This is a genomic window from Lacticaseibacillus brantae DSM 23927, from assembly GCF_001436115.1.
In the GTDB taxonomy this organism is placed as follows: domain Bacteria; phylum Bacillota; class Bacilli; order Lactobacillales; family Lactobacillaceae; genus Lacticaseibacillus; species Lacticaseibacillus brantae.
Map to the genome: position 1 here is coordinate 1 of NZ_AYZQ01000005.1, position 57,671 is coordinate 57,671.

General features: G+C 47.8%; 54 protein-coding genes and 1 riboswitch (1 of these 55 running past the window's edge). Of the genes, 11 read left to right on the forward strand and 43 right to left on the reverse strand.

Going from position 1 to position 57,671, the window contains the following annotated elements:
- Positions 1-389: 389 nt before the first annotated feature.
- From FC34_RS08410 to pth, 15 genes are all read right to left on the reverse strand, one after another.
- Positions 390-1,328, reverse strand: coding sequence for a metal ABC transporter substrate-binding protein (locus tag FC34_RS08410; protein WP_057894986.1), 939 nt, complete (start codon positions 1,326-1,328; stop codon positions 390-392).
- The gene (locus FC34_RS08415) at positions 1,318-2,178 is read right to left on the reverse strand and encodes a metal ABC transporter permease (RefSeq protein ID WP_057894987.1); all 861 of its coding nucleotides are present in this window, start codon (positions 2,176-2,178) and stop codon (positions 1,318-1,320) included. Before FC34_RS08415 ends, FC34_RS08410 begins: the two co-directional genes overlap by 11 nt.
- Positions 2,171-2,911, reverse strand: coding sequence for a metal ABC transporter ATP-binding protein (locus FC34_RS08420; protein WP_057894988.1), 741 nt, complete (start codon positions 2,909-2,911; stop codon positions 2,171-2,173). The genes FC34_RS08415 and FC34_RS08420 overlap by 8 nt, the downstream gene beginning before the upstream one ends.
- 184 nt (positions 2,912-3,095) lie before the next feature.
- Positions 3,096-4,550, reverse strand: a complete 1,455-nt coding sequence (gene lysS, locus FC34_RS08425) for a lysine--tRNA ligase (protein WP_057895123.1) — start codon at positions 4,548-4,550, stop codon at positions 3,096-3,098.
- A 125-nt stretch (positions 4,551-4,675) separates the two neighbouring features.
- Positions 4,676-5,677, reverse strand: a complete 1,002-nt coding sequence (gene dusB / locus FC34_RS08430; protein WP_057894989.1) for a tRNA dihydrouridine synthase DusB — start codon at positions 5,675-5,677, stop codon at positions 4,676-4,678.
- Positions 5,678-5,765: 88 nt separating this feature from the next.
- The gene (gene hslO, locus FC34_RS08435) at positions 5,766-6,653 is read right to left on the reverse strand and encodes an Hsp33 family molecular chaperone HslO (RefSeq protein ID WP_057894990.1); all 888 of its coding nucleotides are present in this window, start codon (positions 6,651-6,653) and stop codon (positions 5,766-5,768) included.
- A gap of 137 nt (positions 6,654-6,790) precedes the next feature.
- Complete coding sequence (gene ftsH, locus FC34_RS08440) at positions 6,791-8,953, reverse strand: ATP-dependent zinc metalloprotease FtsH (protein ID WP_057894991.1); 2,163 nt, start codon at positions 8,951-8,953, stop codon at positions 6,791-6,793.
- A 73-nt stretch (positions 8,954-9,026) separates the two neighbouring features.
- A complete protein-coding gene (gene hpt, locus FC34_RS08445) occupies positions 9,027-9,566 on the reverse strand; it encodes a hypoxanthine phosphoribosyltransferase (protein ID WP_057894992.1) in 540 nt (179 codons plus the stop codon).
- Positions 9,563-10,891, reverse strand: a complete 1,329-nt coding sequence (gene tilS / locus FC34_RS08450) for a tRNA lysidine(34) synthetase TilS (protein ID WP_057894993.1) — start codon at positions 10,889-10,891, stop codon at positions 9,563-9,565. Before tilS ends, hpt begins: the two co-directional genes overlap by 4 nt.
- 114 nt (positions 10,892-11,005) lie before the next feature.
- Positions 11,006-11,485 (reverse strand): S1 domain-containing RNA-binding protein, encoded by a 480-nt coding sequence (locus FC34_RS08455; RefSeq protein WP_057894994.1) that lies wholly within the window; start codon positions 11,483-11,485, stop codon positions 11,006-11,008.
- A gap of 75 nt (positions 11,486-11,560) precedes the next feature.
- Entirely contained in the window at positions 11,561-11,908 is a 348-nt protein-coding gene (locus tag FC34_RS08460) for an FtsB family cell division protein (protein WP_235803416.1), read from the reverse strand.
- Positions 11,909-11,994: 86 nt separating this feature from the next.
- Positions 11,995-12,267, reverse strand: a complete 273-nt coding sequence (locus FC34_RS08465; RefSeq protein WP_057894996.1) for an RNA-binding S4 domain-containing protein — start codon at positions 12,265-12,267, stop codon at positions 11,995-11,997.
- Positions 12,264-13,838, reverse strand: coding sequence for a putative polysaccharide biosynthesis protein (locus FC34_RS08470; protein ID WP_057894997.1), 1,575 nt, complete (start codon positions 13,836-13,838; stop codon positions 12,264-12,266). Before FC34_RS08470 ends, FC34_RS08465 begins: the two co-directional genes overlap by 4 nt.
- Complete coding sequence (gene mfd, locus FC34_RS08475) at positions 13,828-17,352, reverse strand: transcription-repair coupling factor (protein WP_057894998.1); 3,525 nt, start codon at positions 17,350-17,352, stop codon at positions 13,828-13,830. Before mfd ends, FC34_RS08470 begins: the two co-directional genes overlap by 11 nt.
- A gap of 21 nt (positions 17,353-17,373) precedes the next feature.
- Positions 17,374-17,931, reverse strand: a complete 558-nt coding sequence (pth, locus tag FC34_RS08480; protein ID WP_057894999.1) for an aminoacyl-tRNA hydrolase — start codon at positions 17,929-17,931, stop codon at positions 17,374-17,376.
- Positions 17,932-18,347: 416 nt separating this feature from the next.
- Between pth and FC34_RS08485 the strand changes: the two genes are divergently transcribed.
- The 3 genes from FC34_RS08485 (at position 18,348) to cbpA (ending at position 21,771) form a co-directional block, all read left to right on the forward strand.
- On the forward strand, positions 18,348-19,328 hold the full coding sequence (locus tag FC34_RS08485) for an L-lactate dehydrogenase (protein WP_057895000.1): 981 nt from the start codon (positions 18,348-18,350) through the stop codon (positions 19,326-19,328).
- A gap of 178 nt (positions 19,329-19,506) precedes the next feature.
- A complete protein-coding gene (locus FC34_RS08490; RefSeq protein ID WP_057895001.1) occupies positions 19,507-20,880 on the forward strand; it encodes a L,D-transpeptidase family protein in 1,374 nt (457 codons plus the stop codon).
- 225 nt (positions 20,881-21,105) lie between these two features.
- On the forward strand, positions 21,106-21,771 hold the full coding sequence (gene cbpA / locus FC34_RS08495; RefSeq protein ID WP_057895002.1) for a cyclic di-AMP binding protein CbpA: 666 nt from the start codon (positions 21,106-21,108) through the stop codon (positions 21,769-21,771).
- Between the two features lie 43 nt (positions 21,772-21,814).
- Here the strand turns inward: cbpA and FC34_RS08500 are convergent, their stop codons facing one another.
- The 8 genes from FC34_RS08500 to FC34_RS08540 all read right to left on the reverse strand — a co-directional run bounded on the left by FC34_RS08500 (position 21,815) and on the right by FC34_RS08540 (position 28,762).
- The gene (locus tag FC34_RS08500) at positions 21,815-22,324 is read right to left on the reverse strand and encodes a QueT transporter family protein (RefSeq protein ID WP_057895003.1); all 510 of its coding nucleotides are present in this window, start codon (positions 22,322-22,324) and stop codon (positions 21,815-21,817) included.
- Between the two features lie 3 nt (positions 22,325-22,327).
- Positions 22,328-22,373, reverse strand: a riboswitch (PreQ1 riboswitch).
- 75 nt (positions 22,374-22,448) lie between these two features.
- Positions 22,449-22,823 (reverse strand): type II toxin-antitoxin system PemK/MazF family toxin, encoded by a 375-nt coding sequence (locus FC34_RS08505; RefSeq protein WP_057895004.1) that lies wholly within the window; start codon positions 22,821-22,823, stop codon positions 22,449-22,451.
- A 20-nt stretch (positions 22,824-22,843) separates the two neighbouring features.
- Positions 22,844-23,092 carry a hypothetical protein gene (locus FC34_RS08510; RefSeq protein WP_057895005.1) on the reverse strand — a complete coding sequence of 83 codons (249 nt, stop codon included), beginning with the start codon at positions 23,090-23,092 and terminating at the stop codon, positions 22,844-22,846.
- Positions 23,093-23,164: 72 nt separating this feature from the next.
- Entirely contained in the window at positions 23,165-24,301 is a 1,137-nt protein-coding gene (alr, locus tag FC34_RS08515) for an alanine racemase (protein ID WP_057895006.1), read from the reverse strand.
- A 1-nt stretch (position 24,302) separates the two neighbouring features.
- Positions 24,303-24,659: a holo-ACP synthase gene (gene acpS / locus FC34_RS08520; RefSeq protein ID WP_057895007.1), complete on the reverse strand. Its 357-nt coding sequence runs from the start codon at positions 24,657-24,659 to the stop codon at positions 24,303-24,305.
- A 161-nt stretch (positions 24,660-24,820) separates the two neighbouring features.
- Complete coding sequence (gene cshA, locus FC34_RS08525; RefSeq protein WP_057895008.1) at positions 24,821-26,350, reverse strand: degradosome RNA helicase CshA; 1,530 nt, start codon at positions 26,348-26,350, stop codon at positions 24,821-24,823.
- Positions 26,351-26,565: 215 nt separating this feature from the next.
- Positions 26,566-27,951, reverse strand: a complete 1,386-nt coding sequence (locus tag FC34_RS08535; RefSeq protein ID WP_057895010.1) for a UDP-N-acetylmuramoyl-tripeptide--D-alanyl-D-alanine ligase — start codon at positions 27,949-27,951, stop codon at positions 26,566-26,568.
- A 73-nt stretch (positions 27,952-28,024) separates the two neighbouring features.
- Entirely contained in the window at positions 28,025-28,762 is a 738-nt protein-coding gene (locus tag FC34_RS08540; protein WP_057895011.1) for a hypothetical protein, read from the reverse strand.
- Positions 28,763-29,206: 444 nt separating this feature from the next.
- Between FC34_RS08540 and FC34_RS08545 the strand changes: the two genes are divergently transcribed.
- Both FC34_RS08545 and FC34_RS08550 read left to right on the forward strand, forming a co-directional pair.
- Positions 29,207-29,890 (forward strand): SMI1/KNR4 family protein, encoded by a 684-nt coding sequence (locus FC34_RS08545; protein WP_057895012.1) that lies wholly within the window; start codon positions 29,207-29,209, stop codon positions 29,888-29,890.
- A gap of 34 nt (positions 29,891-29,924) precedes the next feature.
- Positions 29,925-31,154: a multidrug efflux MFS transporter gene (locus FC34_RS08550; protein WP_057895013.1), complete on the forward strand. Its 1,230-nt coding sequence runs from the start codon at positions 29,925-29,927 to the stop codon at positions 31,152-31,154.
- A gap of 26 nt (positions 31,155-31,180) precedes the next feature.
- On the opposite strand, the gene FC34_RS08555 is transcribed toward FC34_RS08550, so the two are convergent.
- On the reverse strand, positions 31,181-31,846 hold the full coding sequence (locus FC34_RS08555; RefSeq protein WP_057895014.1) for a DUF2238 domain-containing protein: 666 nt from the start codon (positions 31,844-31,846) through the stop codon (positions 31,181-31,183).
- A 121-nt stretch (positions 31,847-31,967) separates the two neighbouring features.
- Here FC34_RS08555 and FC34_RS08560 point away from each other — a divergent pair, with 121 nt between their 5' ends.
- The gene (locus FC34_RS08560) at positions 31,968-32,405 is read left to right on the forward strand and encodes a hypothetical protein (RefSeq protein ID WP_057895015.1); all 438 of its coding nucleotides are present in this window, start codon (positions 31,968-31,970) and stop codon (positions 32,403-32,405) included.
- A gap of 319 nt (positions 32,406-32,724) precedes the next feature.
- On the opposite strand, the gene FC34_RS08565 is transcribed toward FC34_RS08560, so the two are convergent.
- The 14 genes from FC34_RS08565 to FC34_RS08630 all read right to left on the reverse strand — a co-directional run bounded on the left by FC34_RS08565 (position 32,725) and on the right by FC34_RS08630 (position 47,950).
- Complete coding sequence (locus FC34_RS08565; RefSeq protein ID WP_057895016.1) at positions 32,725-33,558, reverse strand: aldo/keto reductase; 834 nt, start codon at positions 33,556-33,558, stop codon at positions 32,725-32,727.
- 130 nt (positions 33,559-33,688) lie between these two features.
- On the reverse strand, positions 33,689-35,125 hold the full coding sequence (locus FC34_RS08570; protein ID WP_057895017.1) for a helix-turn-helix domain-containing protein: 1,437 nt from the start codon (positions 35,123-35,125) through the stop codon (positions 33,689-33,691).
- 7 nt (positions 35,126-35,132) lie between these two features.
- The gene (locus FC34_RS09735) at positions 35,133-35,579 is read right to left on the reverse strand and encodes a hypothetical protein (RefSeq protein ID WP_057895018.1); all 447 of its coding nucleotides are present in this window, start codon (positions 35,577-35,579) and stop codon (positions 35,133-35,135) included.
- 8 nt (positions 35,580-35,587) lie between these two features.
- Positions 35,588-36,367, reverse strand: a complete 780-nt coding sequence (locus FC34_RS08580; RefSeq protein ID WP_057895019.1) for a class A sortase — start codon at positions 36,365-36,367, stop codon at positions 35,588-35,590.
- Positions 36,336-37,436 carry a WxLIP family cell surface protein gene (locus tag FC34_RS08585; protein WP_057895020.1) on the reverse strand — a complete coding sequence of 367 codons (1,101 nt, stop codon included), beginning with the start codon at positions 37,434-37,436 and terminating at the stop codon, positions 36,336-36,338. Before FC34_RS08585 ends, FC34_RS08580 begins: the two co-directional genes overlap by 32 nt.
- A gap of 68 nt (positions 37,437-37,504) precedes the next feature.
- The gene (locus tag FC34_RS08590) at positions 37,505-38,296 is read right to left on the reverse strand and encodes a WxL domain-containing protein (RefSeq protein ID WP_057895021.1); all 792 of its coding nucleotides are present in this window, start codon (positions 38,294-38,296) and stop codon (positions 37,505-37,507) included.
- A gap of 20 nt (positions 38,297-38,316) precedes the next feature.
- Positions 38,317-41,247, reverse strand: a complete 2,931-nt coding sequence (locus tag FC34_RS08595; RefSeq protein WP_057895022.1) for an Ig-like domain-containing protein — start codon at positions 41,245-41,247, stop codon at positions 38,317-38,319.
- Positions 41,248-41,289: 42 nt separating this feature from the next.
- The gene (locus FC34_RS08600) at positions 41,290-42,042 is read right to left on the reverse strand and encodes a WxL domain-containing protein (RefSeq protein ID WP_057895023.1); all 753 of its coding nucleotides are present in this window, start codon (positions 42,040-42,042) and stop codon (positions 41,290-41,292) included.
- Positions 42,039-42,434 (reverse strand): LPXTG cell wall anchor domain-containing protein, encoded by a 396-nt coding sequence (locus tag FC34_RS08605; RefSeq protein WP_057895024.1) that lies wholly within the window; start codon positions 42,432-42,434, stop codon positions 42,039-42,041. The genes FC34_RS08600 and FC34_RS08605 overlap by 4 nt, the downstream gene beginning before the upstream one ends.
- Before the next feature lie 421 nt (positions 42,435-42,855).
- Positions 42,856-43,119 carry a type B 50S ribosomal protein L31 gene (locus FC34_RS08610; protein ID WP_057895025.1) on the reverse strand — a complete coding sequence of 88 codons (264 nt, stop codon included), beginning with the start codon at positions 43,117-43,119 and terminating at the stop codon, positions 42,856-42,858.
- Between the two features lie 96 nt (positions 43,120-43,215).
- Complete coding sequence (locus tag FC34_RS08615; RefSeq protein ID WP_057895026.1) at positions 43,216-44,475, reverse strand: UDP-N-acetylglucosamine 1-carboxyvinyltransferase; 1,260 nt, start codon at positions 44,473-44,475, stop codon at positions 43,216-43,218.
- Between the two features lie 479 nt (positions 44,476-44,954).
- Positions 44,955-46,556 carry a CTP synthase gene (locus tag FC34_RS08620; protein ID WP_057895027.1) on the reverse strand — a complete coding sequence of 534 codons (1,602 nt, stop codon included), beginning with the start codon at positions 46,554-46,556 and terminating at the stop codon, positions 44,955-44,957.
- A 232-nt stretch (positions 46,557-46,788) separates the two neighbouring features.
- Entirely contained in the window at positions 46,789-47,460 is a 672-nt protein-coding gene (gene rpoE / locus FC34_RS08625; RefSeq protein ID WP_157052279.1) for a DNA-directed RNA polymerase subunit delta, read from the reverse strand.
- A 43-nt stretch (positions 47,461-47,503) separates the two neighbouring features.
- Positions 47,504-47,950, reverse strand: coding sequence for a YwiB family protein (locus FC34_RS08630; RefSeq protein WP_057895029.1), 447 nt, complete (start codon positions 47,948-47,950; stop codon positions 47,504-47,506).
- Between the two features lie 146 nt (positions 47,951-48,096).
- Here FC34_RS08630 and FC34_RS08635 point away from each other — a divergent pair, with 146 nt between their 5' ends.
- The 3 genes from FC34_RS08635 to yidA are packed head-to-tail and all read left to right on the forward strand — an operon-like array spanning position 48,097 to position 51,101.
- Positions 48,097-48,915, forward strand: a complete 819-nt coding sequence (locus FC34_RS08635) for a lipoate--protein ligase family protein (RefSeq protein ID WP_057895030.1) — start codon at positions 48,097-48,099, stop codon at positions 48,913-48,915.
- Positions 48,916-48,927: 12 nt separating this feature from the next.
- A complete protein-coding gene (locus FC34_RS08640) occupies positions 48,928-50,289 on the forward strand; it encodes an HD domain-containing protein (protein ID WP_057895031.1) in 1,362 nt (453 codons plus the stop codon).
- Positions 50,286-51,101: a sugar-phosphatase gene (gene yidA, locus FC34_RS08645; protein WP_057895032.1), complete on the forward strand. Its 816-nt coding sequence runs from the start codon at positions 50,286-50,288 to the stop codon at positions 51,099-51,101. Before FC34_RS08640 ends, yidA begins: the two co-directional genes overlap by 4 nt.
- On the opposite strand, the gene FC34_RS08650 is transcribed toward yidA, so the two are convergent.
- Entirely contained in the window at positions 51,076-51,531 is a 456-nt protein-coding gene (locus FC34_RS08650; protein ID WP_057895033.1) for an NUDIX hydrolase, read from the reverse strand. The genes yidA and FC34_RS08650 overlap by 26 nt on opposite strands.
- Before the next feature lie 104 nt (positions 51,532-51,635).
- Here FC34_RS08650 and FC34_RS08655 point away from each other — a divergent pair, with 104 nt between their 5' ends.
- Positions 51,636-52,679 (forward strand): YdcF family protein, encoded by a 1,044-nt coding sequence (locus tag FC34_RS08655; protein WP_057895034.1) that lies wholly within the window; start codon positions 51,636-51,638, stop codon positions 52,677-52,679.
- A 62-nt stretch (positions 52,680-52,741) separates the two neighbouring features.
- Positions 52,742-53,113 carry a large-conductance mechanosensitive channel protein MscL gene (gene mscL, locus FC34_RS08660; RefSeq protein ID WP_057895035.1) on the forward strand — a complete coding sequence of 124 codons (372 nt, stop codon included), beginning with the start codon at positions 52,742-52,744 and terminating at the stop codon, positions 53,111-53,113.
- A gap of 68 nt (positions 53,114-53,181) precedes the next feature.
- On the opposite strand, the gene FC34_RS08665 is transcribed toward mscL, so the two are convergent.
- The 4 genes from FC34_RS08665 to purR form a co-directional block, all read right to left on the reverse strand.
- Positions 53,182-54,156, reverse strand: a complete 975-nt coding sequence (locus tag FC34_RS08665; protein ID WP_057895036.1) for a ribose-phosphate diphosphokinase — start codon at positions 54,154-54,156, stop codon at positions 53,182-53,184.
- Positions 54,157-54,304: 148 nt separating this feature from the next.
- Positions 54,305-55,696, reverse strand: coding sequence for a bifunctional UDP-N-acetylglucosamine diphosphorylase/glucosamine-1-phosphate N-acetyltransferase GlmU (glmU, locus tag FC34_RS08670; RefSeq protein WP_057895037.1), 1,392 nt, complete (start codon positions 55,694-55,696; stop codon positions 54,305-54,307).
- Between the two features lie 88 nt (positions 55,697-55,784).
- The gene (locus FC34_RS08675) at positions 55,785-56,933 is read right to left on the reverse strand and encodes a VanZ family protein (protein WP_057895038.1); all 1,149 of its coding nucleotides are present in this window, start codon (positions 56,931-56,933) and stop codon (positions 55,785-55,787) included.
- Positions 56,930-57,671: the 3' portion of a pur operon repressor gene (purR, locus tag FC34_RS08680; RefSeq protein WP_057895039.1), read on the reverse strand. The gene runs 110 nt beyond the window's last position; only the last 742 of its 852 coding nucleotides appear in the window; its start codon lies beyond the right edge, outside the window; the stop codon is at positions 56,930-56,932. Before purR ends, FC34_RS08675 begins: the two co-directional genes overlap by 4 nt.

Sequence of the window (57,671 nt, forward strand, 5' to 3'; positions counted from 1 at the left end):
TTGTCAAAAGACAACTATAACAGCTTATCGAATTGGCAAGTCGTTGTCAAACACTTTATGAATAAAATGAATATTTATTCGCCGTGTCGGCGAAAGGCTCAATCAACTCAATCAGTATAGCGAATCGATTTTTAAAAGTCAACCGATTTCTGTCGGTTAAAACTTGCTCTTGGCCTCAATGACGTTCACTAGTTTAGCAAGCTCAGCCTTGCTATGTCAACCTCAGTTCAATTTCCCGCAAAGCCGAACGAAAGCACCGATTATCGCCACAATAGCCGGAAATATCTACTAAACGAACGAAAACATGCCCTTTGAACTGACGACACGCGTAAAAACGCTAATAAATATCCAAAAAAGAGCGTCCAGCCAGTGGCGGACGCTCAAAAATTTTATTTACTGAGGCCTTGATGAATGTGATCTAAATTCCACTTCAACATGCCATAATACGTGTCCCCAGCCTGGCCCGCCTTGGCGAGCGAGTCCGTGAAAACTGTGGCCACAATGGGCAAGCCAGTTTCTTTGGCGACCTTTTCCATGGATTTAGGTGAGACTGAGCTCTCAACAAATAATGCAGTAACTTGCGATCGCGAAATCTGACCTAATACCTGGCGCATCTGTTCTGGGGTTCCCTGACTTTCGGTATTAATTTCCCAAATATAGGCGGGGGTTAAGCCATAGGCCTTGGCAAAATATTTAAACGCCCCTTCCGATGTCACTAACAACCGCTTATCCTGGGGAATATCTTGGAACTTAGCCTTGGCTTGCGCATCCAAGGCGCTGAGTTGTTTCACATAAGTTGCTGTCCGTTTCTGGTAGGCAGTCCGGTTAGCTGGATCAGCCGCCTGGATAGCCTGTGAGATTGTTTCCACGTATCGAATCCCATTTTGAAGATCTAGCCAAGCATGCGGGTCGACTTGATCGCTATTCTCGCCGCTCAACTTCATTGGCGCGACCTGAGCCGAAGCAGCAAAGACCTCTTTGTTCGGGCGTTTCTTAGCTTGCGTGGTCAGTTTGGTAAACCAGCCATTGCCCCCCGTCTCCAAATTCAAGCCATTATGAAAAATTAAATCAGCTTGAGCGACTGCGCTAATATCTTGCGGTCGTGGTTCATACTCATGTGGATCCGTTCCGCGAGGCACAATGCTATACACTTGCGCATCATCCCCAACAATCTGTTGCACCATATCCTCTAAGATTGAATTTGTCGTCACAATGGAAAGACGGTCATTTTTGGTCAAAGACGCTGTCGCATCATGGTTCGTGAACCAATAGGTCCCAAATAGCATTAAGGCCAGTAATGGAATCGTGATGAGTAACTTACGCTTCATCGCTGACACCTCCCTTGAACAAACGATTGCCAAACCGCTTAGGCGACAGCAAGAAGGATATTGCAAAGATGAAAGCAGCCACTAAGACGATGGCTGGCCCACTGGCCAAATTCCAAGTATAGCTAAAGTACAAGCCGACAATTGCGCTGACAACCCCCACACTTGAGGCGATTATCATCATTTTAGCTAGCGAGTTGGTCCATAAAAAGCCAACAGCCGCCGGAGTAATGAGCATGGCTACAATCAAAATGATGCCGACAGTTTGCAATGCTGACACGGTCACTAAAGTTAACACGACCATCAAGCCATAGTGTAAAAAGGTTGTCTTCAGCCCGTAAGCCTGCGCAAACGTTGGATCAAATGACGAAATCAGTAATTCTTTAAAGAACAGGACAACAAAGAGTACCACTGCCGCTAAAATCCAAGCGGTCAATTTCAGATCACTATCACTAACCGCCAAGACGTTGCCAAACAGAATATGGTGTAAGTTCGTCGTACTTTCAGCCAGCGATATCAGGATAAAGCCTAAGGCAAAGAACGCCGAGAAAATAATGCCGATGGCGGTGTCATTTTTCAACGCGCTCCGGTCGGCGATGTAGCCAATCAATACCGCAGCCAACACGCCCATGACAGAAGCGCCAATCACCAAGTTAATGCCAAGCATATAGGCTAAGGCCACACCAGGTAGAACTGAGTGCGAGATGGCATCCCCCATCAGGCTCATACCGCGAAGAATGATAAAACTACCGACAATGCCAGACATGACGCCCACCATAATTGAGGTCAATAGGGCCGTCTGCAGGAAATTGTACTGGCTTAAGCCGGTGATAAATGCTTGAATACTAGCCATTGTTAACCTCCTCAATAAAGAGCACCTTCCCCAAGTCTTCACTAAAGGCTTGGCCAATATTAGATCGGGTGAAAACACGCTCTGTCGAACCAGCCGCAATGACGCCGTGATTGAGAATTACTAAGTCATCGAAATACGTCGTCACTTTATTCAAATCATGATGGACGATGATGACTGTCTTACCAGCAGCCGTCAGCTCCCGAAGAATGGCCATGATTTGCGTTTCAGAAGCGAGATCAATGCCCACAAACGGTTCATCCAAGATGAGAACTTGGGCTTGTTGAACCAGGGCACGCGCCACAAAGACGCGTTGCAATTGGCCACCAGAAAGCGCACTAAACTGGCGATGCTTAAAGTCTGTTAACCCAACCTGGTCAATAGCCGCAGTCACGGCATCGTGCATGGCTGGCGTGGGTTCATGAAATAGTTTCAGCTGCGGGTACACACCTGTCAGGACCACGTGTTCCACGTCAATTGGAAATGACAAGTCTAAATCCGCGCGCTGTTGCACATAGGCAATTTGGTTGAGCTGCGACTTGACGGGAGTATCGTTGAGCAGAATCTGGCCTTGACGGGGTTTGATCAAATTCAAAAGCGCCTTGATCAAGGTCGACTTACCGGCGCCATTAGGCCCGATGATACCGGTAATATGTCCGGGGGTAAACGTGACAGAGAGGTCTCTAAGGATATCTGTCCGCCCGTAGCCCACCGTTAAATTGGTGATTGCGAGCATAAAAACCTCCTACGATTTCTAAATTTAGGTTCGCCTTAACTTTACCAGAAGATTTCCATTTTAGCTACCATTAAAAATTAGTCTAGACATAACTTGACGGTTATCCCGTCATTCGAATTTAAACTAGCGAGCTTTCCGCCGCACAAAAAAAGCACCTCGGATTAACCGAGGTGCTTAGGTTTTATTATGGACGCATGGTTGGGAAAAGCAGGACGTCCCGAATTGAAGGCGCATCCGTTAGGAGCATGACTAACCTATCAATCCCGATACCGAGACCGCCTGTTGGTGGCATCCCGTATTCCAATGCTTCAACGAAATCTTCGTCAATGCCTTGGGCTTCGTCGTTCCCTTCAGACTTTTCTTTAGCTTGGGCTTCAAATCGAGCCCGTTGGTCAATCGGATCATTCAATTCCGTAAAGGCATTGGCGTATTCATTGCCATCGATGAATAATTCGAATCGACCAACGAAACGCGGATCGTCAGGATCCTTTTTCGCTAATGGTGAAATCTCGATTGGGTGCCCGTAGATGAAGGTCGGTTGAACGAGTGTTTCTTCAACGAATTCTTCAAAGAATGCATTGATGATATGCCCAACAGTCCAGTAACTTTCGTAATGCACATGATGGTCGTCGGCCAACGCTTTAGCCTGATCAACGGACATTTCAGGCCAGAAATCAACCCCAGTTTCTGCCTTAATGGCATCAACCATGTGGATGCGCTTGAATGGTGCATCTAAATCAATAGCCGTACCCTGATATTCAACCTTGCCAGTCCCTAAGACCTTCTGGGCAGCATAACGGAAAATGCCTTCTGTCTCGTTCATCACATCAGAAAGATCCCAGTAGGCAGCATAAGTTTCGAGCTCGGTAAATTCAGGATTATGCTTGGTATCAATCCCTTCATTCCGGAAGACGCGACCAATTTCATAAACGCGTTCCATCCCACCGACAATCAAGCGCTTGAGGTGCAATTCCAACGCAATTCGGAGATACAAATCAATATCCAGCGCATTGTGATGGGTGATAAATGGTCGAGCAGACGCCCCACCCGCTTCATTATGCAAGACAGGAGTTTCAACTTCTAAGAAGCCGTTTTGATTCAAGAATTCGCGAACAGCACTGATGATGTGGCTCCGCTTAACGAAACGATCATAACTGTCATCGTTGGCAATCAAATCCAAGTACCGTTGACGATAAATCTGTTCAACATTGGTTAAACCGTGATATTTATCTGGTAATGGCCGCAGCGCTTTACTTAAGAAAGTCACATGGTCGGCGCGGACGGTCAATTCACCGGCATCTGTCTTGATGACTTCCCCTTCAATCCCCAAGAAGTCACCTAAGTCAGCTTTCTTGAAAATTTGATAGTTGTCGTCACCGACCACGTCTTTGCGGACGTAAATTTGAATCCGGCCAGAACGGTCACGCAAATCCGCGAAACCAACCTTACCTTTACCCCGCTTAGACATCATCCGGCCAGCAATGGTCACTTTAGGCGCTTCTTCCGTCAGAACTTCTTTTTCAATGTTGTCATAAGTATCGTGTAATTCTTGGGCAAGATGCGTCCGATCAAACCGATGACCAAACGGATCAATGCCCGCTTCCCGCAAAGCGTCCATTTTCTCACGCCGGGCGATCATCTGATCATTTAATTCTGCTTGTGGTTTCTCGTTTGCCAACAGTGTTTCCTCCGTTTCTGTGTATACCTTATTGATGATGCCAGTGCCCGCAAAAAAAAGCAACCCACATCGAGTTGCTTTTTGGCTTAAGCATTAGCGGCTTGCTTGGCTTCTCGGGCTTCAACTTGTTCAACGAAGGCATCGAAAATATCATCGACTTCTTGTTGCGTTTCAACCATGTTAACGGCAGCCTTCGTCTTGGCAGCGCGAGGAATCCCCTTTAAGTAATAAGCAGCTTGCTGGCGGAATTCGCGAACCGCTAAGTTCTCACCCTTGAGGTCAACAAGGCGGGCGAGTTGCAACTTTGCGGTGCCAATCTTTTCGCGGGCAGTTGGTTCAGCGATTAATTCGCCGGTCCGCAAATAGGTTTCCATCTGGTGGATGATCCATGGGTTCCCTAAGGCAGCCCGACCAACCATCACGGCGTCAGCGCCGACTTCATCCAACATGCGCTTGGCATCTTGCGGTGTCCGCACGTCACCATTACCCATAAATGGGATGTGCAACTGGGACTTTACTTCTTTCAGAATGTTCCAGTCTGCTTCGCCGGTATACAGTTGTTTACGGGTGCGGCCGTGCATGGCTAAGGCACTCGCACCAGCACGTTCTGCAGCCAAGGCATTTTCAACCGCATAGATGTGATTTTCATCCCAGCCGGTCCGCATTTTAACGGTGACCGGCTTCTTCACAACATCAACCACGGCTGCAACCATTTCGTACACCTTGTTAGGGTCGAGTAACCAGTGGGCGCCGGCATCAGTCTTGGTGACCTTAGGCACAGGGCAGCCCATGTTGATATCGATGATGTCAGCAGCGGTGTTCTGATCGATGAATTTTGCGGCTTCGACTAAGGTTTCTTTGGTCCCACCGAAAATTTGAATTGAAATTGGATGTTCTTTCGGATCAACGAACAGCATGCTCATTGTCTTCTTGTTATTGTGCATAATGCCCCGGTCGGAAATCATTTCACAGACCACCAGGCCAGCGCCGAATTCTTTCACTGTGACCCGAAATGCTGCATTCGAAATCCCAGCCATTGGGGCAACCACCAGCTGGTTGTCGATGGTCACATCACCAATTTGCCACATTGCTTTCACCTTCACTTTGTTGTTATTTTATGTCTCAGAATAGCATAAAAAATCCAGTCCTTGCAACCACAGTTCGTGGTCACGCGCTTTAGTCGGCGTTTTTTTGCATCAGGGCTTCGAGGTCAGCGACACTGTATTCATAGTGATTGCCACAGAATTTGCAGATGGCTTCAGCGCCACCATCTTCATCAATCATGGCTTGCAAATCTTTCTTTGGCAAGGTCGCCATGACTTCCCCGAAATGTTCTTTAGAACACGTACACTGATAGCTCAGTGGTTGGCGATCGATGATGTTGAGCTCACCAGTGCCAAAGATTCGATCCGCAATTTGTTCAGGGGTAACGCCGGCTTTGAGTAATTCAGACACCAACGGTAACGTCTTCACATTGCTCTCAAGGGTCTTCAAGGCTTCATCCGTGGCGCCAGGTAAGGCCTGCACCATGAAACCGCCAGCCACGCCAATCGTATTATCCGCATTGACAAACACCGATACGCCAATGGCAGAAGGCACCTGTTCGGAAGTAGCTAAATAATAAGCGAAGTCTTCCCCAAGTTCACCGGAAACGAGTGGCACTTGACCGGTGAACGGTTCGCCTAAACCAAGATCCTTGGTCACCGCCAAAATCCCATTCGCCCCAACTGCTTTAGCCACGTCGATTTTGCCGACCAGATTCAGCGGCAAAGTCACATGAGGATTGTCCACATAGCCACGAACAGTCCCTTGGCTGGTGCCATCCACAACAATGGCGCCCACTGGGCCATCGCCTTTAATCCGGACCGTCAACAAATCATCGGCATTCTTCAAACCAGCTGCCGAGAGCAAACTGGTCGCAATCAACGTCCGGCCCAGGGCAGCACTGGCTGCACTCCAGGTGTCCTGACGCCGCTGGGCTTCACTCACAGTCTGGGTGGCGTCCGCGGCAAAGAACCGGAAGAATCCGTCTTTGGTCATGCCCGTTACAATATAGTCGTCCATAATATTCTCCTTTATCGCGCATTCAAATGTAGTCCATTGTAATCGATATTCTACCAATTGGCAAAAAGCCAAGCTAGCCACAAAAAAAGCCCATCGCAACAGCGATGGGCTTTTTCATAACTTCACGCTAGGATATCCTAAGCGTGTGGATCGTCATCAGACGGCTTGTCCTCAGGATCTTGATTTGGTGGCGTCACATCAGCACCGTCACCTGCATCTGGTGGTAATTCATCAGAATCATCCCCGGAAGTATCTTGATCATTATTATTGGTATCGCCGTCATGCTTTTCAGCTTGATCATTGTTGTTTTCAGCGCTTTGCTTGGTGGCATCACGTTGTTCCAAAGCAGCCTTAGCTTCTTCAAATGTGGCCGCCTTTTCTGATGGGAAATCATCAGGCTTGTCTGGCATCTTGCCATCGTTAAACAAGCTGAGGATTTCCTTTTCATCCAAGGTTTCATATTTGAGTAAGGCTTCCGCAATCAGCTTATGCTGTTCACGATGGGCTTCGATAATTTCATGTGCCCGCTTGTGACCTTCGTCAATCAGCCGACGAACTTCTGAATCAATCGCAGCTGCTGTTTCTTGTGAATAGGCAGGCATTTGACCATATTGGGCACCCACGAATGGTTGACCTTCTGATTCAAGTTGCACCGTCCCCAGCTTCTCAGTCATCCCGTATTGGGTAACCATGCCGCGAGCGATTTGCGTTGCCTGTTCAAAGTCATTGCTTGCCCCAGTGGATTCAACACCGAAGATAATTTCTTCAGCTGTCCGTCCGCCAAGTAAGCCAACAATTTGTTCATTCAGTTCTTTCTTTGTCAGTAAGAATTGATCGTCCTTAGGTAACATGATGGCATAACCACCAGCACGCCCACGAGGCACAATCGTGACTTTCCGCACTGTCCGGGAGTCACTGAGAACTAACCCAACAATGGCGTGCCCTGCTTCATGGTAGGCCACCATTTCGCGTTCCTTCTTGCTGATGACCCGATCACGCTTGGCAGGGCCAGCAATGACACGGTCTTCAGCTTCATCCACATCGGTACTGTCGATTTCAGTCTTCCCACGACGAGCAGCGACCAAGGCAGCTTCGTTTAAGAGATTTTCCAAATCAGCCCCGACAAAACCAGGAGTTTGTTGCGCAACAACCTTTAAGTCAACATCAGGCGCCAATGGCTTGCCCTTTGCGTGAACCTTCAAGATTGCTTCCCGACCCTTGACATCAGGCCGGCCAACAAGAATCTTCCGATCAAAACGACCTGGCCGCAGCAAAGCTGGGTCAAGCACATCAGAACGGTTCGTCGCAGCGATGACAATGACGCCTTCGCTACCAGTAAACCCGTCCATTTCAACCAGCAATTGGTTCAGGGTTTGTTCACGTTCATCGTGACCGCCGCCCATGCCAGCACCACGCTGACGACCGACAGCATCAATTTCATCAATAAAGATAATCGCAGGGGCACTCTTCTTGGCTTGATCAAACAAGTCCCGCACACGACTAGCCCCGACCCCGACGAACATTTCGACAAAGTCTGAACCAGAGATGGAGAAGAATGGCACGCCCGCTTCACCAGCAACTGCCTTAGCCAGTAAGGTTTTACCAGTACCTGGAGGTCCTTCGAGCAAGACCCCGGCTGGAATCCGCGCGCCTAAGCTCGAGAATTTCCGTGGGTCTTTCAAGAATTCAACGACTTCAACCAATTCTTGCTTTTCTTCTTCGGCGCCAGCGACGTCAGAGAAACGAACAGGATTGGACTTTTTGTCGGCTTGCTTAGCCCGGGACTTACCGAAGTTCATCACCCGGCCATTGCCACCGCCTTGTCCAGCTTGGCTCATCATCATGTACATGAAAATCATGATGACGACCAGTGGCAAGAATGTTAATAAGACAGAGACCCAAACCCCAGATTGAGATTCAGTTAAGGTGTCATTTTTAACGTTATTTGTCGCTGCAGACTTTTGAATCTCAGCCAAAGTTGAATCGTTGGCAGGGACATAGGCAGTAAAGCCTTCGACCTTACTACTGCTACTGCCAAAGAGCGAAATTTGGTTGTTGCTTGATGCTTTCTTTGGTGTCCGGTATTCACCTGCGACTTTGTACACGCCACCAGACGGTTGTAAGGTAAAACTCTTTACCTCGTTCTTTTGCAAATCAGACACAAATTCACTTGATTGAATTTCTTGGGTCTGACCGGCAGAGTCCCCGTGCATAAAGTACGCAATCCCGGTTACGATCAGTACGAAGATGATGATATATGTCAACGTACTGCTGAATAAACCAGTTTGTCTTTTCTTCATTATAACCTCCAGCAACATTGTTTCAGTGCATGAATCACACTAAATCATAACACAGCACTGCATTTAAAACACATTATTTTGCATAAACCTCTGGCTTCAAAACCCCGATGTACGGAAGGTTTCGATACCGTTCTGCGTAGTCTAAACCATAACCCACCACAAACTCGTTTGGCACCTTCGTGCCCACATAATCAGCGGAAACATCCACCACGCGGCCTTCAGGTTTATCCATGAGTGTGCAGACCTTAATCGAGTTGGCCTGACGGGTTTGGAACATGTCCATCAGATACCGTAATGTGCGGCCAGTGTCGACAATATCTTCGACAATCAACACATCGCGACCGCGCACACTCGTATCAAGATCCTTGATGATTTTCACTTCACCGCTTGAAATGGTCGCATCCCCATAACTGGAGACATCCATGAAATCAATTTCCAAGTAGTCGTCGATTTCACGGACCAAGTCAGTCATAAACAGGATGGCCCCTTTCAGAATACACACCACTAATGGATTCTTGCCGGCATAATCGGCCTTGATTTGTGCCGCTAGGCGGGCATTAATCGCTTGAATATCTTCTCGGGAGTACAAGACCTTGAGGATGTCTGGGTTCATCGGTTTTCTTTGCCTCGATTCATGAATTTTTCTGGCAGGCGCGCCAGTACAGACCGCATTATATCAGTTTGTTCTGGCTTAAACAATTGGCCAGGTTCAATTCCCGCGCCCCCGAGAATTTGGTCACCACGAGCCACCAATATGCCCTGACGAGCAGGCTGGGACCAGTGATGATTAATCATAAATCGAGCTAATTTCTGATGTTGGCCATTGGCTAGTTGCAACCAATCCCCTGGCTGGCGTTGGCGCACCGTCACTGGCAAAGCCGCCCAGACTTCAGCTAAGGGTTCTGCGTGATCCGGGAGCTGAGTAAATAGACCGATTTGTTGCGATCCAGACGACACCCATTGATTATGCATCGTCACTGTTACTGGCGGCACCGAGACGGGCGCATCTTGCAGCATTAAGCGATGATAACTGACTGCAATCTTCTGGCCGGCCCCAACATCAAAGGTTAAATTGCCGCGTTGACTTTGATTCAAGCCGGCTAGAATCTGGTCAATTTGTTTAGCCGAGATTGTGGGCACCCACTGCTGCAATTGAGCTTGCAACAATAAGGCTTGGGTGGCCAGTGGTAAGTCAACAAATGGACGCCAATCGACAGTACGAGCATCGACTTGGGCAGCCGCCAGTTGGCGCTTAATTTGCTGCTGGGCTAAGGCCAAAGTGGCCGTCAATTCAGCGGCAAAACGATTAACGTGTGCCCCTGCCTGCGGGTTAATCTGTTTAAGGAGAGGCAGTACTTGCTGTCGTAACAGATTCCGTGAATAGCGGACGTCATTGTTACTTGGATCATCCACATGGGGCACGTGATGGGCCACGGCATATTGTCGCAGGTTTGATTTAGATTGGTTTAAGAATGGGCGCCACAGTTCAATGTCTTTAGTCAGCTGCCGTTTTGGCTGAATGCCAGCCATTGCAGCCAGATTACCAGAACGCACCAGTCGAAAAAGGACTGTTTCAATTTCATCATCTTGGTGATGAGCGGTCAATACGGCTTGGGCCTGATATTGCCCTGCGACTTTTGCCAAAAACTCGTATCGAGCCTGGCGCGCGGCTGCTTCAATGCCCGTCGTTGGATGGTCAGCTTGTGGCCAACTGGCTGTGACAAACGGTACCCCTAATTGGTGCGCATACTCGCTCACCAGATCCGCTTCTGCATCACTTTCAGGACGCAGTTGGTGATTGAAGTGCGCAGCAATTAAAGCCGCAGGTGCAACTTCTTGAACCAATTGCGTCAACAACACCATTGAATCCACACCGCCGGAAACGGCGACGACCAGTGGCCGACCGTCTAGGTTAAACGGTCGCAACAAGTCACTCATTGAACATCCCTCCTCACAAAACAGGGGCCTGCGCCAAAACTGTCGTTTTGTCACAAGCCCCTTATCATCTTTAACTTCTATTAAACGTCTTGAATCCATGAACATCGGTAATGATTAGCTTCGACGACCGCCACGGCCGCCGCGCTTGCCTTCGGTGTTGCGTCGAAGACTGCTCAGTCGATCTTCACTTTCCTTCAAGAACCCAGACATCAGACTATCGAAATCATCCTTAGCTGGTGCTGGTTTGCTGGACCGAGCATTAAAGTCATTATTTGGTTTGTGGAAGTCTTTACCGCCACGTGGTGCATGGGAGAACTTTTCTTGGCCGCGGTTTGCTGGTCGCGGTGCACTCGGCTTAGGATTATCGACTGCCTTACGAATTGACAGGCCAATCTTGCCATCCTTGACTGACATCACTTTGACGGTGACCTCGTCGCCTACTGATAACACATCGTGGATATCCTTCACATAGGCATCTGAAACCTCACTGATATGCACCAGGCCAGTTTGCCCGTCCCCTAAATCAACAAAAGCCCCGAAATTCGTGATCCCAGTTACTTTCCCAGGAACCTTTGCGCCAACTTCAACTGCCATATATAAAAGTAGTCCTCCTCATAAAATTGTATCTCTTAGTATACCAGACCCCAGGCGCCGTGCAAGCGCTGACGATTAATCTGGCTGATTGGTTTTGTCGGGGAGATTAAACAAAATTTCCCCAGGTTTGGCCACATAATACTTCTGACGGACCAGCTTCTCCAAATAAGTTTCATTCTTCAGCTGATCAACCTGTACTTTCAGCACAGATTTGTTGGCCTTGACCGTCTTTAATTTCTTGTTCGCCGAAACGAGAGCCGCGTTTGTCTCACCAAGCGCATGTTGAGCCCGAATGACTTGCACTGACCCAATCAGAACAGTCAAAACCATCACCGCCACGATGAACAATCGCCGCCGCCGATGAATTTGAGTCGCCCGACTACCGGACTTCAGATGTTGCTGCGCTTTGCTAAGATGTTTCACGATACTCCCTCCTTTTTACTCAGTATACCAAGTTCATTCTCTGGCGTACAGGTGACTTCTGCTAATTCGGCTAAAAATGTGAGCGCTTATTCGGCGTCTGAGCTATTGTTACTCGTTTCGCTCAGAATCGTGTACATCTCTTCAGCGTCATCTTTCTTAGTTGTTTCTTTAATCGCATCAATCCGTAAGGTTAAGGTTTTGTTCCCAAACGCAATTACTAAGGTATCGCCAGCCCGAACTTCGCTACTGGACTTTGAAACCTTGTCATTGATTTGAATGCGACCTTTATCAGCAATTTCTTTAGCCACAGACCGACGTTTGATAATCCGGGAAACTTTTAAAAATTTATCTAATCTCATCTTTTTCTCCTTTGTTGTTGCCATTTTAGAAAGCGGCGACCAGCAGGGATGCTGAGCACTTCACGGACACTGAATAACTTGACCCAGCTTGCTAAAAGCACGAAGACGACCACCCCGGTGACCACACCGATTGCGCTCACTCCAACGGCGGCAATCCGCCCTGTCATCGGGACTGCGGCTGTCACAAGCCAGACTGCTAAGACCATGCCACCAGTTGCAATGAATAATTTCGGGCCAAAGATTCTTAATGCGCCTTGCATCTTCACTTCACTAGGCACAGCAAGGTAGACAAGGTTCAAAATAACCCCCAGGCTCAGAATCGTAATGGCAGCTGCTCCAACAGTGCCATATCGAACCACAAATAGGGTGTTAAGCCCAATTTTGACTAGCAGACCAAAGGCCAGCGCCCAGGTTGTCGCCCGATAATTATTCAAGCTTTGCAACACGCTGTTATAGGCGTTAATCATGGCCACAATCAAGATACTTAGACTGTAGACCTGGAGACTCAGAGTCCCGGCGGTGTCACCGAAAAGCAGCAAGTTGATGGCTGGCATCAAGATGATCAGGCCGGCTGTGGCCGCCGCAGACACCCCAAGACTGAGGTGAATTAGCTCACCGGCTGTTCGGGCAAAAACTTGACGCTGTCGATTGGCCAAAGCATGGGTCATCGTTGGCAATAGCGTTGTGGCGAGTGCGGTTGCCACAACCAATCCCAATTGGACCAAGGGTTGGCCGCGGTCATAGATGCCTTTTAGACTCTTGGCAACTGGTTCTAAAGCGCCGGCTAACACGAGTCCCCGCTTAATCGTAAAACTGTCGACCAATTGTAGCACAATTAACATCGCAGAAAATAACGCAATCGAACCACCTTCTGTGATGAACCGCCGGCCAAACGTCCAATACGACATGGGTGATGCGCTGGCGGGAGCTGCCTGTCGGAAAACGCGGCGATAAGGGCGCCAGAGCACTAAAATAGCGCCAAGTCCCCCAAGAAATGCGCCACTCATCGCGACTGCCCCCATCTGATAAGGACTCCAGTGAGCCTGAAGCGACCACCACGCTGCAAACAGAATCACCGCGACCCGAATGAATTGCTCCACCACCTGACTCGTGGCAGTTTTGACCATATCAAATGTGCCCTGAAAATAACCACGTGCACTCGCTAACGTCGGCATGGTCAAAAACATAAAGCCAACGACTTGGATTAGAGGGGTTAAATTACTATCGGCCATCGACCAAGCCAAGGGTTCTGCGAATAATTCAAGGCCGGCAAAGATGACCCAGGATAGCCAAGTCAGTAATACCAGGGCTTGGCGCGTGATGGCTTGTTGTGCCAGGGGATCTTTGGCTTCTGCAACGACTTTGGAAATGAAGACTGGAAAGCCGCTGAGCGCGAAGGTCATCCCAAGCCCATAAATAGGATAAATTTGTTGATAAACATAAAAACCCGTGTCCCCAACTAAGTTCTGAAAGGGCACTCGATAGACCGCACTCAAAATCTTAGCGATAAGCGATGACAAGGTGAGAATCCACGCCCCGCGCATCACTTGTTGCATGGGCTTATTGGGCATTGGCTGACTCCTTTACTGGGTTGACCGTGTCGGCCAGCGCTTGTAAGAAATTGGTCAGCTCTGGCAACCAATCATCTGGGGTCATCTTGGGCTGTAATAACAATGTGACAATCAGTCTTGAGTCAACGGTTGCCACCTTGGCACGCAACGTGGTGTGACTGAGAACCTCAAAGATGGCTTCACCAGCCACTTTACCGGTGGCTTTTGTCGAAAGGGTAATGACGATTTGGCGGTCAAGTTGGCGAATCTTGTCGACTAGCGCTTGATCGGCAAACCGTTTTAGATGGGCGACGGCCAGTAAGTTTGTCACAGGTTGTGGATAATCCCCAAATCGGTCGATTAAATCCGCCGACAATTCGGCTTCATCAACCTGCGTTTTGACAGCACGAATTTGTTTATACAACTCGACTTTCTGGCGGGAATCGCTGATATAATCTGTCGGCAAATATGCTTCGATGTCCAAATCAACTTCAGCATCGGTTTGAGGCTTCGGTTGCTTACCTTGCTTCTTTGCGACCGCTTCTTGAAGCATTTGGGTATAGAGATCATACCCCACAGAGTCGATAAAGCCATGTTGTTGCTGGCCTAGTAGATTCCCGGCGCCGCGAATGGCCAAATCACGCATGGCAATCTTGAAGCCACTCCCCAGTTCCGTAAAATCTTTAATTGCTTGAAGTCGCTTCTCGGCGACTTCGTTCAAAACTTTGGCCGGTTTATACATGAAGTAAGCATAAGCGACCCGACTAGATCGACCAATACGGCCGCGCAGTTGATACAACTGGGATAAACCATAGTGGTCAGCGTCCTCAACAATCAACGTATTAACATTAGGCATATCGACCCCAGTTTCAATAATCGTCGTTGTCACCAAGACGTCATATCGCCCTTGCAGGAAATCATAAATGACCCCTTCAAGTTGTGTTTCGGTCATTTGACCATGGGCGTAAGCCACCGTTGCATTAGGGACGAGTTGCTCAATTTGATCCACAGTTCGTTCAATATCTTCGACCCGATTATGCAAATAGAAGACCTGCCCGCCCCGATCCATTTCACGCTCAATGGCATCCCGAATGGCACCAGCGTTTTGTTCCATCACAAACGTCTGAATTGGATAACGGTTAGTTGGTGGTGTCTCAATGACGGATAAATCCCGCACGCCCAGCATCGACATGTTCAAGGTCCGGGGAATTGGGGTCGCTGTGAGCGTCAGAACGTCCACATTACTCTTCAATTGTTTGATGCGTTCTTTGTGCTTCACGCCAAAACGTTGTTCTTCATCGACAATCAACAAGCCGAGGTCTTTATAGACCACGTCTTTTGATAACAGTCGGTGTGTCCCAACAACAATATCCACACTGCCGTCTTTCAATCCGGCCAGTGTCGCTTTAATCTGCTTGGTCGTCTGGAATCGCGACAGCATGCCAATGTTGACTGGGAAATCAGCAAACCGTTCAGTCATGGTGTCAAAGTGCTGCTTGGCCAAAATTGTCGTTGGAACCAAGAAGGCCACTTGTTTACCGCTTTCAATCGCTTTAAAGGCGGCCCGCAAGGCCACTTCTGTTTTGCCGAACCCGACATCCCCCACCAAAAGCCGATCCATTGGGCGAGGGCGCTCCATGTCTTTCTTGATTTCTTTAACACTTCTAACCTGATCGGGGGTTTCTGGGTATGGAAATTCAGATTCAAATTCTTTTTGATAATTATCATCAGGCTGAAAGGCAAACCCTTGCTCTGCTTCGCGCTCGGCATATAGGGCAATTAAATCATCAGCGATGTCTTCAATCTTGGCGGCAACGCGACTCTTGGTCTTCTGCCATTCGGCCCCACCAAGTTTATTCAGGTGTGGCGCCTTACCGTCTGCTGAGACGTACTTCTGGACAAGGTTGAGTTGCGAGACTGGAATGAAGAGCTTCCCATTATCCCGATAGACGATCGTAATATAGTCTTGATGGACCCCATCCACGAGCAGGGTTTCCATACCGACGTATTGCCCAATCCCATGGTTCACGTGAACGACATAATCGCCGGGCTGCAACTCATTATAACTGCGCAGCCGTTCGGCATTTGCCAATGTCTGATGCCGAGCCTTGCGTTTGACTTGAACGTTAAAAAGTTCCTTCTCAGTGACGACCACCAACTTCATGGCTGGTAGTTCAAATCCACTTTGTAAGGTGCCGGGCACAACTTGCACCTGGCCTGCCAAGATAGCGTCTGGTTTGCTTTGAACACTTTTGATTTCAAAATCCGCCAGTGTCTGACTCAACTTGGTCACCCGCACCGCCTCATTAACAAGGAAGACAACCGTTTGGCCTTGTTTCTGCCACCGATCCACTTCGGTCTTGAGTAATGGCATCTGACTGAAGAATTGCTGCATGTTGCGACTGGTGACGTTGGTCATTGTATCCAGGCGCAGATTGCCCATCCCCTTTTGGAACAGACTCAAATACACATGACCATGCTCATCTTGGCGGTCTAAATCTTGAACAGGTAATAAGGTCTGGGGTAGCAGGCGGCCATCCTTTTGCAAATCAGCAAACCAGTCGGTCATTTCCTGCAGACTAGTGGCGTCCCGATCCAAAATCCGGGTGTAGTCGTCTTCAACGACAGTAGCACCCGGCGCCAAATAATCCGTCAAGCGCGTGGCTTGCGGATAAATGTCGGGTAAATATAAGGCTAACTGCTCTGGCACCTCACCAGCTTGCATCTGCTCAGCGATCGCCAACACGCCATTCGTCAAGGCTTGCTTGGCTTCGGCTGATTTAGCCTTAGCTTTTTGCTTAGTCGCAGCCGCCTGTAACGTCGCCCCGCCCGCTTTCAAGGCGTCGGCGGTCACAATTAGGTCAGTCGCTGGTGGGATGCTGACAGTGTCTAAATTGTCGAGACTGCGTTGCGTATTCAAATCAAACTCGCGCAAGGAGTCAACATCAGTGTCAAAGAGTTCAATCCGCACAGGATGATCGCGATTCAAAGGATAAATATCAATAATGCCCCCGCGAATCGCAAACTGGCCGGGACTGTCGATTAAATTCTGGCGGACATAGCCCATGGCCACCAACTGCTGAGTGAGTTGGGCCAAATCAATCTCCGAGTTCATGTCAAAAGTTAAGTTACTCTGGGCAAAAATCGCTTTAGGCGTGAGTTGCCGTTTGTACCCGGCTAGGCTGGTGACGACAACACCACTCTGGCCGCTCAATAGCCAAGACAAGGTATTAATCCGCTCGTTTTTGGCTTCAGGAGAACTGACCGCCACTTCAGCAGCCAACACATCTTCAACGGGGAAATTATAAACTTGAGCTTCACCAAGAAGGTTGGTTAAATCGGCCACCAACTCATCCGCTTGATAGCGATTATGTGCCACCACCAAGACTTGGTGATCAGTCGCCTGGTGCAGCGCTGCCAACAATAAAGTGCGTGCCGAGCCACTCAAGCCAGTGATCAAGTGCCGCCCAGAATTAAGTTTGGGCCACAAGTCAACCAAATCGGGTGCTTGGGCCATTAAGGTAATTAAATCCATTTTAGCTTTCCTTATCTATGTCTAGTTATATCGATTCATTAAGTCAGGCAACGCGGCCCCTGCAATCCATTCTTCAATCGCATCGGCACCGCGTTGAATACCTTCATCGATGGCCGACTGATCCTGCTTGCTGAAAGGGGTAAGCACCCAGTCGACCACTCGTTGCTTTTGGGGATGTTGAATCCCAATTTTCAAGCGATCGAATTGATCTGTGCCTAGGGCACTAATAATGCTTTTAATCCCGTTATGACCACCTGCCGACCCCTTTTGGCGGAAACGTAACTGGCCTAGGGTCATGTCCATATCATCTTGCACCACAAGAATTTCATCCTGCTGAATTTGATAAAATCCCATTAACGGGCGAACTGCTCGACCAGAATCATTCATAAATGTCTGGGGTTTAACCAGAAATACTTTCTCCCCGTCAATGAAAGTTGTCCCCGTAGCCGCTTCAAATTCAAGCTTGGACACATCAACATTCAACCGCTTGGCTAATTCATCTATCATCATGAAACCTATATTATGTTTGGTCTGTGCATACTGGCGCCCGGGATTACCCAAGCCAATAATCATTTTCAATATTAAAGCCTCCGAATACCTATCAGTCGCGCCAGCTCTCGCGATGCCACATTGTAGCTGACGCAGATTTACGTCTATAAACGTCCTTCCATTATACCACTTTGCCTAGGGAATCGTCGGAGCTAGCGCCTTGTGCAACTTGTGTATTACTACAAGCGAATAACTGTATTAGTAACCAATCGTTTAGTTGTGAAATTAGCAACCTAATTTCGTGAAAAGAATATAAGTAAGCGATTACTTGTTCATGGTCGCGGGCTTTCAGAGCTTCACAAATCCCACGCCACCACTCAGATTTCTCAATTGTAAAAGTTTCGTAAGCAGCCAAACTTTTGCTTGAAAAAGGCTTCACATTTAAGCAAGTGTGTTATACTGAAAGGCGAATTGCATTTTGCAAATAAGAAAGGATGAATTCACCCATGGCAAGTATTACAGAAAAAGATCACCAAAAGGTTATCTTAGTTGGTGACGGTGCTGTTGGTTCTAGTTACGCTTACGCAATGGTACTGCAAGGTATCGCGCAAGAAATCGGTATCGTTGATGTCTTCAAGGAAAAGACCCAAGGGGACGCAATGGACTTAGCTGCTGCATTGCCTTTCACTTCTCCAAAGACAATTTATTCAGCTGAATACAGCGACGCCAAAGATGCTGACTTAGTTGTCATCACTGCTGGTGCCCCACAAAAGCCAGGCGAAACTCGCTTAGACTTAGTTAACAAGAACTTGAAGATTTTGAAGTCCATCGTGGACCCAATTGTTGAATCTGGTTTCAACGGGATCTTCTTAGTTGCTGCTAACCCAGTTGATATCTTAACCTACGCTACTTGGAAGCTTTCTGGTTTCCCTAAGGATCGCGTTATTGGTTCAGGTACATCATTGGATACCGCTCGTTTCCGTCAATCAATCGCTGATTTGGTTAACGTTGACGCACGTTCGGTCCATGCCTACATCATGGGTGAACACGGTGATACCGAATTCCCTGTTTGGTCACATGCTAACATCGGTGGGATTAAGATTTCTGAATGGGTTAAGGCTCACCCAGAAGTTGCTGAAGACGAATTAGTTAAGCTCTTCGAAAACACCCGTGACGCTGCTTACCAAATCATCAAGTTAAAGGGTGCTACCTTCTATGGTATCGGCACTGCTTTGGCTCGTATTTCTAAGGCAATCCTTGACGACGAAAATGCTGTCTTGCCATTATCCGTTTATATGGATGGTCAATACGGCGTACATGACGTCTTCATCGGTTCCCCTGCTGTGATCAACCGTAACGGTATCCAAAGCATTTTGGAAATTCCTTTAAGCGATCACGAACAACAATCAATGAACAAGTCTGCTGAACAATTGAAGAAAGTTATCGACGACGGCTTTGCTGCTGCCGGTATCGAAACTCGCCAATAGGCTTCAGTATTAAAGCGAAACTACCCACAAAACAATGTTTTGTGGGTAGTTTTTTTATCTCCTTGTGTCAATTTACACTAATTCAAGATTTGAAACGACCTTTATTTTCACTCTCACTTCCCGTATAATGAAGACGCGATACACGTCTGTCAGGAAACACAACAAAGAAGGTGAAAAGATGCATCGTACTACCAAGTTTATTCTCGGCGTGGGGGCTGCTGTTCTCGCGCTTGCTGGCATCTATTCAGCTGTCAGCTGGCATTATCAAGATCGGTTCCTTCCACACACCGAAATGCTTGGCGTTAACATTGCCGGCAAATCTCCCGAACAAGCCAACAAAGACTTGATTGCCCATTTTCAGAACCAGCAGGTTAAATTCGTTGAAGGAAAGCAAACACTCCTCACCGCATCTGGCAAAGAATTAGGCATTACGCCCAATTTCCAAAAAGCCCTGACCGCGCTCAAGGCTAAACAAAATCCTTGGCGCTGGACTGAATCTGTCTTTGCAGATACGACTGCCAAAACCGACAGCACACCAATTGTGAACCAAAACCAATTGGCCGCTTACGTCAAGACTGCTACCACCCGGTTGAACCAGAATCGCCAGGCTTCTAAGAACGCCCAGATTGTACTGAGTGATGGTGCCTACACGGTTCAAAAAGAAGTGAACGGGAATCAATTTGATGCGACCAAGCTGACCAAGGCCACTTTGACCGCCCTCAATTCCGCAGCTACCTCAGTTGATTTGCAAACGACTTATCAACGGCCAACCGTCAAATCAACAAACGCCGCTTTCAAGGACCAAATTCAGACCTTGAATGCCTTAACCAGCATTAAGGCGCGAATCGAGATTACAGATTCTGTTATCACTATTCCAACCAGTTTGATTCAAACCTGGGTCAATTATCAGAATAATCAAATTGTCTGGAACAAAGCGGCGATTAGCACATACGTGCAGAAACTCTCCAAAACGTATGGTACTTACGGCAAGTCGCTGAAATTTCAATCCACGAAGCAAGGCAAAGTCACCGTTCCTGCTGGCACTTACGGCTGGAGCATTGATACCAACGCCGAAGTTGCCCAACTAATTAAGGATCTGTCCGCTGGTAAGAATTTCAGTCATGAAGTGGCTTACCAAGGCTCCGGTTATAACAAGGATGGTTCTGTCCTTGGCAATTTATATATCGAAGTGGACAAGAAGAATCAACATGAATGGGTCTACAAAGATGGCAAACTGTTGATGGATACCGCCGTGGTTACTGGTAAGCCTGGCCAAGATACGCCTTCCGGTCTCTTCTATGTCTGGGACAAACAACGCAATGCAGTTCTGCGGGGCGATAATGGCGATGGCACGAAATACGCCAGTCCTGTCAGCTACTGGATGCCAATTGACTATACAGGGGTTGGTCTGCATGACAGTCCTTGGCAACCAAAGTATGGTGGCGATTGGTATCAAGGCCATGGCTCTCACGGGTGTGTGAACACCCCACCAAGTTATATGGCGAAGTTATTTGAAGCCATTCCAACTGGTACCCCTGTCATTGTAATCTGATTCCAATACCTGATCTGAAAAGGTCAGGTTTTTTTATGGGCCTAAGTCCAATCGAAAAGGCTGTACAAATCCTCACCAGATTGCGTAAACTATACGTAGTGAGACAGAAGGCAGTCTCATCATGTCCTCATTTTTCTTAAAAACTTGCACGCAATTGCAGATATGGTATGATTATTTCGATTAGAAGTTTTTAATTTTCAAGTCGCTGAATTTGGAGGAACTTATATGTTAATCAAATCACTCGTCCTCAAGAAGGACTTTCTCACCACAGTTAAAGAAACTGTCACCCTTGAAGAAGCGCTCACTGTTCTTGAAGATTCCGGCTTTCGCTGTGTGCCCATTCTAGATGAAACTGGTCAGATCTTCCGAGGGAACATTTACAAGATGCATATTTACCGCCACAAGTCTCAAGGTGGCGACATGAGTCTACCCGTTACATATTTATTGAAGAACGCGACCAAGACAATTCCTGTCAACGCCCCATTCTTCAAGGTCTTCTTCAACATTAAAGACCTGCCTTACATCGCAGTTTTGGACGAAAGCGCCAATTTCTATGGGATTTTAACCCATGCCAAGTTGCTGGGTATGTTATCTGAATCATGGAACATCAACGTCGGTTCTTATGTGCTCACAGTGATGTCCACAGGGGAACGTGGCGACTTAGCCGTCATGAGTAAGATTATTGCCAAGTACGTTTCTATTTCTGGATGTTTGACGCTGGATGCTAAGCGGGATGAATTTGTTCGCCGAACCTTATTCACCTTGCCAGCGGGCACCGATGAAGAGACCTTAAACACTATCGTCGCAAAACTTGAAAAGAAGAATTTCCGGGTGGTTGAAATTGACGACTTGCAGTCGGGTCAACCAATCCGCGTTGATGAAGAGTTATAAGCACCAAAAAGCCGTTCCAGCAAATGCTGGAACGGCCTTTAATTTAGATTTGTTTGTTAAAGTTCACGGCCCGATCAACCAATACCATGATTGGCGCGGAAATAGCCATAATCAATGCTTCTGAAAGCACCAAGCTACCATAAGTGGGCCAGAATAAGGTACTAAAGTCCAGATGCCCGGTCCAAATAATTTCAATTGCAATTAAGAACATCGTCAAACTCATCACCACAACATTCAAGCTGAGACGTTGCCAAAGTTTTGGCAATTTTGGTGCTAACCAAGCGACCAAGCTCAGGCCAATCAGACTCTGACCGCCGCCAAAAACAACGTCAATCCAGCCTAATGGTGAGAATAAGGCGTTAAAAACGACAACCCCAAGAACAACCCCGATAATATATTTTCGATTAAAGACCACCAAATGGTTCAAGCTTTCTGATAATCGAAATTGAATCGCCCCACTGGCTAAGTTGAAACTTGCAGGGCCAATCGATAATACAATGTAAAGCGCCAATACTAACGCATTGACAACCCAAATCCTAACACGACTTTGCATAACTGCCTCCTAGTTTTTTATTGTGGGCGGAATTTCGAACCACAAGGGTTAATTGTAAAAGATTCGGCGGCATCTTGCAAATGCAACACAAAAAGCCTGTGGTCAGGACCACAGGCTTTTTGTGTTAACTCACAGGCACTGGTTCAGAAACTTTAATCCCTAGCGAAATAGCTAAGGCAGAATCAACGGCCTGCATTTTCTCAGCGCTCAGGGCGGTCACCTTGTCTTTAAGCCGGGACTTATCAATCGTCCTGACTTGTTCCAAGAGAATCACCGAGTCACGCTCAATGCCGTCATCTTTGGCAGTTAAGCCGACATGTGTGGGCATCTTCGGCTTTTGAATCTTCGAGGTGATTGCCGCTACGATGACCGTCGGACTATAATGATTGCCAACATTATTTTGTACAATCAGAACTGGGCGATTACCGCCTTGTTCTGAACCTACGACAGGGGATAAGTCTGCAAAAAAGATATCACCCCGCTTTACCACTACTGCCATATCCAAACCCTCCTGGTAAGTTAATGGATATGGGAATATGCTTCGTTCTCACACGCAGTGAACTCTTGACAGATTTGAGCATTGATTGCCGCCATCTCGGTATAGCCACTGACTAATTGACTCAGTTCAGGATCGTGGGCATGCAGGTACTCTGCCATTGCCATCTGGACCAGGCGAGCACGGTCAATCGTGTGCATTTCACAATAAGCATCAATCTCCGACTGTAAAGCACCATCTAGCACCACTGAAAATGCTTCTTGCTTTGCCATCAAAAAGCTCCTCCCATACCAAAGATTATTTTCACTAAGCTTAACATATCCCCATGTAAATTTAAACTGCCGTTATTTAATTGGGTTAACACTGACCCGAGGTAACCGCTCTGCTAAGCTGCAGGCCACCTCATAATGAATCGTATCTGAAAAATCTGCCACGTCTTGCAACGTTATTTTTTGGTTGCCACTTTGGCCGACCAACACAACTTCGGTCCCAGGTGCATATTCTTTAGGCAGCCGAATCATAAACTGATCCATGCAAACCCGGCCAACAATTTCACAAGCTTGACCATCAACAAGGACATGGAACCCCTGCAAGCGTCGCAGCCAGCCATCGGCATAACCCATTGGCACGGTGCCAATCCACTCATCCCCGGCAGCGCGATAAGTCACCCCATAGGAAACCCCATCGCCGGCGTGAATCTGCTTCACAAACGCCAACTTCGACACCAGCGACAGCGCCGGTTCCAATGGGTATGGTGTCTCTGGAATGGCATGACCAGAAGGATTCAAGCCGTACATCGCGACCCCGTAACGAATCATATTGCCGTTGCAGGCTGCATGCCACAAGCTAGTCGCTGAGTTGGACACGTGGACGTACTCAGGCTTATTGGGTAATGCCGCTAAGTATTGATGGAACTTGGCTACTTGTTCATTGAAATAGGTGGTATCTTTCTCATCGGCCGTGGCGAAATGCGTAAATAATCCCGCAATTTCAAATTGATCAGCATGGGCCTGGATAAAGGCAATCGCCGCATTCATCTCTTCCAACCGGCGAAAACCAATCCGGCCCATGCCAGTATCTAAGGCTAAATGCACGCGCAGTTTGGGAAGATCTGGATCTGCTTGTAAGACCGGCAATGCTGCTTCTAGCCAGGCCACCGAACCAACAGGAACAGCAATGGTATTCGCTGCAGCCACCGCAGCAGTCTCAGGTTCAATAATCCCTAAGACGAGAATTGGCAGCGTGAAGTCAGCCTGACGCAAGGCCACAGCTTCATCCAGAATCGCCACACAATAGCCGCCGGCACCGGCAGCTGCCGCAACTCGGGCGACCCGAAGTAAACCGTGCCCATAAGCATCCGCTTTAATCACGGCAAAAAGTTTAGTTCCCGCATCCAGTTGGCCGATAGCATGTTGCAAATTATGTAAGATGGCCGTTTCATCAACGAGCACGCGGCTGGGGCGTAAGTTTCCTGTAATCATTCTATTCGCTTCTTTCCAAAATCACTTCAGTGAAGACCATCGTATCAGTATGACTAATGCTAACAAAGGCGTTGCCCGCAAATGGGTGTTTGGCGATGATGGGCTTGCCGTAATCGTCATTCATCGTTTCAATGTCTCGCAGACCAACTTTGCCCAGTCCAGTGCCATACGCCTTAGAGTAAGATTCTTTCACGGAGAATCGGCCAGATAAATATTCGGCTGCACGGCGACCAGACAAAGTTTGGTAATGGGCGTATTCATTGTCCGTCAGTACTTTTAGTGCAAAATTTGGATTCTTCTCTTGGGCGTCAACCACGCGGTCGATGTCTGTCGCGTCAATGCCTAGACCATATATCACGATGACAACCTCTTTCCAACGTTAATAGTTTTATTGTGACATGAAAAGCCCCTCACTTCCACTAGTTTGACGTGCAATTTATTCAACTTAACGTGAAACTTAGCATGCAACAAAAAAACTCGGAATCAGCAGTAGCTGATTCCGAGTTTCGTTTTTAATGATTAACCTTCGTTATTACGGATGGTGAAGTTACGCTTACGGTTACTGCTTGAAGCATTGTCCCGTCCGCGAGAACTGTCACGTCGGCCGCCTTGACGACCGCCGTTAGAATGACCGCCATCACGCTTGCCTTGATAGCCATTACGGCCACCATTGCTCCGGTTACCACGATAACCACCATTGCTACGACCACCGCCACGCTTGTTACGGCTTGGTAATGGGCGTTCTGGGGTAATCTTAACTGGTACAGAGCTGGCATCATCAGGGCTAACAGCCTTCAGATATGCTGAAACCAATTGAAGGGGAGTGTAAGTTTCCAACAGTGTTTCCGCCATTGGTTCATACTTATCCGCATCGCCTTCTTCAACTTGTTCCTTAACCTTTTCAAGTCCCGTGGAGATTTGGCCTAAGAAGGCTTCCTGATCCGTTGGTGGCTTCATGGGTAACATACGCTTCTTGGTTAATTCTTCAATCGTATGCAAGTATTCGATTTCGTTAGGGGAAACGAATGTCACTGAGACACCCTTCTTACCGGCACGGCCAGTCCGCCCAATACGGTGAACATAGCTATCTGGATCTTGAGGGATATCGTAGTTGTACACGTGGGTGACGTTATTAATATCTAACCCACGAGCGGCAACATCAGTCGCTACCAAGAAGTCAAGTTGACCTGACTTAAATTGGCGTAAGACGCTCATCCGCTTTTGTTGGGTGAGATCGCCATGGATGCCTTCAGCGCGATAACCACGGGCCTTTAAGCCACGAGTTAATTCATCAACACGGCGCTTGGTCCGACCAAAAATCAAGGCCAAGTCTGGTGCCTGCACATCGAAAATCCGTGTCATGACATCGAACTTCTCAAAGTCCTTAGCACGCACATAGTATTGTTCAATACTATCAGCGGTTAATTCCTTAGACTTAATCTTAACGGTAATTGGGTCATGCATGAAGTTCTTGGTCAAACGCATGATTGGTGCTGGCATGGTCGCTGAGAACAGCAAGGTTTGCCGTTCAACTGGCGCTGTCTTAACGATACTTTCGATGTCGTCAATAAAGCCCATGTCAAGCATTTCGTCAGCTTCGTCCAAGACCAATGTTTTTAAGCCACCCAGCTTAACGGTGTGGCGGTTAATGTGATCGAGTAAGCGACCGGGAGTCCCGACCAAGATTTGTGGATGGTCTGAAAGACTCCGAATTTGGCGGCGAATATCAGCGCCACCGTAAACGGCCTGCACTTTAATCTTCTTATCGCGACCAAGTTTGTATAATTCTTCTTGGGTTTGAATCGCAAGTTCCCGTGTTGGGGAAATAATTAAGGCTTGAATATTTTTGTCAGCCTTATCGATTTTTTCAAGAATTGGTAAGCCAAAAGCAGCTGTCTTCCCGGTACCAGTTTGCGCCTGACCAATCACGTCATCGCCCTTGAGTACCAAAGGAATGGTTTCTGCTTGAATTGGTGTGGCTTCCTCGAACCCAGACCGTGAAATTGCTTTGAGAATCTCGTGATCTAAGCCTAATTCTTTAAACTTCAAATGATGTCCTCCTTGTTTGTGCCTATGCAATACAAAGCAGAACGATCATCTGAAGTAGGCTGCCCTGTATTTGCAATTTTCATCATAGTTTTCATAAAAGTATCTAAAACATCATACCACTGATTGCCCATTAAAACAAATGGCCACAGGAAACCAGACGCATCAGCCTTCTCAGCCAAAAAGCCACCAGTGCAATTGCATCGGTGGCTTTTTCATTAATCATTTACAGAACTTGTAAGCGCGGTGAGCACATTTTCCAGATGCATCCCATGACTGGCCTTCAAGAGAACCAAGTCGTTGGGCGTAATCATAGCCTGCAGGGCAGTAATCATTGCCGCCTGCTGTCCAACTGGATAATAGTGTAAATGCTCTGGGGCATAAGTGGCCTGCAATGCTTCAAGCAGAGGCTGAATCTCTTGCCCGTACAAGAAGACTTCGTCGACGGCTTCTGGTTTAAGTTCGCTAGCAACACTGGCATGGAGTTGGGCACTGGCATCACCCAGTTCCAACATATCGCCAAGTACCGCAATCCGCCGGCCAGCACACTGGAATTGACTGAAATCGCGGATGACCGCCTTCATTGCCGTCGGATTGGCATTATAGACGTCACTCAAAATAGCTTCGCCTTGATTCCCTGTCAACCATTGGGTGCGGTTCTCAGTAATCTTGAACGTCGCTAGCGCCCGCTGAATTGCTTCCGGCTTAATGTGAAACTTGCGTCCAACCAGAATCGCTGCCAGCGCATTCGTGACATTGTATTCACCCATGACCGGAATATCGAAGTGTAAATCCGGCCAACGACTCAAATCAAACTCCGTGTGATCCGAGAAGGCCCGGACATTTTTGACGAACAGGTCATTGTCTGGATTCACGCCAAAAGTTTTCTTGGCTAGATCGACTGCTTCTGCCCGTTCACGGAGCAACGGTTCATCGCCATTATAAATGAAAAGCCCATCCTCTTTAACGCCGTCGAGAATTTCCATTTTGGCATCGGCAATGCGATCACGAGTCTGGAAGAATTCAATGTGAGCTTCACCAATCATCGTGATAACAGCCACATCGGGTTCAGCCAACTGGCTTAAGGCCGATAATTGACCAGGCCGGTCCATTCCCATTTCTACCACGAGAATTTCTGTGTTAGGGTCCATCGACAGAATCGTCATTGGCACCCCAATTTCATTGTTATAGTTTTTAGGAGTTTTGACGACGTGGTACTGGGTCGCCAAGACTGCCGCGGTCATATCCTTCGTGGTTGTTTTGCCATTACTACCCGTAATAGCTACAACCTTGGGATTTACTTTCATTAACAAGTAATAACGGGCTAAGGCCTGCATGGCTTGCAGCGGATCATCGACAACCAATTGTGGAATTGATGTCACAAAAGGCGCATGATCACGCGCAATAAAAGTAGCCGCTGCTTGTTTCTTAACGGCCTCAGGAATAAAGCTGTGACCATCACGATCACCCTTTAGCGGCACGAATAATCCGCCTGCTTGTAAGTCACGCGTGTCAAAAGCCACACTGGTGACGGTGACATCCCCCAAAGCCTCATTGAAGTTGGCGTCAACAACGCGCGCAATTTCAGCAAGTGTCATCTTCATATTGATTTACTCTCCAATTCGCTCTCGTTCAAATCAGTAACTCAACCATTTTACCGCAATGCTGGCCGTCCAGCTAGTCACCGTCTAATTGTAAGGTCCACTGCTGTTTTTGCCGATCTAACACGAGCGCCCCAATTGTCTGATTGCCCAGCTCCCGTTCAGGCAGAAACCGCCCAGTTGGTTGTAAAAGTTGTACCCGCACCGCCTCGCGTGAAAACGCAACGCCACTGAAGTTGAAGATGATGCCATCAACCGAGCGTTCACGAATTGCCTTCAGTGTTGCAGGATCAATCGCTGGAAATTCTTGTTGCCGCAATCGCAGCCAAAATGGCTGTTCATTGGCAGCCCAACGGACATGCCGCAACAAAGCAGCCGATAAAGTCGTATCGAATGTGTTGAGATGGCGGAAGTACATATTAATCAGGCCCGTACTCAGCGGCAACACGACCAGATTATTTTGCAGTTTATAATAGAACGGGGACTGCATGTGGGTTTTGGCATGGCCGAGATACAATAACTCGGCGATTTCACCAGGGGTCAGTTCCTGTAAGTAAGTGCCATGCGAATAATCTAACCAATCGCGCTGGCTTGCCAAGCGACTCTGCATAAAGTCGCGGACAGCTTCTTGACCACTGATGACATTAAACCCAGTGTGCGGGTCCACAAACTCGTCTTCATCAATTGGCGGCAGCAACAAGATATGTTGCGGAACTTGAACTTGGTCTTGAATAATATCACTTGTCGCAATCCCATATGTTAAGAAAAGATGCGCAAATGGCTCAAAATGAACATACACTAATGAATTTCGCAACGGTCTCCTGCTCCCTTACCTTTCTAGTCTTCAATTATACAGCTTTCCCACATTAAAAGGCATGGATATGAGAAAATAAATAAGAGAGCGTGAGCAACACCGGTTAGACGCCGCGGACTAAGCCAGCCTACACCAAGGGAGGTATTTCACTCACGCAGTTGTAGGCACTTAGGCAAGGCGTTTGGTGGTGCGAACGCGTTTAGAGCGTGAGCAGGCACGGGTTGCCATCGAGTACTAGCAAGATTTCGCTAAAATCAGCGAGTTGTGCTGATGGCGAAATCAGGCTAGACGGAGATTGCAGTGCCTGGGAGTGCGTTTGGAGTGTGAGCAGGCACCGGTTAGACGCCGCGGACCATACCGCCAGGCTTGCTGCCACCGGCCGGATTCCGCAGTACGCCCGTACGGTTCCCTGATCGCCAACCAACTGATAGAAAGGATGATTCGATGCATGACTGGCCCATTCCACCTGTACCAACTTTGCTGACCATACCAAAACTCCCAGCCATTCCTGATTCATATTGGGCCATTGTCCAAACCGGTCAATTTCCGGAACGTTTCTGGCTGACAACGCCTGAGCCCACCAGTGATAGCCTTGATGGGGTCACTATTCATGGCTTTGCCCGCGCGGGAGCGGCAGTGGCGATTCCCGGCCTACCGGCGCATCTCGTGCCGTTTGCCCAAGATGGTCAGCAGTATTTCGTTTTTGACGTTTCAACAACGCCAGCCGCCATTCGTTACATCGACACTGATGTGGATCAATGGCTGGACATTGCTTCGGACTTTGACCACTTCTGGCAATCGCTCACCCGGATTGCACCAACACTGACTGAAAGTACTTATTCTCGTCAAAAATTAGGGCATGCGCTCTTGGTCGCACACGGAACTGAGCTATCTCCATTACTCGAGTTAGCGCGTTTTAAGTGGCCCTGGCAAGAATATGGTGATTGGCTCTTATGGTTACTCGCCAATCGGCCAGCGGCCATTCAACGCGTCATCCTCGACGAATTTATTTTTTTACATGATTTCATGCCCCGGCACCTCTCTGGTAAACAAATGACCGCTATCGCTTCAGGTCTTGATACGAGTGAGGTTTCATCTGACTTTCATTTTAAAACCGAAAAGTGGTAGACTTGAGAAATAGTTTTTAAGAAGGTGAATATATATGCGTTCGCAAATTTATGCGAAAATTTTCAGACGTCGGGAACGTTGGGAGCAGAACTTGCTCGTCCTGTGGTTTGGTAATTTTATGGCTGGGATCGCCTTCTCGCTCATCATGCCGTTTATGTCGCTGTATATCGATACATTGGGACATTTTAGTCAGCTGCAGTTGAACTTCTGGAGTGGGTTGACCTTCTCCTCTACGTTCCTGATTACCGCCATTGTTTCCCCACTTTGGGGCCGTCTGGCCGACAGTAAAGGGCGCAAGCTCATGTTACTGCGGGCCAGTTTAGGAATGGCGTTTGTCATCGGGGCGATGGGCCTGGTCACCAGTGTCTTCCAATTGGTCGCATTGCGATTATTGCAGGGGGTCTTCTCTGGTTACATCAGCAACGCGAATGCGCTGATCGCCACCAGTGTCCCACGCGAAAAGAGCGGGAAAGCCTTAGGGACCTTAACAACCGGTAACGTGTCTGGGACTCTGCTCGGCCCGTTATTGGGTGGCTTCATTGCCGACCTCGCCGGTTATCGGGTCACGTTTTTCATCACTGGTGCCATTTTGCTGCTCGTCTTCTTCCTGAGCTTAATTTTTGTCCACGAAGAATTCACACCAGTGGCCACTGTTGACCAACCTCAAACTAAAGAGATTTTCAAAAATCTCAAGTACCCGCATGTGGTTATTGGGATGTTCATCACCACCATGATTATTCAGGCCAGTAACAACTCCATCAGCCCCATTTTGAGTCTGTATGTGCGACAATTGATGCACGGCAGCAGTAAGGTGGCCCTGGTCAGTGGAATTGTCGCCTCAATCCCCGGGATTGCGACACTTGTCGCAGCCCCGAGATTTGGGGCGTTAGGTGATCGCATCGGGACCCAGAAGATTCTGATGTACGGCCTGGCCTTTGCGGTGCTCGTCTATATTCCGCAAGCATTCGTGCAAAATGTTTGGCAGCTCGCTGGCTTACGGTTCTTGGTCGGGATTTCCGATGCAGCCCTCCTACCGCAAGTCCAAACACTGTTGGCAAAATACAGTCCTCATCAAGCGGCCGGGCGAATATTCAGTTATAACCAGTCGTTTCAGGCCATGGGGAATGTCTTCGGTCCCTTGATTGGATCAGGCATTTCTGGCATCTTCGGCTATTCAGGCGTGTTCTTCTCAACGTCACTGCTCATTATTCTGAACTTTGTCTGGGTTCGCCACAGTACTGCCGAAATTAATGGCAAAAATTGACCACTAAAAAAGCTAGGACAGATGTCCTAGCTTTTTTGAATCTTTTTGAACATGAACTTATCAAGCCAATGCCAGTCCCGGCGAATCCCGAAGTACGCGGCAATTGCCAATAGCAAGGATCCGAGAAAGTCCATGGCGAGATCACCCATGGTATCCATTAAGGCAGCGCGACCTTGCAGCAACGTATGACCGCTCATGTAGCGTTGCATGTTGAGCCCGAGCAAGCCATCCCCAGTAAACTCATAGAATTCCCACAAGACGCCGATCATGGTCCCAAATGCCACCGCAAATAGTGCTAATAGTAATGGATTCACTTTCGGCAACCGCTCTTTCGGGGTTAAGGCACTAAAAATGGCCAAGCCCAGACCGGCAAGCATCGCCGCTGAAAAAAGATGTTCAAACTTGTCCCAGTATGGAATGCCATAAAATTGCATCCCTGTGCCTAACAAAATACTGAGCAAAATAAAAATTTCGTATAATGCCACCAATAATCGGGGAAATTCAAAATGACCGAAATGACCGATGATATATGGTAACGAGACCAATAAAAGCCCGGCTGCTACCTGGCCTAAAAGCTGAGTTTGCCCGGGATAATATGGCCTACCCATCAAAGTTAATGCGCCAAAAACGACCAAATATAAGACCATGCCCACAATATTGAGCCAATAAAGCCAATCAAATTTTTTTGTCATGATAATCTCCTACCCATAATGTATTTTTAGCATACCGAGTTGAACAAAGTGCTGCAAGTGGTGAGACTTAGGTTACCGAGCCAAATAGTGTAAACTGAATACAAAAGGAAGGTGCGGTGTTATGTCAATTCATACCTTATCTGAACTAGAACTGCTGACAATGAGTACTAAGGTCATCACGGATATCAGTCAGGCGTTTAATTTTCCATACTACGTCAACGACTTAAATCATGATGCCAACTTCGATATTGATGGCACTGAGACCACCCTGGAGCTGGAAGTCACCTTGCTCAACGATCCCAATCCTAAGCGCAACATCAGCTTCTATAGTGATGGCACCAAGGAGCCAGTTCTGGGCGGGGCAGCCAACGCCCAAGTAGTCGTCAAAGCCGGAGCAACTTTCATCTATTTAAATGATGGTTACCGAGACTCCTACGTGATTATCATCCAAAATGGTAAAGTCCTTCAGAACCTCAAACTCGAACAACAAATTCTCTCTGGGCCTGAAGTCGAACGGTTCATTGATGAAATTCTCGACAACGACGCGGCCAACAAATAATGCGCCATTAGCCTCTTCCTCCTTGGGAAGAGGCTTTTTTGGGCATAAAAAAACCACCATCACTGGTGGAAAGTTTGGGGGAACTTTTTTGGGAGTGTAAGTTAATGTGTAAGCTTAAAGGGTCGCCCCTCTAATTGATTCCAAGTATAACAAAATAGAAATAATTATGAGGCCAGGATTTGTAAAAATTCTTTTCAGGATATGGGAGATAACAATGTGACCTTTGCCTGAATAAAAAGGCTCAGCAACAGCCTTTCATTCAAAAATGCAAAGAACAAAAGTTATTTATCCGTTGAAAATGAATTACGTTTACTAAACGCTAACCAAAATAACCGCGATTTGCAGTGTTCTTGAGTTCTCGCATGGTTGCCATGTCAGCCTCACTGATTTCAAAATCCAACTGTGCGTTGTTCTCAATATGGTCACGATGAACGGCCTTAGGCAGCGGCAACACACCATTTTGAATGACGAACTGAATCGCTAGTTGGGCCAGGGACACCTGATAACGATCCGCAATTGCCTGCAAATCTTTGTTTTTCAAGATGCCGCCGGTCGCCAATGGTGAATACGCCTCGACTAAAAGCCCAGACTCCTGGGCGAATTGTGTGATTTCTGGCTCCGTATAGCCGACATAGTATTGAATCTGGTCGACCATCGGTTTCACTTCAGCCTGGCGCAGGACATTCTTTAAGTCGTGCACATTGAAATTAGAGACCCCAATGGCTTTGGCCCGACCGCTGGCGTAGATTGCCTCCATTGCCTCCCAAACAGCTTGGTTCTCAGTATCAAAGTTAGCTCCTGGCTGACCCCATGGCCATGGTGCGTGAATCAGATAAAGATCAATATAGTCGAGACCGATGTTAGTCATCGTGGTCTCAAAGTCGCGAATGGCGCCGCGATATGACTTTGTTTCGGCTGGCAGTTTCGAGGTAACAAAAATTTCGTCGCGAGAAATTCCTGATTCACGAATCGCTTCACCGACGGCCGCCTCATTCCGGTATGCTAATGCAGTATCAATATGCCGATAGCCTAACTTCAGCGCATCGCTCACTGCTTGTTTGGCTTGAGCCGCAGGGATTTGCCAGGTGCCAAAACCGACTTTAGGAATCTTGTGGCCATTGGCTAACGTATAGGTGTCTGTTAATTGTGTCATGAGCTTTCCTCCATTTCACAAATTCCACTACAACGAGCGCCATTCAGGCGCCCTAAACACACTAATTGTAGCAAAAACTAGAAATACCCCCTAACATTCCGAATCACGAATTGTTAAGGGGTATTGATATTTATCCAGCTTTAGCCGCCCGAATCTCGAGGATGCGATCACTCAAATGCGCCCAATCGATGGCACGTGGTGGATCCAGCCAAATGACTTTCTCCACGTCTAAGTCATCATAAACGGCATTGAGGTTCGTGACGACAATGTCGGTCGTCTCGTCATAAGCGAATTGCACATTGACGTTGAGGTTCACAAACAAAGCAAAGTTCTTCTTGATGAAGTCGTTGTATTCTTGCCCATATGAGAAATCGACGCACACCGTGATGGGCGGTGTGACACTGGCCAAATGTACCCGGCTAATCAAAATCATCAAATATCGGTAGAAAATATACGCCCGAAATTTCAGAATGCCTTCCGATTCCAGAAATGCTTCATCCATCAAATATTGGCGTGTACATTCAAAATACTCAATGTAAGACTCCTTGAAGAAGGTGACATCAAAATGTTCAAATGAGTAATACGCATTCAACGGGAAATAGATGAGTTCAAAGTGCAGTCGCGTCAATTCTGCGTCCAACAGGGTTTTGGCAGTCTCCGGCAAATCAAAGGTTGCCTGAGCAGCAGCCATGAATCGGTCATTGAGCTGGCTCAAGTGCTTGCCCAGCGCCATTGGTGATTGACTGCTGGGCAACAAATCACTCACATACAGGAATGCCAAGAGTTCTTGATGAAACAAATCAGATGATGGCACCCGTTCAATCACAGCGACCGCGTCAGGATAAGCCTGCTGCAAAGCCGTCATCACCTTTTGCCGGTTTGGATCGTCTGCACTCAGCGCGTGGCCCTGCTGTGCTCGGGTCATGGCAATGCACAGAAAATGGAACAATTTGATGGCGACAGTTTGTGGCAGGTTGATGTTGAGCGGCTCGAGTTTAGCCAGACTATCACTGGCTTGATTCTGAACAGTCTCCGGATACATGGCGTGATCATTGACCAAGACAAAAGCAAAAATCCGCGTTAACAGATAACGAATGGTCGGTTCTGGGCCCACAAGATGATGGTGTTTGTCCAGAATCACATCAAAGGTCTGCAGCAATTGCTTAATCTGGCGCAAGCGACCATACACGCTGGTATAACTGGTGAAGTTGTCATCCGCGAAACTTTGCGTGGACTGAAATGTCTCCTCAAACAAAGCCATCAAAATCGAGAAGGCCAAGGAATGCCGCAAATATTCGGCCAATAACAAATCTGAGGTGGCTTGGCCGGCTTCATACAACGTCGTGCGGACATTGTCATTATCAATCGCAAAATAACGGGTTAGGTCGTAGCGGTCAAAATCTTGCCCGAGTTCCTCAACGGTTTTACTAAAAAGAAAGTTCGACAGTGATAGCTCGGATTGAATGGTCGCATTCAATTCTGATAGTTCTGAGGATTCTTCTAAAAGACGCAGAAAATCAAATTTCCGTTTGTCGTCTTTATCCAAAAAATTCTCTAAACTAAGCATCGCTGTCTCACTTCCTTCTTCCGTACAATGCGCTTCCTGACAGCATTTCAACCATTGCTGTGAGATTAGCGTCAGAGTGGCCGCCATTACCGCCGCCAGGATCCGTATCATTCATAATGGCCAGCTGTGTGCTAGCCTCGTTAAATAAATCTTGATTAATCAAAAGCTTTTTATGTGACTTTGTCTTTTTAGGCCTCGCTGGCGCTTTAGGCTTTGATTCGCTCGGTGCTTTCGATTCAGCCGGTACGGCAGGTGCCTTTGGCGGTGGCGTGGACGAGCTGCTTGATGCAGGCACATCCGCTTGAGCACTGGGCGTAACAGGTTTCACCTCTTGATTAGGATCCACCGGGCTATACACCGTGCCACTGTCCGCGTTGACCTGGCTCGAAAACATCAAGGACGCCGAAAAAACAGCCAACGTCGCAAATAATTTAAATGACATCTTGTTCTGCATGCCCCACCTCACACTTTCTTCACGATGAGATAACTCAAACCAGGCAATACCACCAAAATAGCCACTAACGGGAGCCAAAACTGCCACCAACGCTGCGATTGCTGAACCTGGCGAGTGGCGCTGGTTCGCTGGGTCATTGTTGCTGCTAATTGGTGGGTAGTCGGCTTCGAGTCAAGCGTGGCCGTCACAATCAACCGGCCTGTGGTCGCTGTGGGTTGATCACACGTGATTAGAGTCAGCTGAGGCGTCCTGCTTTCTTTCAGCACGGCGAGATTGGTATCGTTCACCACACGTTTACTCGTGACATGATACTGGTACAGTTGGCCCAAATAGCGTAGCTGAATCACATTGCCAACCTTGGCTTGCATTAAGCGGCCAAAAAGTAGGGATGCTGTTCCAAGATGGTGGGCTGCCAGAACAAGATTATTTGTTTTGGGGTCACGTTTAGGATACATCGAACCAGCGCCGTAAAGCAACTCGGATTGGCCTAGGCCGGCAAAAACTGGCACATCTAACCCCACTGTGCCCACTTGCAAGCGTCCAATACTCGTCAGCTGATTATTACTGGTCAACGCTTGACGAATGGTCGGGGCTTGCACTGCCTCAAATGGTATGCTTTTGACTTGGTTGAGCGTTTTAACTTCCTGAACCTGCGCCGTGGCTGTCTTCTCCAGCAAAATTGCATTCTTAGCAAACGGTAAGCAGATCAAGCCCACACCAAGATATAACAAAATCAACGCGAGAAATTTGAGGCCTCTATTCGGCTTTGCGTGCGGCTTCTTTTGCATCTTTTTGCTTCTTTCTCCAAATCAGCCAAATAATGAGCAGGACTAACAAGAGCAACCCAATCCCGACAAGAATGTAAATCCAGGTGTAGTCCGCCTTAATGGTGACATCCTTCTTATTCAGGTCTTGAGCGGTCGCGGCCGAAATCGTGAAGTCCTTTTCGAGAATCCATTCATTCTGATAACGCAGACTCTGGCCTTTGCTGTCCTTGCCGCGCGCGTATTTGCCGTTAGCACTCTTATTTCCATCGACAATCAACTTGATATGATAGGTGCCTGGTTCCAACGCTTGTCCATTCAACGCGACTGGGAAGTTAAAGTTTGAATTTGGGGCGATTTGCAGGGCCGCTTTGTTAGCACTGTATAGGACTTTGCTATCACCCTTCTTGGTAACTTGTGCCTGGATGGCGACTTGGTTGATATAGGTCATTTGATTATTTTGAAGATTGGCAGAGATGACGTTACGGGCATTAATTTGGTCGGGCTTAACAGTATGCAGGCTCATATTTGGTGTAACTGGGTTACTGTTTTGCCGCATCAATAAGGCGACCACATACGAATACTCATTGTTGATGGCCAACCCTTGGCTACTGCTAGACTGGCTTGTTTTGGTGGTTTTGGCTTCCTTAAACGTAATCCCGCCTGCTAATACCCCATTGAAAGTCGCGGCTGGCATTTGCAGTTGAAATGGTACTTTGACCACGGAATGTGGCTTCAACGTCACTTGTTTTGGCGCCTGCACGATTTTAGCCAGGTCATACTTCATGCTGGCATCGGCTGTTTTCGCTGATGTGCTGTAATCCACGATCACGTTGGAATTCGTTGTCGCATGGTTGACGGCAACGTTCACCTTCACTTCGCGGGCAAGATCGTTCTTCAATTGCACATAAACGGTTTCTTTTTGACCCGGCTTCAACTGCAAGTCAAAATATGACTTCGACTTGTCAATTTGGTTGGCGGCCGCAATTGGGGTCACGCCAAAGCTAAACTCACTAGCAAACACCTGCGTGCCGCCAGCAAACACTGTCAAAATTGTGACCAAAACTGCGAGCAATGCTGCTTTGATTTTCAATGTCTTCGTCTCCTTTTCAACTAAAAAGAAAAGATTCGCCGAATCGCGAACCTTCCCCAAAACTTTAATTACTCAGTCGTTCCATTGCCTGGCACGTCTGATAAGTTCCACGTTAATGTCGTCTTGTAAGTTTCTGCATACTTGGTGGTTCGACCTGGAACAGATAAGGTAACACTATTTGTGTGTGGTTGATCCTCACTAGTCAACTCTGACTTAGTTCCCCAGTCATTCAGGAATGTCCCGCCACCTTGACCATTGGTGGCACTCATGACTAATGATGCGGTCCCTGGGGTAAGCGCGGTATCTTTTGCCGGTGTTGGTTTATTATCGCTCGATGAAGCAGTCACAACGTTACCGTCTTTAAGCGTGACCACCGCCCCGTCCAAAACATGCTTGCTGTCACTTATGAATTGGCCGTCTTGAGTGACGGTTAAGGTCCAACCAGCAAGGGTCCCACGGTTATCGGTCACCTGAACATAATCGGGCCCGTAGACTAAATCACCTGTTGGTTTACCATCAGCACCTAGCTTGTAATAGGCTTGAGCGGCTGCGGTGTACACCTTATCACTTGAACTAATCGCTTGTTTGCCAAAGTCAAAGCTTGATGCAAAGTCAATGGACAGTGGCCCAGGTGTACCTGGATCAACTGGGTTCGTTGGGTCCGTTGGATCAATTGGCTGGACAGGATTGCCTGGCTCAATTGGGTCGGTTGGGTCGGTTGGGTCGGTGCTTGGTGTAAACTCAACCTGGCCGTGAGAGTGATATTCAATTGGATCGTCGGCGGCAAAGATAGTCTTGGGTGTAAAAGCAACAGCGCTGAGGACGACTGCTGAAAGTAAGAATTTTGAGATGTTTTTCATGAGTGTTCTCCTTTTTAAGGTTATTGATTGGCTGGGACATCTTGGAGTGACCATTCAAGGGTGCCATCGTACTCACCGAGTAATTGCTGACTTGCGGGTACTTCGATGGACAAACCAGTTTTATCATTCCAAGAATCCGAAATCGTTAAACTACCATCGGTGCTGAACTGACCTGACTCAACAACCGCTGCATTGCCGCTAAGGGCAATTTTACCGGTTTTATTCGTATAGGTGAGCAAGCCACTGAGATCATGAGTGCCACTGTGCAGCGGATCTGCCTCCCGCAGCGTCAATTGCCATGGGGACTTGCCATCGCCGCGAGTATCTTCAATCTCAAGACTGCCCTTGACCGTGGGATAATAGGTCTGGGTTTGAGTGGTAATTTCGTGTTGACCAAAATCAAAAGTGTCAGGCACGGTAACCAGTGACAGGGAGCCGGCCACAGTCAACGTGGTCGCTGCCGCAAAGTTGGCATCGTGATACGCCATGTCAGCAGCCGGTTCAATGTTACCGATGCTATCATTCGTCGCCGGCGGGTTGGTATTACCCGCAGGCCCGGCATGATCCTTCAACCGTAATTGAACGACGTCGCCTTTGACCAAACCATTTGGTAAATTGACGCTATAGGTGCCATCAGCCGCGACCGTCGTGGTTAAACCTGTATCGGTCCCGTTCAAGTAAACTTGCACTTCCGCGCCAGCTTCCCCCGTCCCACTGACAGTTTTGGTGGTTGGCGCGATTGTCGTTTTACCACCTTGGACAGTTGTGGGATCTGGTGGTGTGACATCATAAACTTGCGGCGTGCTAGTTGGTAAATCACTGGCCGGCGTATCGTGCTGGCCTAAGGTGGCGGATAAAACTTTCAGCGTATCAAGTGCCGGTAAGAATGTAGCATTGGGTGCAGGGATTTTGATCATCCCTTTACGACTGGCATCCCCATAAACGGACATCGGATCGCCGTCAGAGACCCCGCTCAACTTCGCCACCTGCTTGCCAGATGGATCATTGAGCGCAATCGTTGCCAGTACTTCATTGTCATAGGCGTCACGAGCTTCGCCTTTTCCTTCTGGCACTGACGCATGGGCATAGACATACTTGTCAGCGTTGGTCGGCACGCGTAGGTCGTCAATAATCGCGGCTTGGTTGTTAGCACTCAAGCGAGAATATTGGGTGACTGCCCCGAAATGCGATTGCATATTCGCATCGGAGGTCGAACTTAAGGTGGCAAAGTCTTGGCCACTCAAGGCAAAATTAACGTTTGCCCATTGGTAGGTCGGGTTGCCATCCAGGTTGCTGCCATTTTTCCAGACTGCTAAGTCGGAATTCTTGCTGGTAAAGCTTGAGCCGCTACCTGCGGAAAAGACTTGGCCACCGCCAGTCCGATTGTTCCGGAAATCAAAATACTTCACACTATCCATTGAAAACTGAAGATTAGCGCCGATGAAAATACCGCTATTGGCGCTGGCTGTATTACCCCGTGCCACGAAATAGGTACCTGCTCCAGCAGTAATCCCGATATCAACCCCTGAGGCATCAATCGCTGGGCCAGAAACAGAACTAATGGATACCGATGAATCAGGATCAGTCACCGTAAAGGCGTTACCAGATGAGCCGTTGCTATCCGCGGTAAATTGTATTGCTTGACTGGCGCCAGCAATACCGCCTGGCGTACCAACTTGGGTTCCTGCTTCACGGGTCACATCAAAATCTGAACCGCCGGTTACGTTGATTTTGTTATTTGCGCCGAACATTCGGATGGCTGGGGCGTCGGCAGTCTTGCCACTGTCTTTGGTTTTAACAATTTTAATGGCAGAATGATTCGTCACATTGAAAGTCATATTGCCTTTCTGTTTGAACCAGAGTGTTGCTTGCGATGACACGACATCGCCGTTGGAAGTCAAATCTATTTCGGAATGATTGTCAACGTTAAAGGAGGCCTTGTCTCCTAACATGATTAAAGCCGAAGTAAACTGGGACTCCACACTCAGATGCGCTGATCCGGTGACATTCAGGGTTGAATTGGCGCCGACTATTGAGATCGGTACGTTATCACCAGTCGCTGAGCTGCTTGCAGTCAAGCTCGCATAATCGGTGATCGTAAAGTTAGTGGTCACACCGATATCCCAGACCTTCCCGGTCGTCGTACCAGTGGTGATAACCGACGACTGCTTGTCAATCAGAATGGTTTCACCTGACTTTGCGCCTGACTTATAGAAACTAGCCGCAGTCGCATTCACGACAGAATCGCCGGTAATTTTCAGACTAGGCGCTATAATCGCAGGAGCTGTCCCAGTCGAGGCATATTGCAGATTAGCAGCATCAATCACAACACTGCTGATTCCCAATAGCGCAATGGGTGCTGCATTTGTTTGAGATGTCGTGATGTTGCCAGTCAATTGAAGCGTCCCAGCGCCTGAAGCTAAGGCGCCTTTTGTGGTCCCTGTGAAATTCACATTACTAATGGCCAGCGTGAATCCAGCTGCAATATTGATGCTCTGGGACTGCATATCCAAGGTGTTGCCTCCAAAGTCGACTGGAATATCTTTATTCACAGTGGGAGAAGAGGTTGCTTTGAGCGGCGCAGTCACTGTAATCGCGGTCGTAGTCTTGTCTGTGAGTGCTTTAGTAAAGTCTGCCCAGGTCGACACGCTTGTTGCCGATTGTGGTGCCACCAAGTTCGGAACCGGTTTCAATAAATCGGAATTTTTATCACTGCTGATGCTTGTGTTCTGATCTGTTGCCTTTGATGTCGCTAAACTGAGAAATGAAACTGTTTTTGAATCAATATTTTGAGTGCTTTGCGTGTTCAAAGAAGTCAAGGTTGAACGTTCACTTGCATTGAATGCACTGTCGGCGGATTGCGAGGTGGTTGTCGCGGCAGCTGACAAAAGTGGAGTCGCGCCCAACAACACAAGGGCCGCAATGCCAGTGCCAATCAATTTGTTGAACAATGTCTCTCCTTCTTTCGCTTTAGACTTGACGCGTTAAAAACTTTATTCTGTCACCGTTGGGTTGCCTGGGGTGTCGGCTAGGGTCCATTCCAGGTTTGTGGTATAGAGTTTGGCCAACTTGGTTGTTTTACCTGGCACGGTCAACGCTACTGCCGTACTGCCAGCATCTTTCGTATCACCAAACCGGTAAATCCATGTACCGGCCCCTTTCCCTTTTTCAGCGATGAGCCCTGGCTGGGCAGCTTTATCAGGGGTATACGTCACGGTGCTAGCTACCGTACCGGGCTGATAAGCATCATTTGAAGCATCGCCTGTACCAGAAACAACTGAGGCCGTCTTAATCGCTAACTGGGCTCCGGTTAAGACATCCCCGTCAGCGGTATGGAATTGATCCATTTGCCGCGTTGTCAGATTCCATCCCGCTAATGACCCGCGTTTGTCGGTCACTTGGACAAAATTGACTGTTTCTGAGGTATCGCCTGTGGTTGCGTCCTTAAATTGATCAAGGGCTGCAAAATAGGTTTTATCAACGGTTTCAATCTTTTGGGTGCCAAATTTGAAATTGGATGCATAGTCAATTGATAAAGGGCCACCAGTTGGTTGCACCGGATCAATTGGTTGAATTGGGTTACCGGGATCGATCGGGTTCGTTGGTGGGGTAACGTCATCACCGGGAGTGAAAGTGATGGTTCCTTGTGTCTTATAAGTGGCATCGTCTGCGGCGAATACCGTCGTCGTGCTACCAAGTACAGTCAATGCGAGAACTGCTGATGAAAGCAAAAGGTTCTTTTTCATGAGTGGATACGCTCCTTTGTGTGTTGGTTAAGAATCAAGACAAGAATCATAAGTAGAGCCATGCCAATGACGCCCAGAGAACTTAAACTTTGATCTCCTGTTTGTGGCAGGATGGCTTGACCAGCGGCATTGTGGTTCGGGGTTGCCGGTTTTGTGGTCTCCGGCTTGTTGGTATTGTTCGACTCGTTGCCACTGTTGTTGTCACTGCCATTGTTGTCGTTGCCGCCTTCTTCGCCATCACCACCAGTGCCGGGCAATGACGGGTCAGGCTGACCGGGTTCTGAAGGGTCTTGGCTGTCATAGAAGCTGGCCGTACCGGTTGAGTGATACGTTTGTGTTGCCGCCTGGACGGTGCCGACACTCAAACCACTCAACGCCAGACCAACTATCAAAGTGTTGACTAGTCTTCTCGTTTTAAATCCTCCTTCCACATGATTAACGTTCAAAATTCTTCTCTGTCCCTGAGACAAGATTGATTATACCCACACATGAAAAAGGCGTCTGTTTTGATTTTTCCCAAATTTAAAAATTTAAAAATAATACCGGTTATTTGGGGCGTCCAAAAGATAACAAATATTCCTAAAGAAATCCATTCACAGCCCGGCAATCCTGTGATTTTTGAGCAATTTCTCTAATATTCAAAGCGCTTTCACATATTCACCCCAGCAATTTCGATCGTCAAGAATGCTATTGCCATCAGCTGGGCGTTATCACTGATCTCATAGAAAAAGAGCCTGTGCATGACCTTTAGTCGGTCGTTCACAAGCTCTTTTAAGGTAAAAAAATACCCGCATCTCTGCGGGTAAGTGCTGACTATTCGGCAGCGTTGGCGTCTTTGAGACCGTATTTCTTGTTGAAACGATCCACACGACCATCGGCTTGGGTAAACTTCTGCTTACCTGTGTAGAATGGGTGGGAATCTGAAGAAATTTCAACACGAACAAGTGGGTAGGTGTTGCCATCTTCCCATTCAATTGTTTCGCCTGAAGTCTTAGTTGAGCCGGATAAGAACTTGAAACCAGTAGCTGAATCTAAGAAGACTACTGGATGATAATCTGGATGAATACCTTGCTTCATAATTTTCTACTCCTTTGCCCTAAGCCATTGCCTGACCTAGAGATAATCTAAGTTAACTTAAATAGTCTACCACGAGAGCGGATAGCTTTCAATCGTTTACTCAATAATTTCAACATCCGCGCCGAGGTTATGTAATTTCATGACAACCCGATCGTAGCCGCGCAAAATGTTGTCGACTTTGGAAATAACAGTGTCGCCATCAGCCATGAGCCCTGCAATCAGCAAAGCTGCGCCCGCCCGAATTTCTTCAGCCACAACTTCAGCGCCTTGCAAATGCTCAGCATGATGCAGAATAATCACATCGTTTTCGACCGTGATATCTGCGCCCATGCGTTCCAGTTCCGGAATGTGGCGCACGCGTTTTGGATAGATGGTATCGACAATAATACCTTCACCCTGAGCTCGCAACAAAAGCGGTGTAATTGGTTGTTGTAGGTCAGTAGCAAAGCCTGGATAAGGCATAGTCTTGATCTGCACCATTTTTAAATCGCCGGACGGATAAACGTAAATACTATCTTCGTTCACATCCATGGACACGCCCATTTCTTCAAGCTTCGCCAAATAAGCGTCCAAATGTTCCGCGATGATATTCTTCACGAAGACCCCATCGCCGACAGCTGCAGCCATCGCCAAATAAGTCCCCGCTTCAATTCGGTCAGGGATAATCGTATGAGCAGCCCGGGCGTGCAATTCTGGCACCCCTTCGATCCGAATGGCATCTGTCCCGGCGCCCCGCACGATGGCGCCCATGTTGTTGAGGTAAGTCGCCAAATCAATAATTTCAGGCTCCTTAGCGGCATTTTCAATCACAGTACGCCCATGTGCCGTCACAGCAGCCAGAATAATGTTAATCGTTGCCCCAACGGAGACCATGTCCAGGAAAATGCGTGCCCCATGTAGCCCTTCAGCAGGCGCTTGAATCACAATTGCCCCGCGGTCGTCAGAGACCTTAGCCCCTAAAGCTTCAAAGCCTTTAATATGTTGGTCAATTGGTCGAGGGCCAATATCATCCCCACCCGGCAGACCAACGACGGCCCGCCCGAAGCGGCCAAGCAGTGCGCCCATGAAATAGTACGAAGCCCGCAAGCTTTTGATCTTACCACTCGGTAATGGAGTATCAACAATGTGGGTGGGATCAATGGTCAAAACCGTATCTTTGAAGACGGATTTAACGTTCATATCTTCTAAAATTGCCATCAAATTTTCGACATCGCGGATATGTGGGACCGCCTCGAGTGTCACCGGCGTCCGCGAAAGTATCGCTGCCGGAATGAGCGCCACAGTGCTGTTCTTTGCCCCACCAATGATGACTTCACCAGAAAGCTTCTTGCCTCCATGAATCAGCATTTTTTTCATTAAATTTGTCCTCACTTAAACTTTTCACATGAATAAACAGGCTGAAGCTGACCTGAAAACGCGATTTGCTTCAAAATAATAAGAAAATCTTCGATAACTGGGAATGAGTCGGCTTATTGCCGCATACTCAATGATTAATTTTAAAGAACCCATCACGAAAACACAACCTCTAATCGCGATACTCATCAAAGTTTAAGCGATTATAACCCGGTTGATACTTTTAAGCCTGTTAGGCCAAACAAAAAGCCAAACCAAGACCTAAGACTTCGTTTGACTCCTTGTTGGCCAGTTGACGGCCGATTATCTATTTAGACTAAACGCGCTCACAAATACTGCGGTCGTGGCTGTTCGCGCTCTGGTCTTAAACGCGCTCAGTCTCACAGCAACTTCCGCCTAGCCTGCTTTCTCAATGGGTAAGGCCCACCCATTGAGAAAGCTTGCTAATGCTCAGTTGCTCCCGTGAGTCTTCGCGCTCTGTGCTACTTAAAGTCGCCGGCGGCTTTAACGAAGACTTTGAACAAACCTTCTGGCTTGGTTGGGCGAGATTGGAATTCTGGGTGATATTGAGCGGCAACGAAGAACTTGTTCGTTGGGTATTCAATAATTTCCATCAAGCGGTTGTCAGGGCTCGTGCCTGAGAAAACCAAACCTTTGTCTTCCAACGCTTGACGATATTCAGTGTTGAATTCGTAGCGGTGACGATGACGCTTTTGAACTTCTGGGACGTTGTCATAAGCCGCTGCAGCAATTGAGCCTGGCTTCAAATCACATGGGTAGAGCCCGAGCCGTAAGGTTCCCCCAATGTTTTCAACGTTCACTTGGTCCTTCATTAAGTCAATCACTGGTTCTTTGACATCAGGATTGGTTTCAGTTGTTCCGGCATCCTTGAATCCGGCCACATTACGGGCAAATTCGATGGAAGCCATCTGCATCCCTAAACAGATACCCAAGAATGGCACATCATTTTCGCGGGCGTAACGGATTGCCGCAATCTTACCTTCAAGACCGCGATCACCGAAACCGCCAGGCACTAAAATACCATCAGCATCGCCAAGTAATTCAGCGACATTGTCATCGTTAACATCTTCAGCTTGGAAAGTCGCCAATTCGATATCTGAATCCCAGAAATAGCCCGCATGCTTCAAGGCTTCTGAAACAGAGATATAGGCATCCTTCAAGGCAACGTACTTCCCAACCAAGGCAATCTTCGTCTTGTGAGTTAAGTGTTGAACGTGGTTTTCCAGTTCAATCCATTCAGTCATATCAGCCTTTGGCGCATCCAAGCCTAAGAAATCAACCACATATTGGTCCATCCCTTGAGCCTGCATGGCCAATGGAATGGTGTACAGGGTCTTGGCATCACGTGATTCCACAACAGCATTCGTTGGAACATCGGTGAATAAGGCAATCTTTTCCTTCATGTCGTCAGTGACTGGTTTTTCAGTCCGTAAGACCAACATGTTGGGCTGAATGCCCAAACCACGTAATTCTTTCACACTGTGTTGGGTTGGCTTCGTCTTCAATTCTTCGGCTGCACCAAGGTAGGGTACCAAGGTCGCATGGATATACATTGCATTCTCAGCGCCAACATCTGCCTTCATCTGGCGAATGGCTTCAAGGAATGGCAAGGATTCAATATCCCCAACTGTCCCACCTATTTCAGTGATGATGACATCGGAATCAGTGTGGGTGGCAGCACGCATGATTTTTTCTTTAATCATGTTGGTAATATGTGGAATCACTTGGACAGTTGCGCCCAAGTATTCCCCACGGCGTTCTTTTTGTAAGACTTCTGAATAAATCTTACCTGTGGTGACATTGCTAAATTTATTTAGGTTAATGTCAATAAAGCGCTCGTAATGGCCAAGATCCAAATCCGTTTCTGCGCCGTCATCCGTCACAAAAACTTCGCCATGCTGATAAGGGTTCATGGTCCCTGGGTCCACATTAATATATGGATCGAACTTCTGAATCGTCACCTTTAATCCACGATTCTTCAGTAAGCGGCCAAGTGATGCTGCGACAATTCCTTTGCCTAACGAAGACACAACCCCACCGGTAACAAAAATATACTTGGTCATTTGCAAGCTCCTTTGAATTTTTTGAGGTAAATACAAAACAAGCTCCCCATTCATGCGAATAGGGAGCTTGTCACCGTTGCTTCACATCTCTGCAAAGCGCCCAAAAAGTATCTTAACTAAAAATAACAAAAAGGTCAAGGGGTGAAAATTTCATTTTGGACCGAGCTCTTTTGTACCATTTTCAAAAAAATAGCGGTTCGCCACCAAAAGTGAACGAATCGCCATTTCATTTCTATTGATCTTGTTCGTCATCGTCGTCATCAGCATCCGCATCAGAGAAGTCAGCCGTGTCATCATCAGTGGTGTCATCGTCTTCGTCTTCATCATCGTCGCCAAATTCGCTCAATTGACCTTCAATCCCGTCAGGTAAGCCATCGTCAGGATCGTCGTCTTCTGCGTCATCCGACACATCGTCAGCAATCCGATCGTGGTAGCCTAAATCAGCAGGCGTATCGTCATCGACACCTTCGTTATCTTCATACTCAACGTCACCATTCAAATCTTCATCTTCAGGGTCATCGTCGTTGTAATCAATAACATCGTCGTCGTCAGCCACGTCAGCCAAGAAGGCATTAACCTTCTTACGCTTCTTCCGACGTGGTGCGCCTTCTTCTTCATCTTCAGGGTGATTAACTTCTTCATCAACGGAATCGTATGCGTACCAGGAGCGTAATCCCCAGACGTTATCGCCTAAAGAAATAAAGCTGCCATCCACGTTCAGGTCCGTATAAAATTGAGGTAAGCGATCACGAACTTCTTCGTCACTTTTACCGAGATAAGTTTGAATTTCATTTACAATATCCACGAAAGGCATCGTGTCCCCATGTTCTGCCAAAATCGCATGGGCAACTTCAATCATAGATAATTCTGCTTTATTCGCATCGGCAAATACGTCTAGTTTCAACCGGTACACGCCCTTTCCACAGTCTACCCTACATCATACGCGGTTAGGCATTAAAAATCAATCGCAATCGGTAGTTCCCAACCAGGTCATTATTCGCAAACAGTTGATACTCGATATAGACTTCGCCGCCTAGCGGATTGTCACGCAGTTGCATGTCAATTCGAGGTGTCGCGGTCTCAACCGGAATAATCCCATAGGGTGTCCGGTACCGAGTCACAATTCGGCGTTCATTAACGAAATGTAATTTCAGTTGCGTATCCCCTTCACTACTACCGCGGCTTAAGGACACATCATCAGAACTCTTGATTTTTAAGGTCACCGGCATGCTTTCGCCAGTTTCATCATTGGTTTCCTGATAACGAATATAAAGGGCATCGCCTAATTGCACAACGGTCCCGGGTTCATCAAAGATATTTTGTTCAGTTTCACCTTCCTGCGTCACAAATGTTTCGAGGTGAATTTGGACAGGAATGCCTTGTGTCTGGTCCATGGAAGAACCTCCTTTTTGAGTTAACTTTAAGGCAAAAAACGCGCTGCTTCAACCAAAAACCTTCTACTTATTTTAGTCAAAATACTGACGGCGGTTCCATTGGCCGGTATAATGAAAGTATTTGAAAGAGAAAGAAAGTGACTTGCGTGGCGTTTGCCCTGACTAGTCCGATTGAAATCCTTGATCAGAGCTTCAATCAGACCCAACGGCTTGATAGTTTTGCTCACACTAATACAATCCTGAACTTACGTCAAGAGCAGGACCCAATTGTCCTCCACTTCTGGACGTTAAACCAGACGGTGGTCTTGGGTATGCAAGACTTAAAGGTTCCCAACTTACCAGCCGGCTTGGCGGCCTTGCGCAATCGGGGGTACACCTATTTTGTCCGCAATTCTGGCGGCTTAGGCGTCGTTTGTGACCAAGATGTGTTGAACTTATCACTCTTTTTGCCAAACCAGGCTGAGCTCACGATTACAGCGGCTTACCAATTGATGACGGCCTTCATCGAGGCCAGCTTTCCCAATGCGTCTATCGCCCACTATGAAGTCAGACAGTCTTATTGTCCGGGTCGGTTCGATCTGAGCATCAACGGGAAGAAATTCGCTGGGATGGCGCAACGGCGGAATCGTGCAGGCATTGTCGTCATGTTATATCTGAGCGTCAATGGGAATCAAACCGCGCGAGGCGAGGCCATGGCGGCGTTCTATCAGGCCGGTCTGTCACAAACGCAGGCGCATTTCCACTTTCCTGTCGTTGAACCGACCAGCATGGCTAATCTTTCAGATTTACTGGCACGCCCGTTGACCATCGATTTAGTGAAACAAACCATCCTCAACAGTTTGGCGCAGCAGAATCTCGCCGTGAATACCACTCACCTACCAGCATTGCTGGCCAGTGAGACCTACCATCAGCGATATCAGCTTGAATTGAAACAATTACAACAACGAAATCAGCAATTGGCATAAGGAGGCTGTTTCATGGAGGTTAAATATTTGCCGCGGGAAAAGGTGCTCCGCGACCCAGTTCACAACTACATACATGTTCGACATCAGGTCATTATGGATCTAATTAATACGCCTGAATTTCAACGCTTACGCCGCATCAAACAACTGGGCGTTGCTAGCTACGTCTTCCAAGGGGCGGAACACACGCGCTTCACGCACTGCCTGGGTGTCTATGAAATCACCCGCCAAATGTGTGATAACTTCGAAATCAATTACCCATCTGTCAAGGCCGGTGATGGATTGTGGGATGACAATGAACGCTTAGTCGCCCTCTGTGCCGCCTTGCTGCATGATTTGGGCCATGGTCCTTACTCCCATACATTTGAACATATTTTTGGCACCGATCATGAAGCCATCACCCGTGAAATTATCACTAATCCGAGTACGAATGTCTATCGAGTGCTGGCCCAAGTTGATAGTGACTTCCCAGCCAAAGTAGCCAGCGTGATTGATCACACCTATCCCAATCCGCAAGTTGTGCAGATGATCTCCAGCCAAATTGATGCCGATCGCATGGACTACTTATTGCGCGATGCGTATAACACGGGGACCAAATACGGTTTATTCGATCTCACCCGGATTCTGCGGGTGATGCGGCCCTATGCCGGTGGGATTGCCTTTGAAGCTAACGGGATGCACGCGGTTGAAGACTATATCGTCAGTCGCTTCCAGATGTATCAACAGGTTTATTTTCACCCGGTCAGTCGGGGGATGGAAGTCGTGCTCACCCACTTATTGACCCGAGCAAAGGAATTATATGAAGACAATCAATTACTCGATCCTTACCGGCCAGAATTACTAATTCCCTTTTTTGAACAGGAATTCAATCTCCAGGACTATCTGAAATTAGACGATGGCGTGTTGAATACTTATTTCCTGTATTGGCAAGACTATCCAGACCCACTTTTGCAAGACTTTGCGAATCGGTTCCTCAATCGTAAGCCGTTAAAATCCATCACTTTCATGCCAGCCACTCGCCGATTATTGCCGCGGATGCGCCAACTGGTCGCCGATGCTGGTTTTGATCCAGCCTATTATACCGCTGAAAATGACAGTTTTGATTTGCCTTATGATCAATATGACCCATCGTCGGCAAACCCTAAAACCCAAATTGAAATTATGCAGCCAGATGGGACGCTAGAAGAGCTATCGACTCTGTCGGCGCTTGTGGCCGCCATTACTGGTAAATCCACTGGGGACACCCGCTTCTATTTCCCAAAAGCCATGCTTGGGACCCCAACTGATGATTTATTCGCACCCATCTACGCTGAATTTCAGGCGCATATTCTCAATGGCAGTTTAATCCCACAAAATTTGGAGGAATTGGATCAATGAGTATTAAATTAGTCGCCATCGATATGGATGGCACCCTGTTAAATGAACACGGTCAACTCAACCCCGCCACAATTAATGCCGTAAAAGCAGCTAAGGTTGCCGGTGTCAAAATTGTGCTGTGTACTGGCCGCCCTTTGCCAGGGATTCAACAATTTCTCCCTGAACTTGAACTGAATGAACCAGGCGACTACGCCATTACCTACAATGGCGCGCTAGTGCAACATACCAGCGATGGCCACGTTCTGGCTAAGCACACTCTGACGTACGCCGATTATCTGCGCATTGAATATGTCGCGCAACTCATCGGGGTGCACTCCCATGCTGAAGACGAAGTGGCTATCTATACAGCCAATCATGATATTTCATCTTATACGGTGAATGAAGTGGCTTTGGTCAACATGCCATTGAAGTTTCAAACGGCCGATCAATTCAGTCGTGATCACGTCTTCTCCAAAATGATGTTGATTGATGATCCCGAGATTCTAGCCGCGGCCCAAAAAAATCTTCCAGCCGATATTAAGGAAGATTACTATCTAGTCAATTCAGAGCCCTATTATCTAGAAGTGCTCAACAAAAAAGCCAGCAAAGGCAATGGCCTAGCTGACTTAGCAAATCATTTAGGGATTGACGTCTCTGAAACAATGGCCATTGGCGATCAAGCTAATGACTTATCGATGCTCGAATATGCCGGCACTGCCGTTGCGATGGGTAACGCCATTGATGCCGTCAAGAATATTGCTAACGTTGTGACCGAAACCAACATTAATGATGGTGTGGCTAAGGCGATTAATGACTTGGTGCTTGGCGACTAAGCCACTGTGAAACACCGTAACGATGAGTTGGGCGTTTCAATTCCGCTGCCGCAATCGTGACAGGCATCAACATCAACGTGTTGAAATCTTCCAAGGGCTGTGCTACCTGCGTTAAATCGGTACAGGCGTAAAACCGTGCCGGATGATAGTAGGCCGTTTGCCGATGATGAGAGTAGAAGTACTCCGCGGCTTGACCAAGTTTAGGCCCAATAGTCACTTGTACGCCAAACTCTTCCAATAATTCTCGGCTTAAAGCTTCGGTGTCACTCTCACCGGCTTCAATTTCGCCGCCCGGGAGAAACAAGGCGTGGTTGGGGGCGCCAAGCACTAATAAGCGTTTGCCTGAGGCGTCCGGAATGACGCCATAGACCCCAATTCGTTCTTGGTAAGTTAAATTTGGATCGCGTTTCCCAAAGACTGGATCAATCATGGCGAATCCCTCCCAAATTTTATAGCTATTATACCCAACCAATCCGTAACAGACCATTAATTCACATCAACTGGTACAATATGATTTCGCAAGGAGGGATGCGTATGGACGCAATTAATTGGGGCATCGCTACGGTGCCCACATTCTTTTTGGTCTTATTCCTAACCAGCTATCGTTTAGAGCCACGAAGGCTCATTAACGGGTGGCTGTTCAACTTCTTCTTAGTAACTTTCCTCGCCGCCCTCGCCTTCTTTATTCTCCGGTCTCAGAATATGCTCCTCATTGCCGTCACTGGGACACTCTTCATAATTTTCGTTTTACTGATTGTCGTCTTCTTCGCGCTCCACTTACTATGGCTGATTTGGAATGCTATTGTCGTGTGGCGCAAAGAATCACATTCGTTGGGGAACATGCTAACATTATTAATTGCCCTGGCCTTACTGGCCTTGGAAATCCTCAGTTCCGTTGTGCCCCGATTCCTGCCCGGCCCCATCTACAATGCATTGGGCGTGTTTATCTTTCTGAGTGGCTTTTATATTTTGGTGACCCTGTATAATTTCTTGACCATTCTCATCATCTACAATCTGCGTTGGCCGAATTATCATCAAGACTTCCTGATTGTCTTAGGCGCAGGGTTACTGCACGGCGATCAAGTGTCGCCGTTACTAGCTGCACGAATTAATGCAGGCATTAAATTCTTTTTCAAGCAAGTCAGCAAAGGCCGGCCCGCGCCAGTGATGATTTTCTCAGGCGGACAGGGTGGCGATGAAGCGATCCCCGAAGGCCTGGCCATGCAGCGCTACGCTATTGCTCATGGGGTGCCCGTGGATCACACCTTGGTTGAGGATCAGTCCAAAACCACTTTTGAGAATATGAAATTCTCTGCTGCGCTCATGCAGCAACACCATTCTGGACCCTATAAAGCCACTTTCTTCACCAATAATTATCACCTATTTCGCGCCGGCATTTATGCGCGGTTAGCCCACACACCCGCCAACGGGATAGGGGCAGCGACCTCGTTTTACTTCTTACCCAATGCCGTCATTCGCGAATATCTCGCGTTGGTCTTAATGTACAAGCGGCGGCACGCGGTTGTGTTGATTGGTATCACGCTCATCAGCCTATTATTCCTACTTGCCGGCTGGTAAAGGTGCAAATCACTAGGGGAATCCCTTATACTAAAAACATCAGTGTAGAAAGGAAGATGTGTGTGCTTAAAGAATTTCGCGATTTCATTATGCGCGGCAATGTCGTTGACTTAGCCGTCGGGGTTATTATCGGGGGCGCGTTCACCGGTCTAGTCACCTCGCTGACTAAAAACCTGATTAATCCGCTGATTTCTATTTTTATTGGTCAGACAGATTTGTCCAGTTGGACCTTCAAAATCCTCAGTGCACGATTCACCTTTGGGACTTTCTTGAATGATGTCATTAATTTCTTGATTACGGCCTTCGTCGTCTTCTTGCTGGTTAAAGCCATCAATCGCTTGCTCCCTAAGAAGCCAGCACCTGCTGCTGGGCCTAGCCAAGAGGAGCTACTCACGCAAATTCGCGACTTACTGGAGCAACAACGCCAGTCGTAATGGCGCGCAAAAAAAGGCTGTGTCCAAACCCAAACGGGTTGGTCACAGCCTCTTTTTGTATGTACACTTTAGCCTTTGAAGCGATTCTCAAATAGTGGTGAAACCGGTTGGTTCTCTTGAATCCGTGTAATCGCTTGGCCCAACAATGGTCCAACGGAAACAATTTCTAATTTATCCATTTGCTTATCGGGTGGCAGTTGAATGGAATCGGTCACCACAACCTTCTCAATGACAGAATTCGTTAACCGTTCAACAGCGGGGCCAGAGAAAATAGCATGCGTTGCGGCAACGACAACTTCAGTCGCGCCTTCTTGCTTCAAAGCGGCAGCGGCTAATGTGATCGTCCCCGCAGTATCGATCATGTCATCAATAATGATGGCCCGCTTGCCTTTGACGTTCCCGACAATATTCATCACTTCTGAAACGTTCGGCCGTGGCCGGCGCTTATCAATAATCGCAATTGGCGCCTTTAAGAATTCAGCTAATTTGCGAGCCCGAGTCACGCCACCATGATCAGGGGAGACAACAACGGTATCTTCTCCCACATAGTTATTGCGAATAAAGTAATCAGCAAGCAATGGCGCACCCATCAAGTGATCCACTGGAATATCGAAGAATCCTTGAATTTGGGCGGCATGCAAGTCCAGAGCTAACACGCGGGTGGCACCGGAGCGCTCAAGCATGTTCGCCACCAACTTAGCCGTAATCGGTTCGCGAGAACGGGCTTTGCGGTCCTGGCGGGCATAGCCGTAATATGGAATGACCACGCTGATCGTATGAGCTGAAGCCCGGCGTAGGGCATCAATCATAATCAGCAGTTCCATCAAATTATCATTGACCGGATTAGAGGTTGATTGAACTAAGTAAATATCATCGCCCCGAATGCTTTCTTCAATGTTGATTTGAATTTCACCATCGCTAAAGCGCTTGACCGATGACTTCCCTAACTCGACTCCAATTTCTGCGGCGATTTTTTCCGCAAGCGGCTTGTTGGAGTTTAATGCAAAAATCTTCAACTTTGGATCAGCGTATTGGTCTGGCATGTTACCCTCCGTAATCTTTTTTTCTCTCTAAAAAAAGTCTAGCCGAAATACAAAAAAAAGCAAGCTGGATTTCCAACTTGCTCACCTTTTTGACATTGTTCTATGTCAATATTAACGGTTATCTCACTGTAAACGCGTACAGATTGGACTAGGCATTCCATTCGTCACTGTCACCCAGTGGCAGACGTTTCCAGAAATCCAACTTATTTGTTTGACGTTCACGGGCAATCGCCATGGCGTGGAACGGCACATCCGAAGTAATCGTCGACCCCGCAGCAATGAAGCTGTGATCGCTCACCTTCACTGGTGCAACAATGTTTGAGTTACTCCCAATGAAACTGTGGTCGCCCACTTCACTGTGCCACTTCTGCACACCGTCGTAATTGACGAAGACAACGCCGCAACCGACGTTAATTTCAGCGCCCAAGGTCGCATCCCCGACATAAGTCAGATGGCCAACCTTCGTGTTCTTACCGATTTGGGCGTTCTTGATTTCAACGAAGTTCCCAATATGAGCACCTTCGCCGATTTCTGAATCAGGCCGCAAATGGGCATTAGGACCGGCATTAGAGCCAGTGTGCATAATTGAATCTTCAATCGTTGAACTCGTGATCGTCACTTGGTCTTCAATAGTCGCGTTGGACAATACGGAATGCGCCCCGATGACACAGTCCTCGCCAATCACCGTATTGCCCTTGAGGTATACGCCAGGTTCAATCAAAGTGTCGGCGCCGATTTGCACGTCCACATCGATGTAGGTGTTGTCTGGGTCAGTTAACGTCACCCCATCACGCATGTGATTGGTGTTGATCCGATGTTGCATCACTTTGGTTGCAGCGGCAAGTGCCACGCGGTCGTTAACCCCCATCGATTCTTCAAAGTTCTTCATCCGATACGCTGCCACAACTTCGCCCTTGTTCTTCAGAATTTCAATGACGTCCGTCAAATAATATTCTCCTTGAGCGTTGTTGTTATTGACTTCATGCAAAGCCTTAAACAGCGATTGGTTGTCGAAGCAATACACGCCGGTATTAATTTCGTTGACCAGGGCTTCTTCATGGTTAGCGTCTTTTTGTTCGACAATCTTTTGGACCGTGCCCAAATCATTGCGAATAATCCGGCCATAACCAGTTGGGTCTGGCGCTGAAGCCGTCAAGATGGTCGCCTTTGCCCCTTTGTCCTTATGATAAGCAAAGAGCTTCTCAAAAGTTCCTGCGGTGAGCAGTGGTGTATCGCCGCTAGCTATTAAGGTCATGCCTTCTTTATCACCCAACAATGCTTCAGCCTGCAAGACCGCGTGACCGGTGCCAAGCTGTTCTTCTTGGATCACAAATTGACTCCGATTGCCAAGTGTCTCTTCGACGGCCTCGGCACCGTGGCCAACAACAGTTACAATCTCGTCTGGCGAGGTCAGTTCAACTTGCGTTAACACATGGTCAACCATCGCCTTACCCGCGATTTTATGTAGGACTTTGTAAAGCTTAGATTTCATGCGAGTACCTTTACCCGCAGCTAAGATGATTGTATATTTTCCGGCCATTATCTGGACTCCGTTTCATTGATTAATATCCTAATCATAGACTAGACCATTAAACCTGACAAGTGTGAAAACACGCGAGATAACTGGACTAGACAGGTTTCTGAACAGTATTCACAACACTAATCTGTTTGGTTCTGAGCCACTCATCATAGAAAAACACACCATGCCGAGTGACTACTTCCCAGACGAAATTTCCAAAAAGGAAAATCATCCCCACTAAAGAAACCAAGAAGAGCGCCCAGGTGATGTCGGTTTGAGTCCCGCTGGCCAACACGGTTGCTTGTTGACTAAAGACCCAACTGAGTGGAAAGGCCACACCATAGATCATGGTCTCACGCGCAACCAACCGCCAAAAGCCAACTGGGTGATTATCCACCGTCACTAACCGGATTTTGACCAAGCGCTTGCCAACGGTTTGCCCGTGGCTGAAATAGGGCACCCAGACAAAAGTGATAAACGTAGAAATGATGTAATCCAACCGCCATTGCCGCATTACAGCCGCCAAGCCCAAAAGCTGCATCACGAACGTGACCACAACTGCAATAACGCCCGCGACCAGCACGTAATCAATCACGAAAGCCACAAACCGCCGCGTCCAGGTGACTTGACTGCCCCGCTGGCGGCTTTCAGCGTCCATCGCTTCTCGCGTGGGAAAGGCGCGCATTAAACCCGGCGCAATCAGACCACCTAAGAAGCCACCAGCCGTGTTAACAATTAAGTCATCTACATCAAAGAGCCGATACGGTCGTGGATAAATGCCGTATAATCCCGACAATTGTGTCAGTTCAAAGAATAAACTTAACCCGAAAGTCAGCATGATCACCTGAGGCAACGAACGCTTAAAGTAATAGCGTAAATAAACCCCAAAAGGGACAGTCAGTAGTAAATTAAAGAGCGGCTGAATAAAGGCTGGCGCTTCAACCGTTTTTAGCCATGTCCCTGGTTGAAACAAGTTGAACGGCGTGGTGGCGATAAACTGGCGCAAGGCCATGAATGGGACCAAATTATATTTAGGCCCGGTGAACTTGGCCACAGTCGCCACATCCGGTAGCGGCAGGATAATCAGGAAGTATGCCGTTAAGAGGTAGAAGATAAACGAGTAGAGCACAAACGCACGCCAGAAAATGAAACTGCCATACCGGCGATATTGAATGATTAGAGCGGGAATTGTCAGCACTAACGCCAAGACCGGAAAAGCGAAAATAGCCGTTCTAATCGGTCCTAAATAGGCATTCATGCATCCATACCCTTAAACATCGCTTGGTTGTAATCCAGGTAGTTACCTGGCACCGCGTGAAGCGTATTGGTTTTGGTATCCACATCGTCAACACGGATGAGTGAGGTATAATCGTTCACCATCCGGTCACCGGCAAACTTACCCTCGGCAAAAACAGAGATGCCGACCAGATTAGCATCGAATTCTTCAATCAAACTACGCATCCCATTAACAGTCCCACCAGCCTTCATGAAGTCGTCGACAATTAAGACCCCACTCCCAGCCTGGAGACTGCGTTTACTGAGTTCCATCTTCTCAATCCGAGCAGAACTACCGGAGACATAATTCACCGAAACAGTTGAACCTTCAGTAATTTTTGAATCCCGACGCACAATGACAAATGGCGCATTCAAGTATTGGCTCACGCTTTGAGCAATCGGAATGCCTTTGGTCGCCACTGTCATCACTGCATCCACTTGTTGGTTGGCAAACTGAGTCGCGATTAGCCGGCCAATTTGGCGCAGGACTTCTGGTGTCCCCAGTAAATCAGAAAGATAAACATATCCGCCCGGTAGTAAACGATCCGTTTCTGAGAGCCGATGGGCCATGTCTGCAATAAAATCGCTCGCTTCGTTTCGACCAATGGTTGGAATGTACCGGACCCCGCCAGCAGCCCCAGGGACTGTTTCAAGAATCCCCGTTTGGCGCTGCATGAATGTCCGGCGAATAATCCCCAAATCCTCACTAATAGACGATTTA

What these genes read in the sequence shown, in the direction of transcription:
- FC34_RS08410 (WP_057894986.1), bottom strand. Translation starts at nt 1,328, where the DNA reads ATGAAGCGTAAGTTACTCATCACGATTCCATTACTGGCCTTAATGCTA.
- FC34_RS08415 (WP_057894987.1), bottom strand. Translation starts at nt 2,178, where the DNA reads ATGGCTAGTATTCAAGCATTTATCACCGGCTTAAGCCAGTACAATTTC.
- FC34_RS08420 (WP_057894988.1), bottom strand. Translation starts at nt 2,911, where the DNA reads ATGCTCGCAATCACCAATTTAACGGTGGGCTACGGGCGGACAGATATC.
- lysS (WP_057895123.1), bottom strand. Translation starts at nt 4,550, where the DNA reads ATGATCGCCCGGCGTGAGAAAATGGACGCTTTGCGGGAAGCGGGCATT.
- dusB (WP_057894989.1), bottom strand. Translation starts at nt 5,677, where the DNA reads ATGTGGCAAATTGGTGATGTGACCATCGACAACCAGCTGGTGGTTGCC.
- hslO (WP_057894990.1), bottom strand. Translation starts at nt 6,653, where the DNA reads ATGGACGACTATATTGTAACGGGCATGACCAAAGACGGATTCTTCCGG.
- ftsH (WP_057894991.1), bottom strand. Translation starts at nt 8,953, where the DNA reads ATGAAGAAAAGACAAACTGGTTTATTCAGCAGTACGTTGACATATATC.
- hpt (WP_057894992.1), bottom strand. Translation starts at nt 9,566, where the DNA reads ATGAACCCAGACATCCTCAAGGTCTTGTACTCCCGAGAAGATATTCAA.
- tilS (WP_057894993.1), bottom strand. Translation starts at nt 10,891, where the DNA reads ATGAGTGACTTGTTGCGACCGTTTAACCTAGACGGTCGGCCACTGGTC.
- FC34_RS08455 (WP_057894994.1), bottom strand. Translation starts at nt 11,485, where the DNA reads ATGGCAGTTGAAGTTGGCGCAAAGGTTCCTGGGAAAGTAACTGGGATC.
- FC34_RS08465 (WP_057894996.1), bottom strand. Translation starts at nt 12,267, where the DNA reads ATGAGATTAGATAAATTTTTAAAAGTTTCCCGGATTATCAAACGTCGG.
- FC34_RS08470 (WP_057894997.1), bottom strand. Translation starts at nt 13,838, where the DNA reads ATGCCCAATAAGCCCATGCAACAAGTGATGCGCGGGGCGTGGATTCTC.
- mfd (WP_057894998.1), bottom strand. Translation starts at nt 17,352, where the DNA reads ATGGATTTAATTACCTTAATGGCCCAAGCACCCGATTTGGTTGACTTG.
- FC34_RS08485 (WP_057895000.1), top strand. Translation starts at nt 18,348, where the DNA reads ATGGCAAGTATTACAGAAAAAGATCACCAAAAGGTTATCTTAGTTGGT.
- FC34_RS08490 (WP_057895001.1), top strand. Translation starts at nt 19,507, where the DNA reads ATGCATCGTACTACCAAGTTTATTCTCGGCGTGGGGGCTGCTGTTCTC.
- cbpA (WP_057895002.1), top strand. Translation starts at nt 21,106, where the DNA reads ATGTTAATCAAATCACTCGTCCTCAAGAAGGACTTTCTCACCACAGTT.
- FC34_RS08500 (WP_057895003.1), bottom strand. Translation starts at nt 22,324, where the DNA reads ATGCAAAGTCGTGTTAGGATTTGGGTTGTCAATGCGTTAGTATTGGCG.
- FC34_RS08505 (WP_057895004.1), bottom strand. Translation starts at nt 22,823, where the DNA reads ATGGCAGTAGTGGTAAAGCGGGGTGATATCTTTTTTGCAGACTTATCC.
- FC34_RS08510 (WP_057895005.1), bottom strand. Translation starts at nt 23,092, where the DNA reads ATGGCAAAGCAAGAAGCATTTTCAGTGGTGCTAGATGGTGCTTTACAG.
- alr (WP_057895006.1), bottom strand. Translation starts at nt 24,301, where the DNA reads ATGATTACAGGAAACTTACGCCCCAGCCGCGTGCTCGTTGATGAAACG.
- FC34_RS08535 (WP_057895010.1), bottom strand. Translation starts at nt 27,951, where the DNA reads ATGAAGATGACACTTGCTGAAATTGCGCGCGTTGTTGACGCCAACTTC.
- FC34_RS08545 (WP_057895012.1), top strand. Translation starts at nt 29,207, where the DNA reads ATGCATGACTGGCCCATTCCACCTGTACCAACTTTGCTGACCATACCA.
- FC34_RS08550 (WP_057895013.1), top strand. Translation starts at nt 29,925, where the DNA reads ATGCGTTCGCAAATTTATGCGAAAATTTTCAGACGTCGGGAACGTTGG.
- FC34_RS08555 (WP_057895014.1), bottom strand. Translation starts at nt 31,846, where the DNA reads ATGACAAAAAAATTTGATTGGCTTTATTGGCTCAATATTGTGGGCATG.
- FC34_RS08560 (WP_057895015.1), top strand. Translation starts at nt 31,968, where the DNA reads ATGTCAATTCATACCTTATCTGAACTAGAACTGCTGACAATGAGTACT.
- FC34_RS08565 (WP_057895016.1), bottom strand. Translation starts at nt 33,558, where the DNA reads ATGACACAATTAACAGACACCTATACGTTAGCCAATGGCCACAAGATT.
- FC34_RS08570 (WP_057895017.1), bottom strand. Translation starts at nt 35,125, where the DNA reads ATGCTTAGTTTAGAGAATTTTTTGGATAAAGACGACAAACGGAAATTT.
- FC34_RS09735 (WP_057895018.1), bottom strand. Translation starts at nt 35,579, where the DNA reads ATGCAGAACAAGATGTCATTTAAATTATTTGCGACGTTGGCTGTTTTT.
- FC34_RS08580 (WP_057895019.1), bottom strand. Translation starts at nt 36,367, where the DNA reads ATGCAAAAGAAGCCGCACGCAAAGCCGAATAGAGGCCTCAAATTTCTC.
- FC34_RS08590 (WP_057895021.1), bottom strand. Translation starts at nt 38,296, where the DNA reads ATGAAAAACATCTCAAAATTCTTACTTTCAGCAGTCGTCCTCAGCGCT.
- FC34_RS08600 (WP_057895023.1), bottom strand. Translation starts at nt 42,042, where the DNA reads ATGAAAAAGAACCTTTTGCTTTCATCAGCAGTTCTCGCATTGACTGTA.
- FC34_RS08610 (WP_057895025.1), bottom strand. Translation starts at nt 43,119, where the DNA reads ATGAAGCAAGGTATTCATCCAGATTATCATCCAGTAGTCTTCTTAGAT.
- FC34_RS08615 (WP_057895026.1), bottom strand. Translation starts at nt 44,475, where the DNA reads ATGAAAAAAATGCTGATTCATGGAGGCAAGAAGCTTTCTGGTGAAGTC.
- FC34_RS08620 (WP_057895027.1), bottom strand. Translation starts at nt 46,556, where the DNA reads ATGACCAAGTATATTTTTGTTACCGGTGGGGTTGTGTCTTCGTTAGGC.
- FC34_RS08630 (WP_057895029.1), bottom strand. Translation starts at nt 47,950, where the DNA reads ATGGACCAGACACAAGGCATTCCTGTCCAAATTCACCTCGAAACATTT.
- FC34_RS08640 (WP_057895031.1), top strand. Translation starts at nt 48,928, where the DNA reads ATGGAGGTTAAATATTTGCCGCGGGAAAAGGTGCTCCGCGACCCAGTT.
- yidA (WP_057895032.1), top strand. Translation starts at nt 50,286, where the DNA reads ATGAGTATTAAATTAGTCGCCATCGATATGGATGGCACCCTGTTAAAT.
- FC34_RS08650 (WP_057895033.1), bottom strand. Translation starts at nt 51,531, where the DNA reads ATGATTGATCCAGTCTTTGGGAAACGCGATCCAAATTTAACTTACCAA.
- FC34_RS08655 (WP_057895034.1), top strand. Translation starts at nt 51,636, where the DNA reads ATGGACGCAATTAATTGGGGCATCGCTACGGTGCCCACATTCTTTTTG.
- FC34_RS08665 (WP_057895036.1), bottom strand. Translation starts at nt 54,156, where the DNA reads ATGCCAGACCAATACGCTGATCCAAAGTTGAAGATTTTTGCATTAAAC.
- glmU (WP_057895037.1), bottom strand. Translation starts at nt 55,696, where the DNA reads ATGGCCGGAAAATATACAATCATCTTAGCTGCGGGTAAAGGTACTCGC.
- FC34_RS08675 (WP_057895038.1), bottom strand. Translation starts at nt 56,933, where the DNA reads ATGAATGCCTATTTAGGACCGATTAGAACGGCTATTTTCGCTTTTCCG.